48 protein-coding genes and 1 pseudogene (2 of these 49 only partly in view) are annotated in these 57,671 nt (G+C 61.8%); 17 read left to right on the top strand and 32 right to left on the bottom strand.

Annotated features, from left to right (window positions below; genetic code table 11):
* The 3 genes from rfbA to B0G69_RS09720 form a co-directional block, all read right to left on the bottom strand.
* On the bottom strand, positions 1-693 hold the 5' portion of the coding sequence (rfbA, locus tag B0G69_RS09730; protein ID WP_121316681.1) for a glucose-1-phosphate thymidylyltransferase RfbA. It extends 201 nt beyond the left edge of the window; only the first 693 of its 894 coding nucleotides appear in the window; its start codon is at positions 691-693; the stop codon falls past the left edge of the window.
* Between the two features lie 10 nt (positions 694-703).
* A complete protein-coding gene (rfbB, locus tag B0G69_RS09725) occupies positions 704-1,765 on the bottom strand; it encodes a dTDP-glucose 4,6-dehydratase (RefSeq protein WP_121316680.1) in 1,062 nt (353 codons plus the stop codon).
* A gap of 489 nt (positions 1,766-2,254) precedes the next feature.
* Positions 2,255-3,166 carry a GDP-mannose 4,6-dehydratase gene (locus B0G69_RS09720; protein ID WP_121316679.1) on the bottom strand — a complete coding sequence of 304 codons (912 nt, stop codon included), beginning with the start codon at positions 3,164-3,166 and terminating at the stop codon, positions 2,255-2,257.
* 202 nt (positions 3,167-3,368) lie between these two features.
* On the opposite strand from B0G69_RS09720, the gene B0G69_RS09715 reads away from it, so the two are divergent.
* On the top strand, positions 3,369-4,241 hold the full coding sequence (locus tag B0G69_RS09715) for a symmetrical bis(5'-nucleosyl)-tetraphosphatase (RefSeq protein WP_121316678.1): 873 nt from the start codon (positions 3,369-3,371) through the stop codon (positions 4,239-4,241).
* Positions 4,242-4,364: 123 nt separating this feature from the next.
* Here B0G69_RS09715 and B0G69_RS09710 read toward each other — a convergent pair whose 3' ends face one another.
* The 8 genes from B0G69_RS09710 to B0G69_RS09675 form a co-directional block, all read right to left on the bottom strand.
* Complete coding sequence (locus B0G69_RS09710) at positions 4,365-5,195, bottom strand: lysophospholipid acyltransferase family protein (protein WP_121316677.1); 831 nt, start codon at positions 5,193-5,195, stop codon at positions 4,365-4,367.
* Between the two features lie 64 nt (positions 5,196-5,259).
* Positions 5,260-6,540: a dihydroorotase gene (locus B0G69_RS09705; RefSeq protein WP_121316676.1), complete on the bottom strand. Its 1,281-nt coding sequence runs from the start codon at positions 6,538-6,540 to the stop codon at positions 5,260-5,262.
* Positions 6,541-6,681: 141 nt separating this feature from the next.
* Positions 6,682-7,707, bottom strand: a complete 1,026-nt coding sequence (locus B0G69_RS09700) for an aspartate carbamoyltransferase catalytic subunit (RefSeq protein WP_121316675.1) — start codon at positions 7,705-7,707, stop codon at positions 6,682-6,684.
* A 181-nt stretch (positions 7,708-7,888) separates the two neighbouring features.
* Entirely contained in the window at positions 7,889-8,407 is a 519-nt protein-coding gene (pyrR, locus tag B0G69_RS09695; protein ID WP_121316674.1) for a bifunctional pyr operon transcriptional regulator/uracil phosphoribosyltransferase PyrR, read from the bottom strand.
* On the bottom strand, positions 8,394-8,834 hold the full coding sequence (gene ruvX / locus B0G69_RS09690) for a Holliday junction resolvase RuvX (protein WP_121316673.1): 441 nt from the start codon (positions 8,832-8,834) through the stop codon (positions 8,394-8,396). The genes pyrR and ruvX overlap by 14 nt, the downstream gene beginning before the upstream one ends.
* The gene (locus B0G69_RS09685) at positions 8,831-9,409 is read right to left on the bottom strand and encodes a YqgE/AlgH family protein (protein WP_121316672.1); all 579 of its coding nucleotides are present in this window, start codon (positions 9,407-9,409) and stop codon (positions 8,831-8,833) included. The genes ruvX and B0G69_RS09685 overlap by 4 nt, the downstream gene beginning before the upstream one ends.
* Before the next feature lie 244 nt (positions 9,410-9,653).
* A complete protein-coding gene (locus B0G69_RS09680; RefSeq protein ID WP_121316671.1) occupies positions 9,654-11,075 on the bottom strand; it encodes a hypothetical protein in 1,422 nt (473 codons plus the stop codon).
* 245 nt (positions 11,076-11,320) lie between these two features.
* Entirely contained in the window at positions 11,321-11,491 is a 171-nt protein-coding gene (locus B0G69_RS09675; protein WP_006047743.1) for a rubredoxin, read from the bottom strand.
* Between the two features lie 290 nt (positions 11,492-11,781).
* On the opposite strand from B0G69_RS09675, the gene B0G69_RS09670 reads away from it, so the two are divergent.
* Positions 11,782-12,642, top strand: coding sequence for a hydroxymethylpyrimidine/phosphomethylpyrimidine kinase (locus B0G69_RS09670; RefSeq protein WP_121316670.1), 861 nt, complete (start codon positions 11,782-11,784; stop codon positions 12,640-12,642).
* Positions 12,643-12,805: 163 nt separating this feature from the next.
* On the opposite strand, the gene B0G69_RS42930 is transcribed toward B0G69_RS09670, so the two are convergent.
* On the bottom strand, positions 12,806-13,315 hold the full coding sequence (locus B0G69_RS42930) for a hypothetical protein (RefSeq protein ID WP_347232460.1): 510 nt from the start codon (positions 13,313-13,315) through the stop codon (positions 12,806-12,808).
* A 57-nt stretch (positions 13,316-13,372) separates the two neighbouring features.
* Between B0G69_RS42930 and B0G69_RS42925 the strand changes: the two genes are divergently transcribed.
* Positions 13,373-14,056, top strand: coding sequence for a hypothetical protein (locus B0G69_RS42925; protein ID WP_347232459.1), 684 nt, complete (start codon positions 13,373-13,375; stop codon positions 14,054-14,056).
* 17 nt (positions 14,057-14,073) lie between these two features.
* Entirely contained in the window at positions 14,074-14,700 is a 627-nt protein-coding gene (cysC, locus tag B0G69_RS09660; RefSeq protein WP_121316668.1) for an adenylyl-sulfate kinase, read from the top strand.
* 142 nt (positions 14,701-14,842) lie between these two features.
* On the opposite strand, the gene groL is transcribed toward cysC, so the two are convergent.
* Both groL and groES read right to left on the bottom strand, forming a co-directional pair.
* A complete protein-coding gene (gene groL / locus B0G69_RS09655) occupies positions 14,843-16,483 on the bottom strand; it encodes a chaperonin GroEL (protein ID WP_121316667.1) in 1,641 nt (546 codons plus the stop codon).
* A gap of 54 nt (positions 16,484-16,537) precedes the next feature.
* Positions 16,538-16,828 carry a co-chaperone GroES gene (groES, locus tag B0G69_RS09650; RefSeq protein ID WP_008923887.1) on the bottom strand — a complete coding sequence of 97 codons (291 nt, stop codon included), beginning with the start codon at positions 16,826-16,828 and terminating at the stop codon, positions 16,538-16,540.
* A 1,485-nt stretch (positions 16,829-18,313) separates the two neighbouring features.
* On the opposite strand from groES, the gene B0G69_RS09640 reads away from it, so the two are divergent.
* Genes B0G69_RS09640 through B0G69_RS09630 form a run of 3 tightly spaced genes read left to right on the top strand, consistent with a single transcriptional unit; the run spans position 18,314 to position 21,856 of the window.
* Complete coding sequence (locus B0G69_RS09640; RefSeq protein WP_121319274.1) at positions 18,314-19,459, top strand: glycosyltransferase; 1,146 nt, start codon at positions 18,314-18,316, stop codon at positions 19,457-19,459.
* A gap of 22 nt (positions 19,460-19,481) precedes the next feature.
* On the top strand, positions 19,482-20,570 hold the full coding sequence (locus tag B0G69_RS09635; protein ID WP_121319272.1) for a glycosyltransferase family 1 protein: 1,089 nt from the start codon (positions 19,482-19,484) through the stop codon (positions 20,568-20,570).
* Positions 20,571-20,620: 50 nt separating this feature from the next.
* Positions 20,621-21,856, top strand: a complete 1,236-nt coding sequence (locus tag B0G69_RS09630) for a glycosyltransferase (protein WP_241991291.1) — start codon at positions 20,621-20,623, stop codon at positions 21,854-21,856.
* A 267-nt stretch (positions 21,857-22,123) separates the two neighbouring features.
* Here B0G69_RS09630 and B0G69_RS09625 read toward each other — a convergent pair whose 3' ends face one another.
* The 8 genes from B0G69_RS09625 to B0G69_RS09590 all read right to left on the bottom strand — a co-directional run bounded on the left by B0G69_RS09625 (position 22,124) and on the right by B0G69_RS09590 (position 34,738).
* Complete coding sequence (locus tag B0G69_RS09625; RefSeq protein ID WP_121316664.1) at positions 22,124-23,605, bottom strand: MOP flippase family protein; 1,482 nt, start codon at positions 23,603-23,605, stop codon at positions 22,124-22,126.
* 140 nt (positions 23,606-23,745) lie between these two features.
* Complete coding sequence (locus B0G69_RS09620; protein ID WP_158608932.1) at positions 23,746-26,007, bottom strand: polysaccharide biosynthesis tyrosine autokinase; 2,262 nt, start codon at positions 26,005-26,007, stop codon at positions 23,746-23,748.
* Between the two features lie 118 nt (positions 26,008-26,125).
* On the bottom strand, positions 26,126-27,439 hold the full coding sequence (locus B0G69_RS09615) for a cellulase family glycosylhydrolase (RefSeq protein ID WP_241991289.1): 1,314 nt from the start codon (positions 27,437-27,439) through the stop codon (positions 26,126-26,128).
* Between the two features lie 81 nt (positions 27,440-27,520).
* A complete protein-coding gene (locus B0G69_RS09610) occupies positions 27,521-28,801 on the bottom strand; it encodes a hypothetical protein (RefSeq protein WP_147440715.1) in 1,281 nt (426 codons plus the stop codon).
* Positions 28,798-30,297 carry a N,N-dimethylformamidase beta subunit family domain-containing protein gene (locus tag B0G69_RS09605; protein WP_241991288.1) on the bottom strand — a complete coding sequence of 500 codons (1,500 nt, stop codon included), beginning with the start codon at positions 30,295-30,297 and terminating at the stop codon, positions 28,798-28,800. The genes B0G69_RS09610 and B0G69_RS09605 overlap by 4 nt, the downstream gene beginning before the upstream one ends.
* Positions 30,298-30,317: 20 nt before the next feature.
* Positions 30,318-31,403 carry a glycosyltransferase family 2 protein gene (locus B0G69_RS09600; RefSeq protein ID WP_121316660.1) on the bottom strand — a complete coding sequence of 362 codons (1,086 nt, stop codon included), beginning with the start codon at positions 31,401-31,403 and terminating at the stop codon, positions 30,318-30,320.
* A 617-nt stretch (positions 31,404-32,020) separates the two neighbouring features.
* Positions 32,021-33,379, bottom strand: coding sequence for a glycosyltransferase family 87 protein (locus B0G69_RS09595; protein ID WP_121316659.1), 1,359 nt, complete (start codon positions 33,377-33,379; stop codon positions 32,021-32,023).
* A gap of 177 nt (positions 33,380-33,556) precedes the next feature.
* The gene (locus tag B0G69_RS09590) at positions 33,557-34,738 is read right to left on the bottom strand and encodes a hypothetical protein (RefSeq protein WP_121316658.1); all 1,182 of its coding nucleotides are present in this window, start codon (positions 34,736-34,738) and stop codon (positions 33,557-33,559) included.
* Positions 34,739-34,997: 259 nt separating this feature from the next.
* On the opposite strand from B0G69_RS09590, the gene B0G69_RS09585 reads away from it, so the two are divergent.
* Both B0G69_RS09585 and B0G69_RS09580 read left to right on the top strand, forming a co-directional pair.
* Positions 34,998-36,419 carry a UbiA family prenyltransferase gene (locus tag B0G69_RS09585; protein ID WP_121319270.1) on the top strand — a complete coding sequence of 474 codons (1,422 nt, stop codon included), beginning with the start codon at positions 34,998-35,000 and terminating at the stop codon, positions 36,417-36,419.
* Between the two features lie 88 nt (positions 36,420-36,507).
* The gene (locus B0G69_RS09580; RefSeq protein WP_121316657.1) at positions 36,508-36,864 is read left to right on the top strand and encodes a ligand-binding protein SH3; all 357 of its coding nucleotides are present in this window, start codon (positions 36,508-36,510) and stop codon (positions 36,862-36,864) included.
* Here B0G69_RS09580 and B0G69_RS09575 read toward each other — a convergent pair.
* Positions 36,855-37,244 (bottom strand): hypothetical protein, encoded by a 390-nt coding sequence (locus B0G69_RS09575; protein WP_121316656.1) that lies wholly within the window; start codon positions 37,242-37,244, stop codon positions 36,855-36,857. The genes B0G69_RS09580 and B0G69_RS09575 overlap by 10 nt on opposite strands.
* A 26-nt stretch (positions 37,245-37,270) precedes the next feature.
* A complete protein-coding gene (locus B0G69_RS09570; RefSeq protein WP_277873523.1) occupies positions 37,271-40,351 on the bottom strand; it encodes an acetoacetate--CoA ligase in 3,081 nt (1,026 codons plus the stop codon).
* Positions 40,352-40,835: 484 nt separating this feature from the next.
* Here B0G69_RS09570 and B0G69_RS09565 point away from each other — a divergent pair, with 484 nt between their 5' ends.
* Positions 40,836-41,615: a hypothetical protein gene (locus B0G69_RS09565; RefSeq protein WP_241991286.1), complete on the top strand. Its 780-nt coding sequence runs from the start codon at positions 40,836-40,838 to the stop codon at positions 41,613-41,615.
* A gap of 195 nt (positions 41,616-41,810) precedes the next feature.
* Here the strand turns inward: B0G69_RS09565 and B0G69_RS09560 are convergent, their stop codons facing one another.
* The gene (locus B0G69_RS09560; protein ID WP_158608931.1) at positions 41,811-42,566 is read right to left on the bottom strand and encodes a class I SAM-dependent methyltransferase; all 756 of its coding nucleotides are present in this window, start codon (positions 42,564-42,566) and stop codon (positions 41,811-41,813) included.
* Positions 42,567-42,812: 246 nt separating this feature from the next.
* Positions 42,813-43,208, bottom strand: coding sequence for a hypothetical protein (locus tag B0G69_RS09555; RefSeq protein ID WP_121316652.1), 396 nt, complete (start codon positions 43,206-43,208; stop codon positions 42,813-42,815).
* 277 nt (positions 43,209-43,485) lie between these two features.
* Between B0G69_RS09555 and B0G69_RS41735 the strand changes: the two genes are divergently transcribed.
* Positions 43,486-44,106: a hypothetical protein gene (locus B0G69_RS41735; protein WP_121316651.1), complete on the top strand. Its 621-nt coding sequence runs from the start codon at positions 43,486-43,488 to the stop codon at positions 44,104-44,106.
* Positions 44,107-44,469: 363 nt separating this feature from the next.
* On the opposite strand, the gene B0G69_RS40610 is transcribed toward B0G69_RS41735, so the two are convergent.
* A complete protein-coding gene (locus tag B0G69_RS40610; protein ID WP_206751802.1) occupies positions 44,470-45,765 on the bottom strand; it encodes a hypothetical protein in 1,296 nt (431 codons plus the stop codon).
* On the opposite strand from B0G69_RS40610, the gene B0G69_RS40605 reads away from it, so the two are divergent.
* The 4 genes from B0G69_RS40605 (at position 45,755) to B0G69_RS41360 (ending at position 48,569) form a co-directional block, all read left to right on the top strand.
* On the top strand, positions 45,755-46,222 hold the full coding sequence (locus B0G69_RS40605) for a hypothetical protein (protein WP_147440713.1): 468 nt from the start codon (positions 45,755-45,757) through the stop codon (positions 46,220-46,222). The two genes, B0G69_RS40610 and B0G69_RS40605, sit on opposite strands and share 11 nt — an antisense overlap.
* 337 nt (positions 46,223-46,559) lie before the next feature.
* A complete protein-coding gene (locus B0G69_RS09535) occupies positions 46,560-48,062 on the top strand; it encodes a hypothetical protein (RefSeq protein ID WP_121316648.1) in 1,503 nt (500 codons plus the stop codon).
* Positions 48,059-48,277 (top strand): hypothetical protein, encoded by a 219-nt coding sequence (locus B0G69_RS41365; protein WP_199731174.1) that lies wholly within the window; start codon positions 48,059-48,061, stop codon positions 48,275-48,277. The genes B0G69_RS09535 and B0G69_RS41365 overlap by 4 nt, the downstream gene beginning before the upstream one ends.
* Before the next feature lie 88 nt (positions 48,278-48,365).
* The gene (locus tag B0G69_RS41360; RefSeq protein WP_199731173.1) at positions 48,366-48,569 is read left to right on the top strand and encodes a hypothetical protein; all 204 of its coding nucleotides are present in this window, start codon (positions 48,366-48,368) and stop codon (positions 48,567-48,569) included.
* Positions 48,570-48,792: 223 nt separating this feature from the next.
* Here the strand turns inward: B0G69_RS41360 and B0G69_RS09525 are convergent, their stop codons facing one another.
* The 5 genes from B0G69_RS09525 to B0G69_RS09505 all read right to left on the bottom strand — a co-directional run bounded on the left by B0G69_RS09525 (position 48,793) and on the right by B0G69_RS09505 (position 56,370).
* A complete protein-coding gene (locus B0G69_RS09525) occupies positions 48,793-51,027 on the bottom strand; it encodes a polysaccharide biosynthesis tyrosine autokinase (protein ID WP_121316647.1) in 2,235 nt (744 codons plus the stop codon).
* Positions 51,028-51,078: 51 nt separating this feature from the next.
* Positions 51,079-52,218: a polysaccharide biosynthesis/export family protein gene (locus B0G69_RS09520; protein WP_199731172.1), complete on the bottom strand. Its 1,140-nt coding sequence runs from the start codon at positions 52,216-52,218 to the stop codon at positions 51,079-51,081.
* Positions 52,219-52,282: 64 nt separating this feature from the next.
* Complete coding sequence (locus B0G69_RS09515; RefSeq protein WP_121316645.1) at positions 52,283-53,668, bottom strand: undecaprenyl-phosphate glucose phosphotransferase; 1,386 nt, start codon at positions 53,666-53,668, stop codon at positions 52,283-52,285.
* 66 nt (positions 53,669-53,734) lie between these two features.
* Positions 53,735-55,297 carry a mannose-1-phosphate guanylyltransferase/mannose-6-phosphate isomerase gene (locus tag B0G69_RS09510; RefSeq protein WP_121316644.1) on the bottom strand — a complete coding sequence of 521 codons (1,563 nt, stop codon included), beginning with the start codon at positions 55,295-55,297 and terminating at the stop codon, positions 53,735-53,737.
* 89 nt (positions 55,298-55,386) lie between these two features.
* A complete protein-coding gene (locus B0G69_RS09505; RefSeq protein ID WP_121319268.1) occupies positions 55,387-56,370 on the bottom strand; it encodes a helix-turn-helix domain-containing protein in 984 nt (327 codons plus the stop codon).
* A gap of 1,103 nt (positions 56,371-57,473) precedes the next feature.
* Between B0G69_RS09505 and B0G69_RS42670 the strand changes: the two genes are divergently transcribed.
* Together B0G69_RS42670 and B0G69_RS41730 are read left to right on the top strand one after the other, a co-directional pair.
* Complete coding sequence (locus tag B0G69_RS42670; protein WP_277873520.1) at positions 57,474-57,605, top strand: hypothetical protein; 132 nt, start codon at positions 57,474-57,476, stop codon at positions 57,603-57,605.
* A pseudogene (locus B0G69_RS41730) lies at positions 57,605-57,671 on the top strand (hypothetical protein) (its annotated part continues 129 nt past the right edge of the window); the annotation flags it as partial. The gene B0G69_RS42670 and the pseudogene B0G69_RS41730, both read left to right, overlap by 1 nt.

The following is a 57,671-nucleotide window of genomic DNA, read 5'->3' as shown; positions in this document are numbered from 1 at the left end:
CGAATCGTGCGTGCCCGTGTCGAGCCACGCATAACCGCGGCCCATGATCTCGACATTGAGCGCAGCATTGGCGAGGTAACGCGAGTTGACGTCGGTGATTTCGAGCTCGCCGCGCGGCGACGGCTTGATGTCCGCCGCGATATCGCACACCTGCCTGTCGTAGAAGTACAAACCGGTAACCGCGTAGTTCGAACGCGGTTTGGCCGGCTTCTCCTCGATCGACAACGCGCGGAACTGCTTGTCGAACTCGACCACGCCGTAGCGCTCCGGATCGTGCACGTGATACGCGAACACGGTGGCGCCTTCGTCCTGGTTATTCGCGCGTTCGAGCTGCTTCGCGAGATCGTGGCCGTAGAAGATGTTGTCGCCGAGAATCAGCGCCGACGGATCGTTGCCCACGAAGTCGCGGCCGATGATGAAAGCCTGCGCGAGACCGTCCGGCGACGGCTGAACCGCGTACTGGATGTTCATCCCCCACTGGCTGCCATCGCCGAGCATCGCTTCGAAGCGCGGCGTGTCCTGCGGCGTGGAGATGATCAGCACGTCGCGAATGCCCGCCACCATCAGCGTGGACAGCGGGTAGTAGATCATCGGCTTGTCGTAGACCGGCAGCAGTTGCTTGGAGACGACGTGCGTGATCGGATACAGGCGGGTGCCCGATCCGCCCGCGAGAATAATGCCTTTACGCGCCATTGCCGTGCCTTTACGCGCGCTGCGCGTAGTTGGTTTCAACCCACTTGCGATATTCGCCCGAGGCGACTTCGTCGGACCAGGCCTGATTGTCCAGATACCACTGGACTGTCTTCGCCAGCCCCGTCTCGAACGTCTCCGCCGGCTTCCAGCCGAGTTCGCGTTCGAGCTTGCGAGCGTCGATGGCATAACGGCGGTCGTGGCCCGGACGATCCTTCACATACGTGATCTGATCGCGATACGAAGCGCCCGCCTTCGGACGCAGTTGATCGAGCAGGTCGCACAGCGTGTGCACGACTTCGAGGTTCTTTTTCTCGTTCCAGCCGCCCACGTTGTAGGTCTCGCCCGGCGTGCCGCGCGCGAGCACTTCGCGGATCGCGCTGCAATGGTCGCCGACGTACAGCCAGTCGCGCACGTTCTGACCGTCGCCGTAGACCGGCAGCGGCTTGCCGCCCAGCGCGTTGGCGATCATCAGCGGAATCAGCTTTTCGGGGAACTGGTACGGACCGTAGTTGTTCGAGCAGTTCGTCGTCAGCACCGGCAGGCCATACGTGTGATGGTAGGCGCGCACGAGGTGATCGGAGCCCGCCTTGGTGGCCGAATAAGGACTGTTCGGCGCGTACGGCGTGGTTTCGGAAAATTGCGGATCGGTAGCGGACAGCGAGCCGAACACTTCGTCGGTCGACACGTGCAGGAAGCGGAACGCCGCCTTATCGGCTTCGCCGAGCGTGTTCCAGTAGCTGCGGGTGGCTTCGAGCAACGTGAAGGTGCCGACCACGTTGGTCTGCACGAAGTCGGCCGGGCCGTGAATCGAGCGATCCACGTGGCTTTCGGCGGCGAAGTGCAAAACGGCACGCGGCTTGTGCTTCGCGAACAGCGCGTCGAGCGCGGCGCGATCACAGATGTCCGCGCGCGCGAAGATGTGTTTGGGATTGCCCTGTTGCGACTTGAGCGTGCCAAGGTTGCCAGCGTAGGTCAGCTTGTCTACGTTGAGCACCGCTTCGTCGGAGGCATCGAGCCAGTCGAGCACGAAATTGGCGCCGATAAAACCGGCGCCGCCCGTTACCAGGATCATGAAATTCCCTTCTAGATGTTAGTGGCAGGTCGGAATGGGTTCGCCGGCCCGCTCACGCCGCGTGTTGATGTTCCGATTCTGCAGGCGCCCGTTGTCTCCGCCCCTCGGGACGCAGACGCTCAGACGCCAATTTTATGATGCCCCAATTATAAAGCCGCCCCCGCCAAAAACTAGCAACCCTAACAACTTGAAACAGCTTGACAGGATTGGTTGCTATTGACCTGCATTATGAGATTTCCGAGGTGGACCGCTTGCGAGCAGATGTTGCCGCACGCAGCGATGCCGGCGAGGCGGGAAAGATGGCGCGCCGCATCGCGCTCGACGAGCGGCGCATAACGAACAGAAAGCGACTGCAGCGCACGCGCCCATGCCGGCAATGGCATCCAGGCGCATACGCGGCGCGATGACAGGCTGCAGTCGGCAGGCTGCAGTCGGCCAGCGATAAGCTACGCAAATAGCGAGGCGATCGCTAACCGCGGATGCCGCGCGTTATGCAGTAAGCATCCAACGCAGCGTATCGATGAACGGAATCGACTCGACCTCCGGCACCAGCGCGCGCAATTTGGCCGGCGATCCGGCCAGCACCTTCACGTCGGTTTTGCGCACGAATGCGGGATTGATGCGAACTTCGAGCTCATGCCCGGTCAGTTCGCTGGCGGCCGAAAGAATGCTGCGCAACGTGTAGGGCGTGCCGGTGCAGACGTTGACGGTTTCGGATGCGGCAGCGGAATCGAGCAGCGCGTCGTACGCGCTCGCCACGTAACGCACGTCCGAGAAGTCACGCGCGACGTCGATATTGCCGAGTTCGATCGACGGCGCCCGGCGCGCGAAATGCTCGACGATCTTCGGCACGAGGAAGTTCGGCGCCTGGCCGCGGCCGGTGTAGTTGAACGGCCGCACGATCAGGATCGGCAAGCGCTCGAACCACGTGCGCACCATCGTTTCCATGGCCGCCTTGCTGGCCGCATAGTGATTGACCGGCGTGAGCGGACAGCTCTCGTCGATCGCTTCGCCGCTGACGTTGCCGTAGACGTTCGCGCTGCTCGCAATCAGCACCTTGCGCGGTATATGACCGACGGCGTCGCACGCCTCCAGCAGATTCAGCGTGCCGACCACATTGACGCGGTAGAAATCGAGCGGGTCGCTATGGCCCACGAAGCTGATCGCGGCGAGGTGCACAATGTAGTCCGGCCGCGCGGTCTCGATCACGCGACAGCAGGCCTCCGGCGACGTAATGTCGAGCCTGAGCCGCGTCGGCGTTTCAGGTTCGTCGCGGCTGGCCGTCGTTTCGATCACGGTATGGCCGCGGCCGAGCAGCTTTTCAACCAGATAGCGGCCGGTAAAGCCGCTCGCACCGGTGACGAGCGTGCGGATAAGTGGCTTCGCATGGATAGACGACATGCATTCTCCGTTCACGAGGGTCATCCTGTTGTGTTGCAATATCGCGCGCGGTGCTTGCGAAGCCGCCTGCTAGCGGCGGCCGACGCGACCTGGCGCCAAATCGGAGCATCAAACGGGCTATTATGTCACGCTAGCATGTTGCACTGCCGAACGCGGCACGCCTCGTGCGTCACCGCGAGTATCGAACCGCACCGACTCCTTGATGACACCCTCCACCACTTCCACTGCTTCCTCTTCATTGGTCCCTTTGGCTTTCGGCGATCTGCAGGGCTGCCGCAAGCCGTTCCAGCAATTGCTCGCCAAGGCCGCGCCGCCGGCCGGCACGCCGCTGTGGTTCGCCGGCGATCTGATCAACCGGGGCTCCGAATCGCTCGCCACGCTACGCGACGTGATCGCGCTCGGCGAGCGCGCGGTGCCGGTGCTGGGCAATCACGATCTGCATCTGCTGTCGGTGTCGGCGGGAATTCGCAAGTCGAAGAAAGGCGACACGATCGACGACATCCTCGCCGCGCCCGACGCCGCCGACCTGCTCGAATGGGTGCGCCACCGCCCGCTCGCCTATTTCGAGAACGGCATGCTGATGGTGCATGCGGGCGTCCTGCCGCAATGGGACGTGAACCTGACGCTCGAACTCGCCGACGAGTTGCAACGCGCGTTGCGCGCGCCGAACTGGAAGGAAACGCTCGCCGGTTTGTACGGCAACGAGCCCAATCGCTGGAAGCCCGGCCTCAAGGGCATCGACCGCTTGCGCGTGACATGCAGCGCGTTGACGCGCATCCGCTTCTGCAATGCCGAGGGCGCGATGGATTTCAGCAGCAGCGGCACCTTGAACTCCGCGCCGTCGGGCTGCGTGCCATGGTTCGACGTGCCGTCGCGCAAGACCGCGGACGTCACCGTGGTGTTCGGCCATTGGGCCGCGCTCGGTTTGCTGATGCGTGAGAACCTGATCGGACTCGATTCGGGTTGCGTGTGGGGCGAGAAACTGTCCGCGGTGCGGCTTGCGCAAGATCCCGCGGAACGCACGCTGACGCAGGTCGACTGCGAGTCCTGCCGCGAGCCCGGCGGCGGCAACTAGACCTGTGCGAGCCGGTGCATGGAGAATGCGCCGGCGCGGCAGACAGAACGTTGAAGCCGGCGCCGGCGCAAGCCGCGAGGCCCGGCGTCAAACCCGGCGCTTAAGCCGGCACCCAGCCAGACATCAAGCCGAATGGCCCGACCGGTCGGCGGGCTCGATCAACGTTCCCGTCGCGGCGGACGCCGTGGTCTCTTCCGCCACTACTCCCGCTTTAGCGGTGCCTCGCTGCATCTGCCGCAATGTTTCGCCGATGATCGCTTCCGCTTGCGCGGCCAGCGCCCGCCGGTCCGCACCCGGTGCGAGCGGCTCGCCCACATACACGTGCGCGGTCAGCGGCCCGCCGCGCAACAGCAGGTTGAGCGAATCGGCAAGCGACAGGTCGTCGATATACGCGGGCGCGGTGGACTGCCGGCCCTGCGCGTCTTCATACATGATGCACAGCGGCTGCACGGGCGCCGCCGCCGACACCGCCGCCTGGAACATATTCGCGTGAAACGGCAGCAGCGTGAGCCCGTCGGACGTGGTGCCTTCGGGAAACACGCACATGAGCTCGCCCGCGCTCAGACGGTCCGACAGCTCGTGCATGATCCGCTTCGCGTCGCTGCGCTTCTCGCGCTGGATGAACACCGTATCCAGTTGCTGCGCGAGCCAGCCGACCACTGGCCATTGCCGGATCTCCGCCTTCGACACGAACGGCGTGGGCCGCCACGCATTGATCACGTAGATGTCGATCCACGAGATGTGATTGGCGACCACCAGCGCGCCGCGGTCGAGCCGCGCATTGTCGTTATGCACGACGAGCCGCATGCCGCACAGGCGCAGCATCTTCAGCGACCACGCGCGATTGAGGGCGTGACGCCGTTCAGCGCCGGCGCCGGGAAAGCGCGTGGCCACAGTCCACATGCCGTGCAGCAGATGCGCGATCAGACGGGCTTTGCGTAACGCGAGCTTCATGGTCGGAGCGTTCCGTGACTGGACAATGGCCGTGCGTGTTATGAGCGATGGGATGTCGCCGCGATCAATGCTGCTCGAACGCGAGGTGACCGGATACGATGGTCGCCCGCACGCGCGCCGGTAGTTCGTAACCGAGGAACGGCGTGTTGTGCCCCTGGCTCTTCAATGCGCGCGGCTCGACGCGCCAATGCGCGTGACGGTCGAACACGCAGAGGTCGGCCACCGCGCCCACCGCGATGCGGCCGGCCGCGTTCAGGTCGAGCACGTCGGCCGGCGCCGCCGTGATGCGGTTCAGCGCCTTGGCGAGCGGCACGCCCGCTTCGTCGGCCCATTTCACCGTCAGCGACAGGAACAGTTCCAGCCCGGTTGCGCCCGGCGTGGCTTCGGCGAACGGCAGCAGCTTTTCGTCGTCGTCGACCGGCGTGTGGTCGGAGCAGATCGCGTCGATCGTGCCGTCGACGAGACCCGCGCGGATCGCTTCGCGATCGCGCTGCTGACGCAGCGGCGGGTCGAGGCGGAACTGCGCGTCGAAGTAACCGATGTCGAGGTCGATCAGATGGACGTGATTCACGGTGACGTCGCACGATACCGGCAAGCCCTCGGCCTTCGCCGCCCGCATGAGCGCAATACCGGCCGCCGACGACACATGCGACAGATGCACGCGCGCGCCCGTCACGCGCACCAGTTCGAAGATGGTGTGCAACGCAATCGTTTCCGCCGATACCGGCACGCCCGAGAGCCCGAGCCGCGACGCCAGCGCGCCGCTCGCGGCGACACCGCCGCGGCCGAGGTAGGCGTCCACCGGACGCAGCCACACGGTGTAGCCGTAAGTCTTCGCGTATTGCAGCGCGCGCATCAGCACCTGGGTGTCGACCACCGGCACGTCGGCCTGCGAGAAGCCGATGCAGCCCGCCTCGGTCAGCTCTACCATTTCCGTGATGACCTGCCCCTTCAAGCCGACCGTCAACGCGCCGAGCGGATACACGTGCGCCTGGTTCAGGTTGTGCGCGCGGAACTTGAGCATCTCGACGAGGCCCGGTTCGTCGAGCGTCGGGTCGGTGTCCGGCGGACAGACGAGGCTCGTCACGCCGCCGGCGAGCGCCGCGGCCATTTCGGATTCGAGCGTCGCCTTGTGTTCGTAGCCAGGCTCGCGCAAACGCGCGGACAGGTCGACGAGACCCGGCGCGATGTAGAGGCCCTTCGCGTCGATCGTCTTCGCCGCGTGGAAGTCGGCCGGCGCCTCGCCGATGGCGACGATCTCGCCTGCCGCGATGAAAATGTCCTGCTGCTGTTCGGTGCCCGCTGCCGGGTCGATCAGCGTGCCGCCTTGAATATGAATCTTCATGCGCTGCCTTATGTTCAGCTTGGTGTTCAGCTAAACCACGCGTGAATTACCGCGTGGGTCGTACCGTGTGTGGGTGCCGGCATAACGGGGTGACTCGACGCCGCCCCGCCTGTTGCGGCGCAGCGCCCGGACCTGGCGCACTCAATCGTGGTTGCCCGCGACGATGCCCATCACCGCCATGCGCACCGCAATACCGAAAGTCACCTGATTCAGAATCACCGATTGCGGACCGTCGGCCACCTGCGAATCGATTTCGACGCCGCGGTTCATCGGACCCGGGTGCATCACGATCGCGTCGGGCGCGGCGAGCGCGAGACGCTCCGGCGTCAGGCCCCAGCTCTTGAAGTACTCCTGCGCCGACGGCAGCAACGCGCCGCTCATGCGCTCGTTCTGCAAACGCAGCATGATGATCACGTCGACGTCTTTGAGACCTTCGTCGAGATTGTGGAACACCCGCACGCCCATCTGTTCGAGGCCGCCCGGCAGCAGTGTGCGCGGACCGATCGCGCGCACTTCCGGCACGCCGAGCGTGGTCAGCGCATGGATATCCGAGCGTGCGACCCGCGAATGCAGAATGTCGCCGACGATCGCCACACGCAGCTTCGTGAAGTCCTTCTTGTAGTGGCGGATCGTGTACATGTCGAGCAGACCCTGGGTCGGGTGCGCGTGACGGCCGTCGCCGGCGTTGATCACGTGCACGTGCGGCGCGCAGTGCTGCGCGATCAGGTAAGGCGCGCCGCTCGATGCATGGCGTACGACGAACATGTCGGCATGCATCGCCGACAGGTTGTTGATCGTATCGAGCAGCGACTCGCCCTTGCTGGTCGACGACGCATTGATGTTCAGGTTCAGCACGTCCGCCGACAGACGTGTCGCGGCAATTTCGAAGGTGGTGCGGGTGCGGGTCGAGTTCTCGAAGAACAGGTTGAACACCGACTTGCCGCGCAACAGCGGCACCTTCTTGACTTCACGATCGGTCACGCTGACGAACTGGTCGGCGGTGTCGAGAATCTGGTTGACGATGGCCTTGGGCAAACCTTCGATCGACAACAGATGTTTGAGCTCGCCGTTTTTCGTGAGCTGCGGGTTGCCCTTCAGGAAGCCATAGCGGAAGCGCTCGCTGGCGCTGTCGGCGGAATCCTGCGGAGCCTGGGTGGCGGTGTTCATGGTGTACCTGCTTCAAATACGGGCTTCAACGTGATCGATGTCGATGCTGACTGCGTGTGACGATTTTGCGCCAGCCTTCGAGCGCCATGCGGCGGCGGCCGGCTTCAAATTCTTTTCGTGGTTTGCCGATGCGTGACGCTGCGCCGGCGGATGCTGTGCCGCGCACTGGGTCGCGCTGGGTTCAATCGACGCGTGCTTCAGTGTGAAAAGTGAAACGCGGTGCGCCCGCTTCGCCGTTCTCTTCGCGGGCCAGCACGAGCGTGGCGTCGGCGGGCACGGTCACCACGCCACCGACAAAGCGCGCCGCCACCGGCAACTCGCGTCCGCCGCGATCGGCGAGCACCGCCAGTTCGACCGACGCCGGACGGCCATAGTCGTACAGCTCGTTGAGCGCCGCGCGAATCGTGCGGCCGGTGTACAGCACGTCGTCCACCAGCACGATGTGCGCGCCGTCGACCGAGAACGGCAGTGAGGTCGGGCTCGCCTGCGAATGCAGGCCTTTTTTCGCGTAGTCGTCGCGATGCAGCGCGACGTTCACCACGCCGAAGCTCGGCAGGTTCAGGTCGCGCGCGAGCCGCTCGGCAAGCCACGCGCCGCCGCTGTAAATGCCGGCCAGCACGAAGCCGGGCTGATCGCCATGGACCGCGCGAATCTGGTCGAGCAACGCGCGATAAAGCGCTTCGGCGTCAATGGAACTCATGATCGTCGGAAAGTCCGTCTAGATATTGCTGGAGGATGATGCTCGCGGCTTCGGCGTCGAGCATATCGGCGCGGCCTTTGCCCGCGCGGATTCCCGCTTTCGCCTCGACCGACGAATAGCGCTCGTCGATCCACGTCACCGGCAGATTGAAGCGGCCGTTCAGCTGATTGCCGAAGCGCTTCGCGAGTTGGGTCATTTCGTGGGGCGTGCCGTCCGGGTGCATCGGCAAGCCGACCACCAGCGCGTCCGGCCGCCACTCGGCGATCAGCTTGCCGACCTCTTCGAAGCGGTATTCACGGCTGCGGTTCTGCACGATGACGAGCGGGCGCGCGCTGCGTGTCAGCGAGTTGCCGACCGCCACGCCGATGCGTTTTTCACCGTAGTCGAACGCAAGCAGCGTCGCCTCACGTCCGGCCGGCAGGCTCATGCGTGGCCCGCCTCGCCCGACAGCATCGACAGCGAAATGCCGAGCAGCGCGAGCGCGGCTTCGAGACGCTCTTCGGCGGGGACGTCGAAGACGATTTTCGGGTCTGCTTCGACCGTCAGCCAGCCGTTCTTCGAGATCTCTTCTTCGAGCTGACCCGCGCCCCAGCCGGCGTGGCCGAGCGTGAGCAGGAAACGTTCCGGACCGGTGCCGCTAGCAACGGCTTCGAGCACGTCTTTCGAGGTGGTCATTTCCAGACCGCCCGGCACCGACATCGACGACGTGTACGCGTTGCCGTCTTTCGGTTCGTGCAGCACAAAGCCGCGCTCGGTTTGCACCGGGCCGCCGAAATACACGGGCACGTGAAGAAGGGGTTCGATTTCGAGCTTGAGGTCGATGCGATTGAACAGCGCTTCGAGGTCGATGTCGGTCGGCCGGTTGATCACGAGGCCGAGCGCGCCGCGCTCACTGTGATCGCAAAGGTAGACCACCGTTCCTGAAAACGTCGGATCAGCCATGTTCGGCATGGCGATCAGGAACTGGTTGGTCAGATTGATGCGATCGGTACTCTTGGACATAGTTCGGATTTTAGCAAAGACGATGCAGGATGGCGGGCTTTGAGCGTGGAACCGCGATACGTGTCATGAAACATGCCGCGAGCCATCGACGACGAATCAAGTTGCACTCTATCACGCACGCGGGCCTGGGCCACGGTGTGGGTGAGGCATGTGGGCGTATGGGGCGGGGCGGGGTTTTGGCCTCGCGGTGTGGCGAGGTCGCGGGGAGGGAGGCTGGGACAGGGAAACTCCCCGAAACCACAGCTCACCCGCCGCCCTGCTCGATCGCGCGCGTCAGCGTGGCGAGCGTCGTCTGCGTGAGCCCGCCGCCCGGTGGCGCGACGCCCGCGGCGACCTTGTGCAGCGTCGCGCGCAGTGCTTCGGCCGCCTGTTCGAGCGTGCCCGCCGGCGGCGCACCGACGATCACATGCGCGCGGACCGCTGGCGTCGACACCCCCGCGTGCGCACGCCGGCGCCACGCGAGCCCCAGCGCATCGGCGAGCAGCGCCACGTGGCCGAGTCCCAGCGCGCACGCGGCGGAACCGAGCCGGTAGGCGGCATCGCCCGCCTGCAGCGCTTCGCCGGGATCGGCTTTCTCCGGCTGATCGGCCGCGCGGGCGTGCTCGGTCAATGCGGCGATCGACGCGTCCGCCGTCTGCAGGAAATCTTCGTAGGCGTTTGCGTTGACCGTCAGCACGCCCAGATCGCGGGTCAGCAATACGCGGGCCGCGCTGATCGACTGTGCCTCGATCGCGCCCGCCTCCCAGAGCATTTCGGACGACTGGGTGCCCGCCACGTGCCAGTCGACGGTCAGGCCGTAGTCGTGCAAAACCTCGACCTGATCGGCATCTTCCGCCGCGGCACCGAACAGCGCGTAGTCGCGCCACAGCAGCGCCAAGGTCGCGCGCACCAGCGAGTGCGGCGCGCGCTCGACGCCCCGCGCGTGATCGGCCAGCGCCAGATTGCAGCGCGCGTAGAAGCGCCGCGCCTCGGCTTCGCCGGTCGCGTGGCCGCCAACCCGCAAGGCCTTCGCGCAGGCTTTGGCGAGACGCCAGAAATCGTAGGGGTCCGGGCCGGCGAGCTCGGTGAAGACGGCATCGAGTTCGTCGAGGGCCGCGTTGGTGACGGCCAGCGCCGCCGCGCTGCCCGTGTCGGCCTGCGAGCGCAGCACCGGCAGCAGCGCGCGCTCGTAGCGCGCGCGCAGGTGAGACAGCTGGTCGGCAGACTGCGCGTGCAGCGACGCCGGCGGCACCGGACGGGCGCTCAGCGCGAGATCTTCGAAAGCGACGGTGGAACCGGGCGTGTGCTCGGACAGATGCGCACAAAGCGCGCGGTAATGATCAAACAGCTTGGGCGAGCAGGACAGCTCGCGTAGATTGTGGCGCTCGAGCGCGGCGCGAAAGTCGCGCAAGGCCGCGCCGAACACAGGCCGCGCGCTGTCGGCGTCGGACGGACCGCCCGCTGTGAGCGGCGAAAGCCGCACTAGCGCATCCGCGAAACGCTGCGCGCTGAGCCAGCCGGCTCCGCGCAGCGCGTGCGACGCACGCAGCAGCGCCGACGCGCTCTCGTGATTCTGTTCGAATGCCAACGACGCTTCGGCCAGCGCCAGCTCCGCGGGCCGGACGGCACCGCCGCGCGGATTGGGCAAAGCGTCGAAGGAAACGGGTGCAGCGGATCGAAGAGTCATGGGCAGGCGATACGAAGCTGACGGGCCGTCGCTTCACGCTGCACGCAGACTGATCGGCTAACGCGCGAACCGGCGACAGGACAATGACAGACTACCGTTGCGACACGGCACAGTCGACGATGTTCCGCGCCGACGCAGTGGGGCAGGATTTCGGGCACCGGCGGCGCAGCCGGCATGTGGGCGGCTGCCGCTCGCGTGCAATATGCTCCGGGCTCCAGCCGGCTAAACCGGCTACCCGACCGATTTCAGATCTGGACCATCTCGAAGTCTTCTTTGCGCGCGCCGCATTCCGGGCAGGTCCAGTTGATCGGAACGTCCTCCCAGCGCGTGCCCGGCGCAATGCCTTCGTCCGGCAAACCGGCTTCTTCGTCGTAAATCCAGCCGCAAATCAGGCACATCCAGCTTTGATATTCCATTCTTGTGTCGCGTCGTAGAGTCCGTGGAAACGGGAGCCATGATGGTACCGTGTTGCCGCCCCAATGCCTAGCAATCAGAAACGCGCAGCCGCCACGTATGGAGAGACCGCTCCTGTATAGCGCGTGCCCGCTGCAACGGGCACTCGCGGCGTACCGCCAGACGAGCCGCCGCGCGCTGACGAGAACCGGCCCACGCGTGCAAAAAAACGCCCCCGCAACGGATTAGGCCGCATAATTGAGCCGATTGCGCACCTCCCGCGCCAAAATCCTGCACCTTTTTGTCAATCTTCATGCCCAGCGACACGCCTCCGATCGTCCTCACCTTCGGCCTTTCCGACCCCACCGGTGGCTCCGGCCTGCAAGCCGACCTGATGACCCTTGCCAGCATGGGCTGCCACGGCGTTTCCGTGCTCACGGGCTACACCGTGCGCGACTCGGCAAGCTGCGACGAAGTCACCGGGCTCGACCCCGAAGTCGTCGCGACTCAGGCGCGGATGCTGCTCGAAGACATGCCGATCGCCGCGTTCAAGGTCGGCGCGTGCACGCGCGCGGAAGTGGTGAGCGCGATTGCCGAAGTCGTCGCCGATTACGACGACATTCCGCTGATTCTCGCCCCCGACTTCACGCTCGACGACGAACACGTGCTCGCCGCCGACGAACTGCGCGAAGCGATCGCCGATCTGCTCGCGCCGCAAACCACCCTGCTAGTCGCCGATTCGGCCACACTCCTCGCGCTCGCGCAGCCGGATGGCGACGCCGAAGCGCCGAGTCTGGACGCCGCGATCTCGCATTTGCTGTCGCAGGGCTGCGAATACATTCTGTCGACGGAAACTGGCACACACCGACTCGTCAATACGCTCTTCAGCGAAGACGGCCAGCTGCGCCAGGACATGTGGGACCGTGGCAGCCATCGGATCATGGGCCTGACGGATACGCTCGGGTCGGCAATCGCGGCGCTGCTGGCCAATGGCCAGGAACCCGCGGAAGCAGTGCGCGAGGCGCAGGAATACCTGTATCAGGCGGTGCGCAACGCGTTCCGGCCGGGCATGGGCGCGTATATGCCGGACCGCTTCTTCTGGGCGCGCAGCAGCGACGACGAAGCGCCCCCTACCGCTGGCAAAGACGCTGCGCCGGGCGAAGCGCGGCACTGACTCCTCACCGTGCCGCGAAAACGGCATATATCAAACCCGCATTTATGCGGGTTTTTTTATTCCAGGTTCCGCTTTTATCGATCTAGCATAAATTCTGCTTGCACAGCATTACCGAACGCTGTATCGCGTAATTAAACGTTACAACGTGGTGGCATGCGCCACGCTAGACTTGACCATTCACGAACTTGACATATGTCCCCATATGCCCTTTCCGATTTTTTTCATCCATCCTCCGAAAAGCGGCGGTTCGACCGTCATTTCGTTTTTCGATCTGAATATGGGTAAAGACCGGTTCGTGAATTTTGTATGGGATCAGGATGGTTGGGGAAGCTGCCGCGCCAAACTGCTGGAAAACGGAATCGGCGGCGGCCATCACCCGTTTGGCATGCATCGGGCAATCAAGCACCCGGTGCGCTACTGCAGCATTCTGCGCGAACCGCTCGCGCGCCAGATATCGCATTACTGGTATGCCGCGAGCGGCAAGAATGGGGAGGTGAAGCGCGGAGTGAGCGTGTCGATGCCCGAGGCCCTCGTCCAGCAAGGCGCGATGTCCCTCGACGAATGGGTCGGTGAATCGCTTGCCGGGAAGAATCTGTTTGTCCAGATGCTGAGCGGTCATCCCGTGCTCAACGAAAGCAGCCTTGCGCTCGCGCAAAGCCATCTTCGCCAGCATATCGGCACGGTCGGCCTCTGCGAGAACATGAGCGAATTTCTACTTCGGCTCGCCGGCATGAGCGGATTGAAATTACCGTTTTATTTCGAAGCCAATAGAACGATCGGCACGCCAAAAGGCGACATTCCTTTAAGCGATGCAGCCAGACAAAAGTTTCTGGAAGACAATCATCTCGATTACGAACTCTTTCACGACGCCAAGCGGCTAATCCAAAACCAGGTGGATGAAGCGGGCCACGTCTTTTCGAATGCGCTGGAAATGGTCCAGGTTATACAGAAGGAAATCAATCGGCTTGAAAACCCGCACATCTACAGTTCGATGGTTTTCGGCTTCGACGAAGCGTTCCTCGCCAAAGTCAAGAGCGTCATCGGCCGATTCGACCTGGCGCCGATCAATGCCTACCTGGAGTTCGCGCAAAGCCGCCAGCCCGTTCTCGCGGACATGTTCGAAGGCTTCGTCGACACGGTTCACAACGGCGCGGTGACGGGCTGGGCCGTCAATCTCAGCCGGCCGGAAGAAAAAGTGCCGCTCGAGGTTCGGGTGGGCGACGAGGTCGTCGCGAGAGGCTGGAGCGGCGAGTCGCGCCCCGACGTGGCTGGCGCAGGCTACCCGAGCGCCCACAGCGGATTCTCCATTCCGCTGCCGGCCCATGTTCAGGGCGGCTTTCACGTTGCAATCGCAAATTCGCCCGAGAGCCTGAACAACGCGGGAATCTGGCGGCAAGGCTGGCACTGCGCCTGAGCGCTGAGGAACTCACCATGGAACAGCCCCACACTTTCGTGCAACGTTGCCACGGCGCCATCGGCACTCAGGACCGGATGCGCATCTTTCGTCAAAGACCGGTCACGGTCTGGCTCACCGGTCTATCCGGAGCGGGCAAGTCCACGATCGCCTTCGAACTGGAACGGCAACTCGTCGGCTTGGGCCATGCGTGCTACGTGCTCGACGGCGACAACGTCCGTCATGGCCTTGCTCGCGATCTCGGCTTCGACAGGAAAGATCGACACGAAAATATCCGCCGCGTGGCGCATGTTGCCCAACTGATGAACGACGCGGGCCTCATTGTCATCACCGCACTCATCTCGCCGATGCGCGAAGACCGGGCGATGGCGCGCGACATTATCGGGCGAGACAAATTTATCGAAACCTATCTCTGCGCGCCGCTCGATACATGCGTACGGCGCGATCCGAAAGGCCTCTACGCGAAAGCCTTGTCCGGCGAAATCAGTTCGTTTACCGGCGTATCGGCCCCTTATGAAGCCCCGGACGACCCCGAGCTTCGCATCGATACAGCCGCGCTGACGCCGGGAGAAAGCGTCGCACGCATATTCGCCCACTTGCGCGAGAACTCGCTGGCGACGGCAGGCCAGGAAGCCGGCGCGTAACAACGCAAGCCCGCCACCCTCTTTCACTCGGCTCAAAAGAAAAAACCCGCATTTCTGCGGGTTTTTTCTTTTGAGAAGCACGCCTTGCGGCGCACTTCCCCATGCGCTTCCAACCGGGCCTCGCAAGGAGGCCCAAGCGGAATTACATGTCCATGCCCATGCCGCCCATGCCGCCGGGCATGCCGCCAGGCATCGGTGCATCTTCCTTCGGCAGTTCGCAAACAGCTGCGTCGGTCGTCAGCAGGAGACCAGCGACCGATGCTGCGTTTTGCAGCGCCGTGCGCGTCACCTTCGTCGGATCCACGACACCTGCGTCAACCAGGTCGACGTACTCGCCGGTTGCTGCGTTGTAGCCGTAGTTGCCTTGGCCAGCAGCAACAGCTGCCACCACGACGCTCGCTTCTTCGCCACCGTTCGTGACGATCTGGCGCAGCGGCTCTTCCATCGCGCGCAGCACGATCTTGATACCTGCGTCCTGATCGGCGTTAGCGCCCTTCAGGCCGGCGATTGCCGTACGTGCACGGATCAGCGCGACGCCGCCGCCAGCCACGATGCCTTCTTCCACAGCTGCGCGCGTTGCGTGCAGTGCGTCTTCGACACGTGCCTTCTTTTCCTTCATTTCGACTTCGGTCGCAGCGCCGACCTTGATCACTGCAACACCGCCTGCCAGCTTGGCAACGCGCTCTTGCAGCTTTTCACGGTCGTAGTCCGACGTTGCTTCTTCGATTTGCGTGCGAACTTGCTTCACACGTGCTTCGATGTTGGCAGCTTCGCCAGCGCCGTCGATGATCGTCGTGTTTTCCTTGCCCACTTCGATACGCTTTGCCTGGCCCAGTTCAGCCAGCGTTGCCTTCTCGAGCGTCAGGCCGGTTTCTTCAGCGATGACCTGACCGCCGGTCAGGATCGCGATGTCTTCCAGCATCGCCTTACGACGATCGCCAAAGCCCGGAGCCTTCACAGCAACGGTCTTGAGGATGCCGCGGATGTTGTTGACAACCAGCGTAGCCAGCGCTTCGCCTTCGACGTCTTCAGCGATGATCAGCAGCGGACGGCCAGCCTTCGCGACTTGTTCGAGTACCGGCAGCAGATCACGGATGTTCGACACCTTCTTGTCGTGCAGCAGCACGAACGGGTTGTCGAGCACAGCAACTTGCTTGTCCGGGTTGTTGATGAAGTACGGCGACAGGTAGCCGCGGTCGAATTGCATACCTTCGACAACGTCCAGCTCGTCTTGCAGCGACTTGCCGTCTTCGACGGTGATGACGCCTTCCTTGCCGACCTTGTCCATCGCTTCAGCGATACGGTCGCCGATCGACGAATCGCTGTTCGCCGAGATCGCGCCGACTTGAGCGATTTCCTTGTTGGTCGTGCACGGCTTGCTGATCTTGCGCAGTTCTTCGATCGCAGCTCCAACAGCCTTGTCGATACCGCGCTTCAGGTCCATCGGGTTCATGCCCGATGCGACGTACTTCATGCCTTCACGAACGATCGACTGAGCCAGAACCGTTGCGGTCGTGGTGCCGTCACCTGCGTTGTCGCTGGTCTTGGAAGCGACTTCCTTGACCATCTGCGCGCCCATGTTCTGGAGCTTGTCTTTCAGTTCGATCTCTTTTGCGACCGACACACCGTCCTTGGTGACCGTCGGGCCGCCGAAGCTGCGTTCCAGGACAACGTTGCGGCCCTTCGGACCCAGCGTGACCTTCACAGCGTTCGCGAGAATGTTCACGCCTTCGACCATCTTGGCACGGGCGGAATCACCGAATACGACGTCTTTAGCTGCCATCTTCTAACTCCTTGAATTCTTTGGATATGACCGGGAAAAGTAGCGGCTTTGCGCTTACTTCTGCACCACGGCCATGATGTCTTCTTCGCGCATCACGAGCAGTTCGTTGCCGTCGACCTTGACGGTCTGGCCTGCGTACTTGCCGAACAGGACGCGGTCGCCAACCTTCACGTCGAGCGCGATTGCTGCGCCCTTGTCGTCACGCTTGCCCGGGCCGACTGCGAGGATTTCGCCTTGATCCGGCTTTTCCGCTGCGGCTTCGGGGATCACGATGCCCGACGCGGTCTTGGTTTCTTGATCCAGACGTTTGACGATCACGCGATCATGCAAAGGACGAAGGTTCATACATACTCCTCTCTTGATTGAGACTGAAGAACGCTGAGAAAACCCGGTTGGTCGAGCCAACCGGCGATGTTGTTAGCACTCTCGTGCAGCGAGTGCTAATTATATGGACGGGTGGTGACAAATTCAAGAAGGATGGCGCTGCATTGGCGAGATTCACTCCACGCGGAGTTTTGTTCGCCTAGGAGCGCCCCCCGCGTCGCAAAAAAAAGTGAGCACAGTGGAATAATTTCCTTCAAAAACAGTGACCTGCGCGGATTTTGCCCGCCCGTTCCAAATCGGGCCTTGCTGATCCGCGAACGGCCGCTCAGCGGGACGTACGCCGAACTATCCGCGTATAAGCGGTGACCAGGGAATACCCTTGACGTGCAAATAGTCGAGAAAAACGCCATCCCGCCTCAGGCGGGTCGACGGTCTGCTCTGTCGACGCGGCCGGCTCTTTCAGGGGCTCCGGGTCTGGAAACGGTCCGCTCGAAAACCTTTGGGTCGCCACTTCGCAGACGAAACGAAATCGGTCTCACGCCCGGAAAAGTGACTTTTCGTCCTGCCCCTTACGCTGACTTACGTCTCAGCATCCACGCCGTTGTGCTCTGCGATCCCAGGCAAATCAGCTCGCAGTCACAGCGATCTGCCTACACCGAGCGAGTGACTCTCCTGCGACGTAGGATGCATCTGGCTCGCCAACTAACGACAACAAGGCAAGCACCCTGTCCATCGCGGGCCAGCCATGAGGTACGGAAACGAAAGCGACGACCGTACAACGAATCTTCTCGCGAGCACCTTCGCTCGTAAATTTCGCCACAGCGGATTGAATCTCCGGCGGCGATTCGAAAGATCCATCCTTTAACGCCACATACACCCGAACCTGGCGATCAACCTCTATCGACCAATCGATACGACGGACCGCCTTGCTCGATGAGTAGTCCATGTAATCGCGAAATTTTCGCCGGCTGTGCAGAATGGCAAGAATCGTCAATTCGTTGTCCGCGCAAGGGCGCACGAACTACGCCGCGCACTTCTTCAGATTCCGCTTGCCCGCCTTCCGCGTCATCCTTCACCCCGGGTTGCACTGCGTCTGTCCAACCACGTCCAGTATCGCCGTGTCTTGAGTCGCCTTCGAGCAGCCACCGCCAGCAACTCGAACTCGAGCGCGTACCGTGCACGCCTTGTCTTGCCTCTCACCGTTCTTCTCCTTGCTTGATTTGATCTGCTCGACAGCAGACTCGTTTTCCCACGGCACGCTCATTCCGATATCCGTCTATCCGGGTTTCAGCGTGCGCTATCAGACAGAGCTATGGCTCACGTGAGGAGAAGATCACCCTGCGCCAGTGCTTCCATCTAAGGAAGGTCTGCAAAGTCCCGCATTTGATGATTGGACTTCGATGATTTCCATCACCGAAGAATCGATTGAAAACGGGCCGTCTGAACACGCATTCAGTTGGACAGTTCCAACTCGCTTACCACAATCTCGATAACGGGATCAGACATATGAAAGACATCGTGCATATCACGGAAGCCTTCGGAGGGGGGGTTCTGTCGATGCTGACCGAGCTTTCCAATCGCGCCGCGGAAGCGGGGGCAAATGTATCCGTGATTTACTCGTTACGGCGAGAAACGCCTGCAAACTTCGAAAGTCTGTTTCATCCAAAAGTAAAGATGACTCACGTATCGATGTGCAGAGAGATCAGTTTCAAGAAAGACTGGTCCAGCCTGCTCGCGCTAGTTCAAAATTTACGTGACCGTAATCCGCAAGTCATCCACCTTCACTCGTCGAAAGCAGGTGTTCTCGGGCGAGCCGCGGCCAAAATAGCGTCCCCTCACGCCAAAGTATTTTATTCACCGCACGGCCCCGCCTTTCTCCGGCGTGATGTATCGGCTGCGAAACAGTACACCTATTTGAGCTTTGAACGTCTCGCCAACTTCATTGGCGGAACGATCGTTGCATGTTCACGTAGTGAACTTCATGAAATCAAAGGCCGGGTTCACGCGCACTCGTCCGTCCTGATCGAGAACGGCGTCGATATCAATGAAATCCCCCAGCGCCGCAAACGAAGCGACGACAAGGTGATGATCGGCATGACGGGCCGCGCTTCGTTCCAGAAGAACCATGAGGTGTTTCTCAAGCTGGCGAACGAATTTCGCGATCCCTCCGTGAGCTTTATGTGGATCGGTGGGACCGAAGAAGAAGTGCCCGACGTGTACCGCGGCGACGCGGTCACGTGCAGCGGCTGGGTCACCCGTGCGCGCGCATTGGAGCTGATGTCACAACTTGACGTCTATGTTCAGACGTCACGCTGGGAAGGAATGCCGATGGCGCTAATCGAAGCACAAGTCGCGGGTATTCCCGCAGTGGTGACCAACGTTGTGGGCAATCGCGACATTGTCGTTCATTGCGTTACCGGCTTTGTGGCGTCCAACGACGAAGAGTTAGCGAAATATCTCGCTCTTCTGCGTGACAACCCGACGCTTCGTCAGCAAATGGGTGCCGCAGCAAGAAAACGGGCGATGGAGCGCTTTTCAATGGACCTGATCTTTCGCGAATGGCAACTGCTTTACGGCCTGGCCGACGAGCGCATTACCCGCAATGAGCCGCTGATCGTTGACATCGCTCACCCTTATGACGTCAATAGCTAACCGGAGATCACGGTTGAAAAACATGCAACCTGCCGCACCCTCATTCATCTACAACGGTCGATTCGCTACTCAGAAGACGACGGGGGTACAGCGCGTGGCGCGTGAGCTGATCGCTGCGCTTGGACACCTACCGGACAATGGTGGCGTCACCGTTGTCGTTCCGCCGCAGCCGGAACTGCAGTCCGTGGATGGCACCCATTTAGTCAAAATCGGCTTTGGAAAAGGCGTGTTCTGGGAACAGCTCGTGCTTCCCGTATTCGCGGGCCGGCATCGTATTGTCAATCTCAGCAACTCGGCCTCGATCTTTCGTCTGAACCAGGTCATCTACATGCACGACGCGGCGGTATACGATGTGCCGGCGCATTTCTCGCGGCGCTTCCGTGCATGGTACCGATTCATGTTCTGGATTCTGGCGCGAACATCGAGTTGCGTGGTGACCAATTCGGATTTCTCGCGGCAGCGCCTCGCGCACCATTGCGCTGTGCCGGCCGAACGCATCAGCGTCGTTCCGCTTGGGGCGGATCACCTGGATGCGATCACACCCGACGCAAGTGTTTTGCAGGAACACGGCCTCGTGTCGAAGCGTTTCGTCCTTGCGGTCAGCAACATGAACCCCACCAAGAACTTTGGCCGCATTCTCGAATCCTTCCGCCAGCTCAATGATCCTTCGATTGATCTGGTGATTGTTGGTATGAAGAACGCGAGCGTGTTCGGCGAGGTTCAGGACATGCGAGCCATCGCGCCAAACATCAAAGCCGTGGGGTATCTCAACGATCAGAAGTTGAAGGCCCTGTATCAGCATGCGCACTGCTTCGTTTATCCCTCTATTTACGAAGGATTTGGCATTCCACCGCTCGAGGCCATGCGCTGCGGCTGCCCGGTTATCGTGGCCCGCTCTTCGGCATTACCGGAAACGTGCGGCGACGCAGCGCTCTATTGCGACCCCTTCTCTTCAGAAGATATTGCGGACAAGATGCGCACGCTGCTCCGTATGCCGGACATCAGATCGACCATGATCGAGCGTGGTTATTCGCACGCGGCCAGATTCCGCTGGGACACAAGCGCCGAGATGCTCCGGCAAGTCATCAATCGATCCTGGCGCAACCCATAAAGGCGCTTTGCAGTCTTGCGGCGGGGGCCCTCGGGCTCTGTCCGCTCGGCGTGGCCGCCGGGCCTATTCCGAGTTTAAGGAGAACATCAGTGAGGTTGGGCATTTATTGCGATTCGGGTGTCAACGGCGGTCACGAAGAAATGCTCAAGCGACTGATTCTCGCGCTTGTGAAGTCTCCGGGAATTGTCAGCTTTCATATTCTGGTACCGACCCAGAATAAGCCAATGTCCGATTTTGCGAGCGACATTGCGGCCCAGCATCGCCAGGTCGTCGTCACCCCGCTACCTTTCACGACCGAGTCGATTCACGGCAATCCTCTCGCGCTACTGGCGACGTCATGGAGCACCGCGGCCAAATTGCGCACGCTGAATCTGACGAAACTCGTGATCGCTCAAGGCACGATCGTGTCGGCAATTACCGGTTTGCTTGCTGCGCGACTGGCTCGCACGACTGCCGTCAGCTACATTCCACTAATAGATGATGCCGCGCAAGCGGGCGCGCCCATTGCCGAACGCGTCAAATCGCGCGTTAAACGCGCGTTGTACCGGCTGCCGCACCAGTACATCACGCTCAACGATCATCTGCGCGAAAAACTGCTGAAGCAGGCGCCGGACACGCCCGCCGCGATTCTCGAAAACTATGTCGACAATCGATTCAGCCGTTCCACGCTTACCCGTGAAACGGCGCGTAGCTCACTCGGTTTGCCGCAAAGCGGAAAGTTCATTTGCGCGCAGATTGGCCGGATTCACTTTCAGCATAAACGGCAAAGCTTCCTGCTCGCCGCCATCGAGAAGCACCCCGATGCCTTTGCGAATAGCATTGTGCTCATCGTCGGTGACGGCCCCGACGCGGATAAGTTACAACAAGCGGTGCAAGGGAGCGAAGTTCTGTCGCGTTGCGTGCGCATCATCGGCCCGCAAGCCGACGTGCTGCCCTACATCCTGGCGAGCGACGTCGTCGTGTTGCCCTCGGCCTATGAGGGCGTGCCGCTTGTGATGATCGAGGCCGTGCTGGCCGGGCGCCCTATCGTGGCATCGCAGGTATCGGCACTCGGCTCTTACTTGCCGGCCGAATTGCTGTTTCCTGTTCACGATCACGACGCGTTCGTCGAAAAGATCTTTTCAGCACCTGCCTATCCGCTCTCTGGCCTGACGGATTCTTTTCGGGTGCGATTCTCTCGTGAAGCGTTCGATGCTCAGGCGCAGGAAGTCTTACTGCAGCCCGTGCCGCAACGTCGCGTTGCGGCCCATCTCGAGCACAATACCGCGGATCTCGGTACAAAGTAGCGCGCTCAGGTTCAGCAGGAACGTTGTATCGAAGGCCATGGCACCAAGCAGCAATCTCCACGGCCTCGATTATGACGACATGATGTCGTGATAATCGAGGCCGTTCTGACTTGCCGGGCGCAGTGCTGTTTTCTGTTCACGATCGATCAGGACGTGTTCATCGAAAGGATCTTTTCCGCACTCACCGCCGACCCGTTCCCCGAACAGGTGGATTCTTTCCGGGTGAGGTTCTCTCGAGAAGCGTTTGACGTTCAGGCGCAGAGAGTATTACTGCAGCCCCTGCCGCAACGCCACGTTGCGGACCATTTTGAGCACAATGCCGCGGATCTCGGCGCACAGTAGCGATCGGTCCAGCAGGAAGGTTGCGCCGAAAACCACCGCACCCAGCGCAATCTCCAGAACCAGCTTTACGCCAGGGTGCACGGACCCCTGCAGCAGACCGGACGCGATCCAGACGCTCGCCACCATCGGCACGGTCATTCGCAGCGGAATGAAGCAGGCATTGAGATATTCGCCGAAACTCGGACCCAGCACGCGCTTGATCAAGAGCAGATACATCGGCAGGAAAGCGATCACTTCGACCGCGAGTAACCCCAATGCGACGCCTAGTGCACCACCCAGATAAGCGCCAACGATAATGGCCGGCACCATCGTCGCGGTTTTCGCCAGGTTGAACCAGAAACTCAGCCTGATCTTTCCGGTCGCCATCATCAGCGAGGTGACTGGATGGCCTATTGAACGGAATGCTCCTACCAGGCAAAGCACTTGCATGATCGGTGTAATCCAGAGCCATTTCGCACCGAACATGCTCACGACAAAATCAGGGCCCGCGATCAGAAGCCCAAACACGAGCGGAAAGTTGAACATCGCCATGAAACCCGTCAGCTTGAAGTAGTTCGTACGAAGCTTCGCCGTGTCGTCCTGGATGATCGAAAAGACCGGAAAGAGTACGCGCGTGAAGAACGGGTTGAGCCGCGCCGGAAAACCGACGGCGCAATTGTGTGCGAGGTTGAAGCCCCCAAGCGTTGCCGCGCCTAACGCCCGGCCCGCCACGATGCCGCCGAAATTGAAGTTCAGGTAGAACACCATCGCGTCCATGGCCTGGAAGACGCCAAAGCCTAGATACGACCTCGTGTCCGCGAGTCGGAATCGCCATGCGGGTTTGTGCAGCTTGCGCCCGCTTACATTGAGCATAAGCGTACGACATGCCGTTCCGGCCAGCGCCCCGAAAATCGGAGCGTAGGCGCCATAGCCGCGCATCGCGAAGACAAGCGTCGTGACGAACAACATCAGAGTGGACGCAACCTCGATCTTCGAGAGCATATTGAACATCAGCTCCCGCTCCATCAGCGACCGGTACTGCAAACCATGCGGCGAGATGAAGAACAACAGTGCACCGAGACCCATCAGCGACTTGAGCTCGGGCTCCGAGAAAAACCACGCCGCGAGACCGCTTCCGGCAAGCAAGACCCCGCCAAGGACCGCACCGAACATGACATTGAGCCAGTACAGCGATGACAACTCCTGCGTGGTCACGTTCTTACGCTGTACGATCGCCGTGCTCAGTCCCATGTCGAGAAACATGTCGGCCAGCGTCGTGAACAGCGAAACCATACTCACCAAACCCAACTCGGCCGGCCTCAGCAAGCGGGCCAATATGGCCACCTGCACGAACTGTACGCTGACCGTCAGGATCATCGACGTCGCCGACCACTTCGCCCCGGAAATCGCTTTTTCTCGTAGTGACATTACTTTCCTATCGTCCAAACTACACAGGGCAGCACCGGCGCACGCGTATTCGGAAAAAATAGCAGCTATAGATCAGCGGGTTGTAGGAGCGTGTGCCCGGACCTGACTGCCGGTCCACCAGAATCAGGTCCGGGTCGGGTTCAATAGCGCCGGCCGCCTTTCAGGCCGTACTCGTCATTCTCGCCATATCGCGACGGCAGAAAGCCGTTGAAAATATGTCCACCGACATTTGCACCGACGTTCGCCAGACGCTGAAGCGTTTCTTCCAGCTGGCGGGAACCGGTATGGTCGGCGCGCGACACGAGCAGAACCAGGTCGCAACCTTGCGCCGCGATCGTCACGGCATCGCTCACTGGTAGAACCGGTGGCGAGTCGATCACCACGAAATCGTAGGTTTCGCGCAGCGTGCTGAGCATCTCCCGGAAAGCGGGACTGCTGAGAAGTTCGGCAGGATTCGACGGATAAGCGTCGCCCGCTCCCATCACCGACAGATTGGTTCCATCCTGCCTCACGATCGCTTCGTCGAGCGTCGCCGTTTTCTTCAGTACTTCCGCCAGTCCGGGCCCCGCGGGGTCCTGCTGCAGACGGCCCAGTTTCCCTTGCCGCATGTCGCCGTCGATCAGAAGAACCGATTCTTCGGTTTGCGACAACAGGTAGGCGAAGTTTGACGAAACGAAGCTTTTCCCCACGCCTTGTGTCGGGCCGGTGAACAGAATCACCTTGTTGGTCCGCTCGCTGCTGACTTTCGCAAGCATGGCTCGCACGCTGCTCGGCAATGCACGCAATGCTTCGACACTCGGATCTCGCGGACTGCTCACCGCGAGCAGTTTCATCGGTTGATCCTGATTGTTGCGCGAGTCGACAACGCCGCGCAACTGCGCCTTGGATCGCGCAACCACGGCGAGACGCGGCAGGTCGGAAACGTAGTCAATTTCCTGCGGCGTACGGAATTCCCTGCGCTGAAGCGACACGAAGTGAACCGTGACCGTTGCGGCAAACAACCCGCCGAGGAACGAACCGAGCAGGATGATCGCCTTGCGCGGCCACGACGGCTTCTCCGGCGCAACGGCCCAGTCCATGACGTTCACGCCAGACGCAGTACTCGCTGCCGCTACTTCGAGCTGCTGAATATTGGCCAGCACGCCGGTGTAAATCTGCTTGTTGATGGAGACATCGCTGGACAGTCTCACGAATTCGCGTTGGGTGGCCGGCAGATTCTTCGTGAGCTCGCCGGTGCGCGAAATCTCGCGGCCCACCTGCTCCAATTGCTGAACCAGTCCTCTGTACGTCGGGCTTTCCGGACCGAAGAGCTGACGCTTGTCTTCGAAGTCGAGTCGCAACTGCGCCTGCCTTTCAACGAGCCCATTCATACGAGAAATGAGCGATGCGCCCTGTTGATCCATGTCGATGGCCTGATTCTGCGTCCGAAAATCATTCAGGCGGTCTTCCGCGGTCTGCAGCTCCGCCTTCAGTTTCGGCAGCCGTTCGCTCAGGGTTTGGAGTTTCACGTGTGCCTGAGCAGCGCGATCGTCGACATTGCGCTTCACGAAAGCATTGACGATCGCGTTGACCATCCGTTCCGCGCCCATCGCTGAAGTCGTCTGATAGCTCAACCTCATCATCGACGAGTCCCGCAACGACGTAGTCTGGGCGGTTACGGCAGTCTTCAACCGACTGCGGACGTCTTCATAAGCCGCTTGCGGCGACAGCCTGGACAGCGAGAACTCGATACCCGGCCGCGCGCGCAGGACGTCGATCCGCAGTTTGCCCGACCCGGCTTCATCATCGTTCGTGACCTGGAAAGTCGCGGTTTCCCCGACACGGCCCTGGACAAGTTGATGGCCGTCCTTGTCATACAGGGTCCAGTTGCCGTCTTCACCTGTCACCACACGAAACTTTTCGCCCAGCGCGGCGTCAGGCACCTGGAAGATCCCGGGCTTCAGTTGCTCGCCGCCCCAGGCGAATCCGCTCAGCCCCAGAAACGGCTTCCTCAACCGGTTGCCGGCAGCATGGCGCGATGCGAAATAGCGGCCGAACAACGGAAAGTAACTTTCCGTTTGCACGACCGTATCGCTCCCCGTTGCCGCGATTGCTTCGCCGACAATCGTGCGCGAACTCAGAACATCGGTTTCATCGTCGGCGGACTGGTCGGCCGACATAGTTCCCGATACGTCGGACAGCGCGCTGATCGATGCGCCTGGCTTGATCTGCACACGCAACAGCGCGTCAGCCCGGTATTGCGGCGTCGCGCTCAGAATGTACAGGCCGCCCGCCAGACAGCACACGCCGACAATCGTTGAAAATAGCAACTTGTGTCGGGCGATGCTTCGCCAAAGGCCGGAAAATCCGTCGTTTTTGGCGGGAATCATGCCCATTGGCGACTGCCCGATGTATGAACTCATTTTATTTTCCGCGATAAAAGACGAGGGTGACCTCGTTAGAACACACAAGCTTCCACTTTCCAGACTGCTGTCCAAGTGGAACTGCCCGGGAACTTCCATTCACGCCGTATGTGTAACGCTACGACGGCACGCTGACAAAAACCGGCCCAAGCGTTTCAGGGACTGCAAGCAAATCCGTCGTCGTCAAAACCTTGCCATACATGTCAGTCACGACTGCACGACGCGGCAAGTGCGACACGTCCAACCTCAATGCATTTCCGTCGTCATAGGACCAGAGCACATATTTCACCGTGCCCGCTCTGGTCCCTAGTTTGAGGACGATATATCTCTCGTGTTCGTTGATGAAGTACTTCGCACTGGTTGCATCGGCCGTAAATGAGAACAGATACTTCGATGCGTCATAGGCCGGCAGCCTGTTGTTGTTCTCATCCAGCAGACCAAAGTTGTGCTCCTGATTCGTCGGGCTCGCACCGTCGTTGCGCATGTCGTAGTAAGCCGTGAGCCCCACTTCGGCGATCCAGTCGACCAGAAATCGCCGCACCGCATATCTCGCCTGGCGTGCACGCGCTTTCGGCGAATGCCCGTTGTCGATCCCGGAGACATACTTGTAGCCGTAGCTCGGGTATGACCATTCGGTTGCCCAGATGGCCGGCGCATTCTTGTAGTTCGCCAGGTCCTCGCGCAATTCACGGTAGTCGGCGAAGACCGACTCCGGATCTCGCTGCCGGTAGGGATGCACGCTGATCGCGTCGGCGCCACGCAGCGTCGCACTGGAAATATCACCGACGGCCCGAATGAATGCGCGGTTGATCTGCTGCACGCCTCCCGACGCAATCTTGACGTCCGGATTGGCTGCGCGGGCTGCCTTCACCGCGGTCGTCAGCAGGTTCCGGTATTTCGGGGGAGAAGGGTCAGCCAGCCAGTACATTTTGTGATCCTCTTCGTTCCAGACCTCGAACCTTACGTTGGCACCGCGATAGCGTTGCGCTGACTGATAAACATACGTGTAGAACGCTCTAAGCTGACTCGTTGTCGTCGGTGGCTGATCCGGGCTGAACTCATAATGCTTATAGCCGAGGATAAACAGCACCCCCAGACCTCTTGCCGCGCCATCCGATACCAGCTTGTCGTATGCGCCGAAATGCCAGCCGTCGGGCGCCTGGACGTCTTCCCAGAAGAGATCCGTACGAACAAAAGAGAAGCCCACGTCTTTCACAGCATCCAGCAAGCGCGTATCGTTGACCTCGTGGATCGCCACACCCGTATCGGCCCGAGCCGCCGCGAACGACGGCAGCTGGACGTAGGGCTGTTCGTCCTTCGTTGCCACGCCGCTCAGGATCACCACCGACCCCGCCGGCATGGCAAAGGCTCGAATAGCCAATGAACCTGCAAGCGCAAGCGCCAATCCGACGCAGCCCACAAGGAGAATCACGATCCGACTCGATCGCCTGTCTCTCTGAACTTTCATCTACCCCCCTGGCCGCGCTCGTCGGCTAACCGCACCCCGTCAACGTCAGTTCATTTTTTCGTGTCTGTATGATCGAAACGTCGATCTCCGATGCCTGACGGACAGCACAAAACCGGGACGCATACGGAAGCGCTGTACGCCCACGCCTAGCCAGAGCGTCTTCGCTGTGACGCCGAAGAAGAGCAGGCAGCCGAGCGATTCAAAGATATCCGTGGTGACCCCGCTGATCAGCAGAAACATCATCATCGTCCACGCCACTCTATCTCTGGAGGCACTGGAGAACAGTATTCTAGATAACAAAGTGGCGAAGATAACCAGTCCGATAACGCCAAAGTTCGCGATCGCGTACAGCGTAATATTGTCTGCATAGCCGATGTTGAAACCGAAGTTGGTGCGGTAGTAATCGGTCGCCGCGCCAAACCCGCCGGGACCAATCCCAAACCAGATCAGGTTCTCGCGGAGCATGCCCTGCAAGAGGAGCGGCCACGTACGCTCGAATCGATCCTGGAACGAGCTGAGCGCACCACCGTCAAACATCGAGTCATTGATCGCCGCCGAGATCACGAACGCAGCGAGCGGTACGAGAAGCGCCGCCGCCGCAGCCCAGATAACGCCTTTGCGGATGGTCTCCAGCCTGCAGAAACGATCTATTCCGAGGACGATCACCAGCGCAACCAGCGAGGTCTTGTTGGTGGTTGCCCAGATCGAGAGTCCCGCCACCGCGAGCATCATCGAAACGAGACTGAGCGAGCGAAATCGCGGCAGCAGCCAGGTGGTCAGCAGGCCGATCATGAGCCCCGTTGCGGCGCTGTCGCGCCCAAAACCCGGCAAACGCGGCGCCTCTCCGACGTAGTTCGAATTCGTGACGTGTACCGCCGTGCCGTCCACCATGGTGTTCGCCCCGACCCAGGGCAGCGGATTGATATAGCCGAAATAGTTCACCAGCACGCCGGCCATACACACGATGGCGATGACCGCCACCGTCATTCGTGCACCGGGCCTCTCGAGAATCGCAAGCGCTTCTGGCGGCGCCAGCATGGTAAAGAACATCGGCAGCATCATCCACGCCCAGAAAATCGCCGCGTTGAGGGTGACGCCATTGAAAAGCGACACGCAAATCTGCATCGCGAAGAACAGCAATACGAATACGTGACTTGCCTTGGGACGTCTCAGGACGATGAGCGTGATGCACAGGGCCATCATCACCTTGGGCAGATAAATGGCCTGCGGCACGCCTGCCAGCGACGTGTAGTAGCGAATCGCCCCCGACATGACATCGCTCGTCACTCCGAGGAAGAAGGTCAGTATCCAAAGCGGGCCCATCATGAGTTCCCCGCACCGATCGGCGCTGCATGTTCGTCGCGTTCGCGGGCAAGCGGCGCGCTAAGCGTTGTGTCTTCCAGTGAAGCGTCTTGCGCAGCGAGGCCCAGGAAATTCCGCATTACATTGAGCGTAATCCGCGCCACGATGGCGTGGCTGCTAGCGTTTTTATCCATCAGAACGCGCGGCCAATCGGTGGTGCCGCAATTGAACACCTGCCCCGGCTTCGCCCCACCACCCAGATCGGGTGTAAACACGCCCATGGCAGCGGCGCCACCTACGTCCCAACCCACGAGCCTCGTCGAATTAGCCAGTGTCACGAATCCGTTCGGTGTGGGCGGCACGCCGTCGGCCTCATAGCCGACCAGGCGATCTTCCGCGCCGAACGTCTGCGCGTCCTTGACCTGCGTCCCGGCAAACACCCAATGGTCCGCGAGCCGCACCGTATAGCCGACTGGCTCGCGTTCGGGTTTGACCCATTTGCGCCTGAGCCGGCTCCAGACACCGTATTTCGCGCCGCCATAGCCGTAGCTCAAACCGAGAAGATTGCTCTCGCTGTAATCCGGCCAGGATTCGGCAAGCCGGTTCATTACCTTGATATTGTTCACATCCGCCTGCGCCCCGAAATCGACCGGGCGGTAGCAGGTATTACCGCTGAACACGGCCAGATTGCCGCCGCCGGCAATGAAACGCGCGACATGGTCGCGCATTGGCTGACTCCAGTACTCATGGTGTCCGACGCTCAGCATGCAGCGATATCGCGTCAGATCCAGGTCGGTGGCGCGATGCAGGTCCACATCGGTGTAGAAGTCACAGGCGAAATCGTGCGCGCGCAGCCAGCGGATGAACTTCGCGTCCCAATGCGTGAAATGCTGGCGCGGCGAGCGCCGGTCATAGGCATCGTCAGGATAGCCAAGTTGGGCGCCAAGGCCGCCGCCCGGTCGCAGAAGTGTGACTTTCGTCTGCGGGTGCGTGCGGTGAACCGGATCGCCGTAAAAGCAGCCGCCGCCCATCGAGTTGTAAGCGTGGTACGTCGCGATCGGCACCACGTACGCGATCGATGCGGCCGGTGAACGGGGTCGCACGATAATGAGCGCCATGCTGTCACTGTCCGGCGGGGTGGCGAAGATCGGCTGACGCGCAACGCAGCGGCGGCCCAGGTCCGTCAGCGCTTCACCGCTCGGGCCGACCTCGTACGCAATCGCCGCATAGGCCCCGCTTTCCATCCCCTCGATATCCGGCTTCACCGTGATCGTCGGCCAGTTCCAGTCCGTGTCGAACCGAACCGGCATGCGCTCGCGCGTCGATTCGAATACGTACTTGCCGTTGATCAGCTTTGCCGTTACGTCCCGCGTGCCCGTCGCGACTACCCCGCCCACGCAGATCATCGACTCCGCGCCCTGTTGCTGATAGATCGCGATCGAGAATCTGTTGCGCGGCTGCACCGCGAGGTCGAAGGACTCGCCGGCGGTGAAAGATGTTTGTAGTGGATAGAGTTGCATGCCTCGCGCGCCCCGAAAAGTCACTTATGATTGCCGGCCCAGCGCTGGCCGTTTGCAGCAGGCGGATCGATCCGCCGTGGTGCGACCGCGGGTGCCCGCAGTTCCATGCCAAGCGCCCGCTTGATCACTCGCTTCACCTTGAACACGCGACGGTTGACTAATATCTGCGTGCGAAAGCGCAGTGCGGGCAACGGCTCTTTGTGCTGTACGGCGAAATCCCCATACTTTGCGGCGGTCGCCTCGACGAGTTTCATTGCGGCAGGAAACACAGACGAGTCGACACGCGAAGTCAGAAAACACTGGATGGCGAAAAACTTATGAAACAGCAGAAGCCAATAGGCGGCATCCTGTCCAGATCCGCTCTTATCGAGGGCCTCGGCCGAGAACTGAGCAACACTTTCGACTGACTTGAGCGTCGTGACCTGCGTGATACTGCCTGGACGTCGACGATAGTAGTAAAGCCGATCAGGAATGCCGTACAAAGTGCGAGCGCGCTTATAGACAATCGGCATTGCAGAGCATTCTTCGTAGACGCGGCCGGCTGGAAAATCTACGCCATCCCACAGGTCGCGGCGAAAAATTCGCGGGCAGCAATGCATTTGGCAAATGCGCGCGAATTCCAGCAGCCTCGCGGTATTGTTGGTACGCAGGCCGACCGTTGCGTCGTTCACGATCTGGAGCTCGTCGACGATGCGACCGTCGGGATTCGCCATACCCACGTTGAATTCGATGATGTCCGCCGTGTCGGTATCGAGCAACGGCATAATCATGTCCGAGAAATTCGCCGCCCATTCGTCATCGGAATCGAGAAAGGCGATATAACGGGACTTCGCGTGCTTCATCGCGGTGTTGCGAGCTGCACACACGCCCTGATTTTCCTGATGAATCACGGTGATACGATGCTCAGGCGCGCTGTCCTTGATTTTGAGGATCTGAGCCAACGTGCCGTCCGTCGATCCGTCGTCGATCACGATGATCTCGAACTCTTCGGAGCGTGGCTGAGCGAGGGCTGATTTGATTGCCAGGCCGATATAATGCTCGACGTTATACGCCGGAATTATCACGGATAGAATTGTCTCGCCACTACCTTCATCCACTGGTTTCATAGGACGGGTTACCTTTGAATATCGATTTTTCGAAATCGCCCCGCCCTTTAGGTAGGCGGTGAGGCGGATACCACCCCGGCGCGTCCTGCCACGAACTCCAGCAGACATCACAAACCGTGTCTCCGGAATAACCTGAGCGGACCGCGCGAATCGCTCGCGTGACGCTTAGTTCGCTTTGTGAGCCGCGCCGACTTCAAATCGATGTCGAGTCGTTTGACGGCAACCATGTGATTTTTTTTCGGCACGCCCCTCGTTGTACGCCCCCATATTCCGCTGCGGCGAACGGTACCGTCCGTTCGGAAGCCCACAGTGGAGGCACACATGCCTGACAGCGAGCGCGCCCAATCGTCCCGGCAAAGCCCAGACAATGGGTCCTGTTCCGGCGCCATGCCCTGCCCGATAAGGGCGGCACGCGCAACGTCTGCCGACGTCCGATCCTGCTGCCCGGTCGATATGTCAGACGAAACGAGGAATGTGGCTGCTGGACCGTCACCTGTTTCCACAAGTGACCGTGGCACGAAGACCGCTCGAGCAGCGCTTTATCGGTCTAGCTGAGCGGCAGACAGGCGCAGGGACCTCTGCGGCGAGTTCTGTGCGCCGGGCTGTGAGGCCGACGGTTACGTGGCCAGCTCGCGCTGACCGCTCCCAGTCTCCGCCACACCGCTCGGAGCCCGATTCGCCCAGTAAAGGAGGCCGAGCATTGCAAGCGCGCCCCACAGCGCGCACGAGCCGCCGAGCCCGTGGCCGGTGAAGATGTACGACACCAAGAGGACCGCCAGTGCCACAGTTCTGCCGCGTGACGTACTGCGGTTGAGCAATACGAACATCATCGCAATGTAGATGACCGGCAAGACTCCGTAGTGATGATCCCAGGCGATCGGCGAGGCCATCGTGAACGACAGTGCCGCACCGAGGAAGTCGAGCAGCCCGGAGGCCCCCTTACCGCGCAGCGGAATCAGCAGCGCTGCGCCGACGATCAAGGCTGAGGTAACAAGCGTGCCGGCGTAGACGATCGGATTGAACGACGGAAATTCGTGGATCTTCCATACGGCCGGCGTCGCGTCGGTGTCGAGCAGCCGGTTCAGCAGGCCATTGACCGACTGGTTTTCAACGAACGCTTCACCGGTGCGCGACAGCGCACGCAGCACCGCGAGATAATCAAGATGGTTCTGTATGCCGAACACCGCAAGCGATGCGACACCCCCCACCGCCGCGACCACGCCCCAGCCCACAAGGAAGCGCCACTCACGCCTCAGCAAGCCCCACACCATGAACATGACGAACTGCGGCTTGAGCAGACATATCAAACCAATCAGGACACCTGCCAGCTCCTTGCGGCCGAGGAGCCACGCCAGCGCGGACAGGGCGAACAACGCGTTGATCCAGACCTGTAACTGGCCCAAATCGAACGCCTTGAGCAACGGGCAAAACAGCAGCGCGCCGAATGCACTGACGACTGCAAACTGCCAGCGCCGTCGCGCATGGCCCGGTGAGCGCCGCGCCAGTGTGAATGCCAGCGCGCCCGCGGCCAGAACGTTGGCCAGGACCATCCAGAAGTTGATCCAGTTCAGGAGCGCGTTGGACGGAGCGATCCCCCACTGCGACAGCGTATGGAGGGGCAACAGGCTGCTCGGCGGGTATTGGAACTTGACCCGTTCCACGAAGAATATGTGCTCGTAGAGACGGCCGTCGGCATGCTGCTGAAACCAGCCGAGCGCGGCGCGCATGGGTCCCCAGGAGTCGTCGACGTCGCCTGGGTTCCGCAACGAGCGCACCCAGGTCAATGCGTAATTCAGGACCGATGGGTGCTTGCCGATCATCCCCAGGTGCGCGAGAAGCCGGTTGGCAATGTCCTCGAGCATCGATGTGACGAATACAACCAGGCACAGCCCGAAGAGATGCCGACGCGATCGGCTCGCGATAAAACCGCCCCCTGTTTCAGGGCCGGTTACGTTCAGGGCAGCGTTGGAAGACATGGCTCGACCCTCTCGAATGGCTCAAGATGTTTCTGGAGAAAAATTGGCGGCAGGTCGAGCATGACGAAAGATGCGTCCATATGAAATGGCGGACTTCATCGAAGTGTGTGGTATCTCACCTATCACGCGCGCCAGCAGAGCCGGAACACAACGAGCGTTCGGCCGCAACAGATTCTGTTAGCGCGGGGCTACCTGCTGCGCGGCAACCGGTTCACGGGATGCCGGCATGCGCGCCTGTGCCGCCGGCAGCGGTGCGCTCTGCCGTTGCGCGCGCGCGGCCGCTTGCTGCAGCGCGGTCGAAATAGTCGTGCAGGTCACAAACGCGAGCGTCATTGTCAGCAGGCTCAGATTGCGCAGTTCGTCCCGATAGCAGAAGGCGATAAATAGCGGCACGGTGATCACCAGCGCGATCCACGCGTGCGTACGCACGACCGGCGGCAAGCCCCGCCAGCTGGCCTTCAGCAATAGCGCGACAAGCAGCAGATGAACCACGTTGAATCCCTTCGTCGTCAGAATCCCGTAGTTCATCTCCATCCGGAAGTAATTGCGCGGATTGATCAGGTACTGAATGTGCGACATGAGTTGGTACTCCATCGTGCCGCCGCCGTTGCCCGCGTACCGGAACTTGATCAACAGGTTGACCGCTGCGGCGAGCGCGAGGAGGCCGCCGGTCAGCATGATTGTCTGCTTGCGTGAGTGGCGCAGCGCGATGAACGGGACGAGCGTCAGCACGAACAGCAGGTACGACTCCTTGTTCAGCGTGGCGATCGCGGTGACGATGGCAAGCGGAACGATCCGGCGCTTTACCGCAAGCCAGATTCCGAGCGCCATGAACATCAGTTCGGGCATGTCGTAGTAGTAGCCGCCTTCAGTCAGGATCAGCGGAAAGACTGCGGCAATCGCAAGCGGCGTGAGTGTCGCGGCGACCCTGTCGCCAATGACCTCGATGCAGGCGGCGCGAATTGCGAACATCGCCGCGAACATCGACAAAAAAGACATTGCATAGACAAGAAAATAGCGCAGCGCGTACTGCGGATTGGCCGCGTCGGTGGCGTTCGGGAAATACCGATGGATGGGGTTGGAGACCGGCGGATCCTCGGCCAGCTTGTTGAGGAACGTCGTTTTGGATTTTTGCGGGATCACGCTGTCGATCGCATTGGCGGTCATCGGCAGCAATTGCCGATAAACGAACGGTCGTATCGCCGTGCCCTCCAGCATTTGCGGAAGCGAGTACTTCTCGACCTCGGAAAACTGCCACTTGATGAAGAAGCCACTGAACGATGCCGCCGCGGCGAGGTAGTAGATGAAGGCAAGGAGGATCCACGCGGTAGGACGGGGCAACGCGACTCGGTTCGACATTGGAAGCTCCTGATCATATGGCTGGATTTATCAGCCGATTCCAGCATTGATCCCGCCATCGTAATGGCGCAGCACTTCACGTCTGTGCGATAGCGCACTTCAATGCCATTTGCCACCTCCCGGCGGCGCTGCTTCGCCATGTGCGATGCCGAACAGATGCCTCCAGTACCGGGCCTTAGGATCGGCACTGTGGCCTGCATACGGCCGCATGCCCGTGTTTTGCGCCGATCAATCGCTTCTTTTGCCAAAAGGTGTTGCCATGTCGTCTCACGCTCTTCCATTGTGCGTCGATCTTGATGGCACGCTTGCGCGAACCGATCTGTTAGCCGAATCGCTTCTGGTATTACTCAAGAAAAACCCGCTCTACCTCTTCATGTGTGTGGTTTGGCTGATGCGCGGCAAAGGTTACCTGAAGGACCAGATCGCGAAGCGTGTGACGATCGATGTCGGGATCCTGCCGTACAACGACCGGCTGGTCGCCTACCTTCGGACCGAGCAGCAGAGCGGACGCGAGTTGTACCTGTGCACCGCGTCAAACGAACAGTTCGCAGAGCAGATCGCTGCGCACTTCGGCATTTTCAGTGGCGTCATGGCCAGCAATGGCGAGTTCAACCTGCGCGGCAACAACAAGGCCAGCGCACTTGCGGGCCGCTTCGGCGAGCAAGGCTTCGACTACTGCGGCAACGACATGGCCGACGTGCCAGTCTGGAAGCGCGCGCATGCCGCAATCGTGGTCGGCAACCAGAAGATTGCGGCCGCTGCCCGCAAGGTCAATCAGCAGATCATTCTATTCGATGAGGTGAAGCCGCCGCTGCGCGTCGTGCTGCAGGCGACGCGCGTCTATCAATGGTGCAAGAACACGCTGGTGTTTCTGCCGCTGCTTGCGGCGCACCAGTTCACGAATGCGACCGCGGTTCTCAACGCGACCATCGCGTTCTTCGCGTTCAGTCTGTGCGCGTCGTCCGTGTACCTGGTCAACGACATGCTCGACCTCGACGCGGACCGTCGCCATATTCGCAAGCGCAACCGGCCGTTTGCGTCCGGCAAGCTGCCGCTGTCGTTTGGCGTCGCGCTGACCGCCGTATTGCTGACGCTCACCGCGATACTCACGACGTTTCTGCCCCCGAAGTTCGTGCTGGTGCTAGGCCTGTATTTCGCGCTGACGCTGGCCTATTCGTTCGTACTGAAGCGGCTGATGCTCGTCGACGTGTTCTCGCTCGCCACGCTCTACACAGCGCGAATAGTTGCGGGCGGCGCGGCGGGGCAGATTCCGCTGTCGTACTGGCTAATCCTGTTCTCGGTGTCGATCTTCCTGAGCCTTGCGATGGTCAAGCGCTACGCCGAACTGAACGTGATCCTGAAGGAAGGCAAGTCTGCCGCGGCCGGACGTGGCTACATCACACAGGATCTGGCGATCCTGCAGTCATTCGGCACCGCGGCCGGCTACACGGCGGCACTGGTGCTCGCGCTGTACCTGAATTCGCCTGAAGTACAGCTGATGTACCGCCACCAGGAAGGTCTCTGGGCATTGTTCGGGCTGATGCTGTTCTGGGTCAGCCGGGTGTGGATCATGGCGTTCCGCGGCAAGATGCATGACGATCCGATCGTATTCGCGTTGAAGGACAAAGTGAGTCTGTGCGTGTTGACGGCGTGCGTCGTCAGTATTGTTCTGGCAGCATAGCGATCCCGAGTCGGTCAGCCGCAACGCAACGACCGGCGCGATGCACACCGGCGCACCGCGCCCACTCGATAACAACGACTAGCGACGAATGGCGATCTTTCTTCTTTTTGCAGCCGGCACGCTCAGTGCGGTTGCCAGTGTCCTGCTGCGCGTTGCGGCAACCATGAACATCGTACAGACTTCCGGCGGCCTGCTGTCTCTGGACACGCTGACGAGCGGGCCAATGTTGATGCGCGCGGGCGCGATCGGCGCCTACGGTGCAGGTTTCGTCCTGTACGCGCTCGCGTTGCGTCGTGTGGAGCTGAGTCTCGCGTACCCGCTGATGGTCGGCATCACGATCATCGAGTTGTTCGGCTATGGCCTGTTCGCCGGCGAAGCGGTGACAGCCAAGGCTGCGGCCGGCGCGGCGCTACTCGCGGCCGGCATCTATCTGATCTATGCGTGACCCAGCATTGCGCATGCTTTTAGACGGGCCGTGCGTGAAGCCGGGTGACGTGCCTCCTTGTGCGAAGAGACAGCGAGCAGCGCCGGCACGATTTGCGTGAACGATGGAATATGTCGCGCTGGCTGGTCCGCAGTACTGCACCATGGCGCATGTTGGCCGATGGCGCGCAGCGTCGCAAAGGCTCGAAAGTGCATCTCGCCGTGAATGCCTTGGGGAAGCGGCCCGTATTGCAGGTGACAGGTGACGGCCGCCACGCGCACAATCGCGCGCAGGTCGAGCAACTGGCTTGTGCGGTGGGCGGGGTTCACCAGGCAAAGCGTGATGCTGGCGTTGCCGATCGGATCTATCCCCGCGAGGCGGCCCGGCAGGTCGCCGGGCACCCCTCATCCAGCGTTCATGACAGGCGCTAGGATTCGATCACGGCCCGATTGCCGGACAACGCCGCATCGAGTGCCGCGGCCACCACGTCCGCGTTCGGTCTGTAGACCATATCGCTGTGACCGCCCGCCACGTCGATGACGTTCAGTCCGCGGCATGCAACCCGCTGCCACAACGGCAGTGGATTCCCGCGGCCCTCTATTCGCGTCGACGCGCGAACATACAGGATCGGGCCGGCGCGATACCGTTTCGGGCGGTACGTGGCCATCGCAACCTGCATGGCCTGGCGTACGCGCAGCAGCACCGGGGGCAGCCCGACTGCATCGGGTTCGAGCCTATGCGCCGTGCGTCCCAGGCGCAGGCGCGCCCGGTCAACCGCCGCCGCCAGCTTGGCGGACACGTAACGGGTACGTTGCGCCGACAACATGCCGCGAAACGCCCGCCATTGCTCGATGACGTAGCGGCCTTCGTAACGCATCCATGCATCCCACGGCAGATAGCGCTCACTGACATAGGTGTCGACGAGGCACAGCATCTCGACCCGTTCGCCCGCGCGATGCAGTTGCTGGGCGATCTCAAGAGCGATCAGGCCGCCGAAAGAGTAGCCAGCCAGCGCATACGGCCCGTGCGGCTGCAACTGGCGTATCTGCGCCACGTAGTCGCGCGCCATGTCGATGACATGCTGTTGCGGCGCTTTCTCGCCCTCGAGACCGTGTGCGTTGAGTCCGTACACCGGCCTTCCGTTTCGCAACGCGCCAATCAGCCCACGGCATTCCATCACCGAACCGGTGACGCTGTGCGCAAGAAAAAGCGGCGTCCCGTTGCCCGCGCGCATCAGCACCATTGCGCTCGACGGCGCGCTCGCCGGGCCCGCTTCAAGGATAGCGGCGATTTGCGCGACGGTCGGTGCGGTCATCAGGTTCGTCAGCGAGATCGTCTGGCCGGTTGCATCGTGTATATGGCTCGCCATCTCCGCCGCGAGAAGCGAATCGCCGCCCAGATCGAAGAAGTTATCGTCGCTGCTTATCGGTCCGAAACCGAACATGCGTTCCCACAATGCCCGCAGGTACGTCTCCATCTGCTCACGCGTTTTGCCGGGCAACGGCAGCGAGCCTTTTTCAAGGTTCCGCGCCGCTTGCCGGCGGATGGCGTCAAGACACTCGGGATTACGCAACGCCCCGGCGTTTCTGGCCGGCACCCCGTTGATGGCATCGCGCGCCGCGGCCTCCGAGGGCTTGCCACTATGGGTGGTCGGCAGAGCTTCGACCGCGAGGACCAAACCCGGCACATGCGCGGGCGATGCACGGCGAACGAGGTCACCGCGTACGCGTGACAGCAACGCGGCGGAAAGCTCGACACCAGCTTGCAATACGAGCAACAGAACGATGCCTCGTTCGCGCGAACCTGCGGTCAAGGTCGAATTCGCCCCATCGCGGCCTGCGCGGGATAACGAACCCGCCGCATTCCGATCGACCACCATCGCGTCACGAATACCGGGAATATCGTTCAGAATGCGATAGATTTCGGCGGGTCCGACGTTCACGCCGCCGACGTTCAGCACGCCATCGGAGCGGCCGTGCATGCGTGCCGATCCTTGAGGCGAAAATTCGATCAGATCGCCGTGCGTCCAGGCGCCCGGGTTAGCGGCAAAGTACGACGCATGAAAACGCGTCCCGTCGGTATCGCCAAAAAACCCAACCGGTCGCGAAGGGAACGGATTGGTGCAGACGAGTTGGCCGATCCCGACTGCCGGTCGGCCGTCATCCCATGCCTGCACATCGAGCCCCAGACTCTTGCATTGCGCTTCGCCCGCGTAGACCGGCAAGTTCGGATTGCCAAGTACGAAGCAGCCGATGATATCGGTGCCGCCCGAAATCGACTGCAGCGGCAACGCTCCGACGTGTTCTCTTACCCAGTCGTACTGCGAGTCGAACAGGACCGCGCCGGTCGACAGCATCGCGCGCAGTGCTGAAAGGTCGAATTGCCGTGCAGGCTCGAGATTCGCCTGCTCACACATCTTCAGATAGGCCGGGCTCGTTCCAAACACGTTCACGCCGTTATCGGCCGCAATGCGCCACAAAGTATCGACCGTCGCAAGCGGACCGTCGTAGGTGACGATCTCGACCCCCGACGCAAGCGCCGAGAGTTGCCAGTTCCACATCATCCACGCGCAACTGGTCTGAAAATAGAGCTTCTCGCCAGGGCGCAAGTCAGTATGGAGCCGATGCTCCTTCAGGTGTTCGAGGAGCGTGCCACCGGCACCATGCACGATACATTTTGGCTTGCCGGTCGTACCCGACGAAAACATGATGAACAGCGGATGATTGAACGGAAAGCGCCGCCAGACGAAGTCCGCCGGAGCGGATTGTGCAATCAGCGCGCCAAGCGAGTGAACCGGCAGCGTGACGCTGTCGGGCAACGGTCCATCATCGAGGCTGATGATGCCTTCGAGCGAGGGCATCGCCGAGGCGAGGCCTGCGATGTTCTCCGCGAGCGGCGTGCCCCTGTCGGTTGCACGCGTGGCCGTATGCGCGAACAGCAGCCGTGGCGCGAGCGGTACGAAACGATCGAGCAGCGCATCGGCCCCCATCTCCGGGGCCGCGCTCGCCACCGTCGCGCCGAGCGCGGCGACGGCCAGCGTACAGATGACGGCCTGCGCGTCGTTGCGCATGACCATGGCCACGCGATCGCCACTGCGCAACCCGAGACGTTCGAGCGTGCAAGCGAGGCTCGCCACTCGCTCGCGCAGTTCGCCGCGCGTCAGGCGCACAGTCGGCGCGTCTACATGACACTCGGTCAATGCAGGGGCGTCGGCGCCGGCGATGGTCAAACCGAGCAGGCTATCTGCATAGCTGAGTTCGAGCCGCGGAAAAAATTTCGCACGCTCGATGTCTTCGCCAACGCAGACCGGCTCGACTTCGCCTGAAGTTTCGATATCCGTGCACCACTTAAGAAAGCCACGCCAGAAACTCCGGTATTCACGTACAGAAAATTCGTGCAGTCGTGTGTAATCGGATAAAGGTAAACCCGCGCGCGCCTGGAGGGTGGCAGTAAATGCGCTCATTTGCGATGCGGCAATCCGTTGTGATGCCGGTAAATAGATTGGCATACGGGTGCTGTTAGCGATCCCGGGAATGGGATCGTGGCGATCGGAGGAAGTCATGTCTGGAGCTCTCAAAAGGGAATAGATACCCCGCGGCAAAGCGGACGCGTATGTACCCTGCTTTAACGATTCACGAAACACTTTGCCGATCCGGTCCTGCATGCTCGGCGGTGCTTTCGAAAGAATGAGAAAGATTGGGAAAGAATGTACGCGCGCGTCCGGCGCTGCAATGTGCTCTAACGAACCAACGTCTACGATCGTTTTATCGAGTGACAGATCGCCGATTCCATAGTCAATGCCATTCGCATATTTCATACTGCTAACCACATTAAATAAAAACTATTTCATCTATTTACCCGCTAACACACTGAGCGAGTCGAATTCCGCGTCGCTGCTTCGTTACGCTCCAACCACAACCCGATGTTCTATACGCTTCATCACTTTGTGTTTGACAACGTACATAGTGAAATGCGGCCAACGCATATTTTTCATGACGAGACTACGTATTCGAGAACAAGATTCAATATCAGAGAGATTCCCTCCTATGCAAACCATGTCAGGCGCACGAGGTCATTCACCGGCGAAGCGCATTCAGATAGAAAAAGGCGTCGCGCTGAAGTCTTTTCACAATGTAATTCCTCTTGAAGCAATCGCAGAAATCAACGAAGCCATCGATCATTCGTTTGGCAGTCTGCCGCAACGTGCTCAAATAAGCCTGATGGCGGCCGAGTTGCTTCGCCGCAGCGAGGCATTCCGGCAACTCGAAGGGACTGTTTGTGCGAATACACGCTCGATGGCGGCTCAGGCCGGAAAGACAGCCTTGCCGCTGCAACCTTTTCACGTGATTCGCTGCTCGAGCGCAGCGACGCAGGCGGAAAGTCATTGCCGCCATTACGACTCCCATCTGCTGACGTTCCTGATTCCGCTACAACTGGCGCCGGAGAGTGACGCCAACGGCGACCTGGTGTTGTACCGCCGCCCTCGCCTTTCGGTCTCCACGCCGGGCAATGTGATATGCAAGATTCGCCACGGCATCCAGCGCGCCCTGCCGCTCAGCTGGCGGAAATGGCTGACGTGGCATGATCTGCGTCGCGGCAATTGCGATCGCGTGCCGATGCAGGTCGGCAGCGTCTACGCGTTCAATGGCTTTGCGCTCCAGCATGGGAACCTCGATGTCGAGGCGGGACAGCGCCGCACGCTGCTGATCCATTACTACGATCCTGGTCATTCGCTGGGCCTTAGCGAGATGCTGCGTCGTGCACGGCACTGAGAGGGATGGCCTGCGATAGAAAGCACTCCGGACCGTCGATGATGTGCTTCCAGGAGTGGTTGGTTCAGAAGCTTCCACAGAAAAATGCTGTGGCCTCGGTTCAAGCAGTCGCGGGACCCTCTATTGAGGGACAACTGAGCGGCGAAACCGGTTGATAGGCGGCCGCGTGGCTCGTCACCCACATCGCGGTGCCAGTCATTGAGCGGCCCCGGCCTTCAACAGGAAAAACTGAATGCCGTGCGCACCGTGATCGGTGAACTCCGCATGCAATTTTTCAATGCCGCAGCGGCGGAATAGCCCGAGAAGTCGATTCACGTTGTACGCATTCATTTGCATCGTGGGTTCGAGCATAGGCCTTCCACGAGCAAGATTGGCCAGCCAATGCGCGGGGGCGAAATGGTCGCGAGTCCAACTGATGGTATGGGTGAGCCGGGTCGCATTGCAATCGTAGGTAAAGTGTAGAACGGCAATTCCGCCCGGCGAAAGGTGGCTCAGCAGGGCCTCGGCAAGTTTCATTCCGCGTTCGACCGGAATATGCTGGAAGACGATATAGGAATTGATCAAATCGAACATTCCGTGGAGATCCGTCAGCGCATCATTGGATAGAACGAATTCGACATTCCTGATGCCTTCCCGGGTGACATTTCTCGCCGCTTCTTCCAGCATGGATGGAGAAACGTCGATTCCAACCGCGCTTTTTACTCGCCTCGACAACGGCATGATCAAACGCCCCACGCCACAGCCGAAATCCGCGGCCCAATCGGCCCGAAATTCTGGATTCAAATGTCGATGAATGGCATTGAACATGCCGGATACATACAGCTCTCCGCCTTCGAAGAACTGTTGTTTCGCATCGGTCGACAGTTCGGGCTCCTTGAACTCAGGCCAGCTTACAACCCCGTAGTACGGCGATGTTTTTCCCCATTTTTCCCAATGCTTATCGGTGGACATGGTTGTTTTTCTCGCGGTGGGCGCAAGTACATACGATAAGCGCGGCATGTTTCTTGAATATTCGCTATCGCACATTTGCGTCGGAAACTATTTCCGTCAAGGTTTTTGCCATGCATGTCGCCCCTGGCCACTCGCGGGTCTTCGCCGATGAAGTTGGAAAGGGCAGTGTGGGCGACGAGGCGGGCCGCAAGATGTTTGCTGATAGAAACGTTACACACACCCAAACCAGAGAGGCATCTACTGGCCTCACTTTCGCGCTGGTGTCCGAAGCGAATTGCCGGCCAGCCACTTTAAACGTTCGCAATTCACTTTGATCCGTGCCTCGAATTCGGAGGGATCGCGATCGCGCAGCGCGCTCATCCGGGTATTGTCTTTGTCCGCGCGGTGCCAGCCAACTTGCCAGTGTCGATCGAAGTCGCTGGCCTCAGGCAGCCTGTTTCTGAGCTGCTGCTTGTATGCGCCGATACGCTCGGGCGACACCTGACAGAACGCCTGCGCGAAGTGGGCACGCTCACCCGCCGTTTCCACCTTCGCGGTGGCGGCATCCTCGCTAGTCATGCCCGATATGGGCAGAGCCGTCGAGAGCAACAGTACCGAGGCCATCGCGACACGTCTTCCATAGTGGTACTTGATGTTCTTCATCCTCACCTCCTGACGGACTGCCACCGCACGCAGGGATTTCCCCATGTTTTTCGCCGTTTTCCGCCTTCTCCCATTCAATGTGGCTGGTTTGGACAGCAGGATGGCGTTTTCGCGCGCTATCCGGACTATTGCTTCGACAATACGCAGTGTTACGCTTTAGAGGTCAGCCTTCGCGCCAGTGAGCCGCCGTTCAGCGGCAGAACCAGCAGCCAACAGACACGTCGCGAAGCGCATTAGCCAATGAAAAAGGCAAAACATCGCTGCGGGAGCCACTGCGATGGAATTTAAAACGTATACCGTACTAACGCTCATGGTGGTTAGCAACGCTGCCCTCGCATGGCAGCCGCTCACCTATCCGATCCAAAGTCAAAGCCCTTACCAGCGCAGCGTCGACACCGCGTTGTGCTTTGCGCAGGCCAACAAGACCAAGATCGACATCAAGCGCGAACCGCAGATTCCGCCGCGCCCTCAACCTGCCAGCAAGGCCACGTCGACCGGCGTACCGTCGCGTCCGCCACTGCCGCCCAGCACTTTCTCGGCCACGCCGACGAGCGCGAGCATGCCGGCCGCCGCGACCGCGCCCGGCGCCAGCGAGCCGGTGGCGACGGCGGCGACAGGCGCAGGCGCTTCGGCGCCGCGCCCGGCGAGCGCACCCGTGGCGGGCGTCCCCAACACCGCTATGACGGCCGCCACGCCGGCATCGACGGCAGCGACGGCAGCGACGGCAACGACGGCGGATATGGGCGCATCCGGGGCTGCAGCCGGTTCGTCGGAGCAGGCGAACGCCGCATCGAGCGTCAAGCTGCCGCCACTGCCTGCACCCGAGCCGCCCATGACCCGGTATTGGGCAGCGTACGGGGCGTGCATGCAGGCGCGAGGTTACGTCGTCGCACAGTAAGTCCCGCTTGCAAACCTCCTTGGCCCGTGCCCCGTTCTTTTGACGGCGGCATCGGCATTCGACGCCCGTTAGCGACCTGGCCATGCTTAGCGACACGACCTTCGATCAGGATTCTCAACGATGTGGCCACTGCGGTGCGCCGCTAGCCGGCCGTTTATTGCCGTGTCCTTCGTGCCGCACGCACCCCGCCGACACGTTCGGCGCACGCGCGGCGCGAGCGCCGGGTCTGCCCGTTGCGCTGAACCAGCGTCAGCCGGCGCTCGCGCCCAGCGAGCCGGCGCGCAGGATCTGGAGCCCGTCGTCGCGCGCAATGGTCAAGCGCTACGATGCGATCGAAGAGCCGCTTGCGCCGGCAAGCGTCTATCAGCGGTTGCGCCGACCGGCCGCGGCTGTGGCCTCGATGATAGTGGCGACATCCGCGGTGTACCTCGGCTTCATCCATGGCGATGAGACGCGCATCGGCACGCCGATCGAGACATCCGGCAAGGTGCTGGCGCAGAACGGCAAGGCGTCCGGCGCTGTTGCCGGCAAGGGTGGCGTGGCACACGCGCAGCGGCCGGCAAGTAGCGGTGCGCAGCAGGCCGCGTCCGCGCGGTCCATGCCGGTCGCGCCGACGGTCGCGGCGCCATTGGCGCAGCGCCGCGCAGTTCTGGCAGCGCCTGATACGAAGGCCGCCATCGCGGCGGCGTCCGATGCGCAGCGCACCGGTGCGTCATTGCCCGACGAGAGACGCGCCGGTGCGTCGGTGCTCGATACGAAGTCCAACATTGCGTCGGTGCCGGACACGAAACCCGCCGTGGCGCCTGCGTTCGATACGAAGCGCGCCGTCGCATCGGCGCCCAATGCGAAGCCCGCCACCATTGCGTCGGCACCCGATACGAAGCGCACCATTGCATCGGTGCCCGACACGAAGTCCGCCGTTGCCCCTGCGTTCGATACAAGGCGCGCCGTCGCATCAGTGCCCGATACGAAGCCCACCACTGCGTCGGCACCCGATCCGAAGCGCACCGTTGCGTCAGTGCCCGAGGCGAAGTCCACCATTGCGCCTGCGTTCGATACAAGGCGCGCCGTCGCATCAGTGCCCGATACGAAGCCCACCACTGCGTCGGCACCCGATCCGAAGCGCACCGTTGCATCAGTGCCCGAGGCGAAGTCCACCATTGCGCCTGCGTTCGATACGAGGCGCGCCGTCGCATCAGTGCCCGATACGAAGCCCACCACTGCGTCGGCGCCCGATACGAAGCGCACCGTCGCATCAGTGCCCGAAACGAAGCCCACCATTGCCTCGGCACCCGATACGAAGCGCACCGTCGCATCAGTGCCCGAAACGAAGCCCACCACTGCTTCGGCTCCCGATACGAAGCGCACCGTCGCATCAGTGCCCGAAACGAAGCCCACCACTGCTTCGGCTCCCGATCCGAAGCGCACCGTCGCATCAGTGCCCGAAACGAAGCCCACCATTGCCTCGGCACCCGATACGAAGCGCACCGTCGCATCAGTGCCCGAAACGAAGCCCACCACTGCTTCGGCTCCCGATCCGAAGCGCACCGTCGCATCAGTGCCCGACGCGAAGTCCACCATTGCGCCTGCGTCCAATGCGAAGCGAGCCGTTGCGTCGTTGCCCGACGCCAGGTCTACCGTTGCGCCCGTGTCCACCACGAGGGCCACCCTCGCATCGACGTCAGATGCCCAACACAGCGCCGGCAATCAGCCGATCAGCCCGGCGGACAAATTGCGCGCGGACGCGTCGCGGAATCTGAAAGCCGCGCGTGCCAGTCTGCAAGCGAACAATCTGTCGGCGACGAAGACACGCCTCGCGGCAGCCGCCGCGGCGCAGCCAGGGAACCGCGACGCGCAGCGCCTGCGCTCCGCCGTGCACACCCGCGAAGAGCAGCGCGACGCGTTCCTCAGCCTTGCGCGAGGCTGTGGATACGTGGGGCATTGGACGTGCGTGTCGCACAACGCCAGCAATGCGCTGGAGATCGATTCGAGTAGCAAGGAGGCGCAGCGTCTCCTGACAATGGCGACGCAGCGATCCGAACTCCAGATCCCGCCGCCCGTCGAAGCGCCGCCCGAACCGCCGCCCCCGCCACGCGACTTGCTCACGCATCATTGAGGGCCACCGATCGCGTTGCCTTCGTCATCGGCACTGGCGCCAGCACGTTCGTGCGCGCGGCTGTCTGCACACTCGGCGCGGACTTAGGGTTTTATTCGCACCGCTGGCGGCGGCACATCTGCGTGCGCGCCCACTTCTTCAATACCTTGACCGACAACAAGCTCAAGTTTGCGCACGTCTTGCAGTGACGGCCTTGCCACCGTCGCCAGAACCCGGGCAAGCAACGGCGAATGCGGTCGGGGTAACTGACAATCGGGGAGATTCCCGCACAATGACCCCGTGTGAGACCGTCTGCTATAGACCGACGGCGTCATAACTGCGACGGTGAGGACCAGCAATGCGCCACCAGTATGCAACGCCATGGATATGGCTTTTTCTGTTACCGCTTGCGCTCGACTATCAGGCAACCGACGCGAACACGGGCCACTTCGCGCAAGTCGGCCTCATCCTGCCCGCGGTGGTCGCGGGCGTCGCGCTGCTGCTTATCGCTCCCCGCTTTCACGAGCGTTCCCGGCTGCGTTCGGTCGTCACCATCAGCATGCTGCTGTGCGTATTCGGCAGCATCGTCGCCCAGCTGGTTCAGGACAACGATACCGGCAACTATCTGCGCACCCTGCTGCCCTTCGTGCTGTTCCTGCTCGGCTATCTCGTCGCGTGCCGGCCGTGGAGCGACTACCGGCTCGCGCAATTCGAAAAGGCGTTGTTCGTCGCCAACCTGATCAGCCTCGTGTTCACGTTCTTCTACGGCATGGCAACGGGCGGCGGTCTCGACGACGTGCGCGAGCGGATCATCTCGGTGACGCTGCTCGGCTTGCAGGGCGTACTGCTGCACGAATTCATCGTGGCGCGGCGTTTCTCCGTCCTCAGGGTCGCGGTGTTCGCGGCCACCATCGTCGTCGAATGGCTGAGCGAAACGCGCAGCGTAGTGGTCGGCACGGCGCTGCTGTTCCTGCTCGCGCTGGCGCTGAGCGCGCCGACCATCCGCCACGTGTGGCGCGCGCTCGCCCGCAGTCTCGTGGTCGGCGCGGTGCTGGTCGGTATGGTGGGCATCGTCGCCTGGAGCTTTCCGTCCGTGGCGCAGCCGTGGACCCAACGTATCTTCGCGTCCCAGGAGAGCGTCTCCGGCACGGACCCGGCTACGATCACGCGACTCGCCGAAATGCGCGATCAGTACGACCAGGTCACTGAATCGGCGGACACGCTGCTGTTCGGCGAGGGCTACGGCCACTACTATCGCTACTCGCCCGTGTATCTGCCGTACCTTGCGGACTCGTTCAGCGAGCAGGACTTCTACGCGATCAACGAATGGGCCGCGGGTCACAACTTCTGGGTCTATCAGTTCTTCGCGGGCGGGCTGGTGTTCGGCATTGCCATGCCGCTGGCGATGCTGGCCGCGCTGGCGATCTGCGTCTTCTCATACCGCCACTGGCGCTCGATCGTGCCCAACGCGCCGCTGCTGCCCGTGCTTGGGCGCGCGGTCATGCTGTTCGCCGCGCTGCCGGCCACTACCATCGGCGGCAATCCGCTCGGGTCGCGCTTCTCGGGTCTGATCTTCGGCGTCGCGCTCGGCCTGATGATCGCCACGTACGCGCGCCTGCAACGCGCGCTGCCGGCGAGCACCATGCGCACGACCCGCGCGCCCGCGCCGCCGCAGCGAGGTCCGGTCGCGATGCCCGAATTGCCGGGCCGCATCCACCCCGGCACGGGCCGCGCCGATCTCGCATCGACACTCGGTACATCGCGCACGGCCGGCGCCGCGTCCAACGAAGGCCAGTTCGGCGCACTCGTGCCGCACGGCTCGCACGTGCCACGCGCCAACCGGCCGCGCATCGGCCAATGAAAATCCTCCAGCTTCCGGGCGTCGATCCGCGCGCAGGCGTTCCCGTCGAAGGCGTGTGCCGCAGCGGCATAGCCATGCGCGAAGCGGGACACGAGCTCGAAGTCGCGAGCTGCGACCCGCCCGGCGACGGCTGCGTCCCGGCCTTCCCGTTTCCGGTTCACGCCTGCGACCCGACCCGCGCCGGCTACGGCTATTGCGGACGGCTCGCGCCGTAGATCACCGCCGACGCGAAGCGCTTCGACGCGGTCATCGTCCTTAGGCTGTGGCGATGGCCACGGCTTAGCCGCATGGAAAGCGCTGCACATGGGCGACGTGCCGCACTGCGTGTACGTGCACAGCATGCTCGACCCGTGGTTCAGGCAAGCCTATCCGCTCAAGCATCTAAAGAAGCGGCCGTACTGGCCGTGGGCCGAATACGACGTGCTGCGCGATGCGCGCACAGTCATTTTCACGACCGGGAGAGAACGCGCGCGTGCGCCAATCGTTCTGGCTGTATCGCGCCAATGAACGGATCGTGCCGCTCGGCAGGACCGACGGTGCCGGCACTCGATCCGGCGCCGCATGAGGTGAACGAAGAGGCATGTCGATCTTGCTTCGCTGCCGGCGCGACTGTTTGCATTCCGGGTTGCCGCGCTGCGCCTCGCTTCGTCACGTGCAGCTTCAGTGCGACACCCATGTATATGCCGAAGCGGTAGCGCGATCGAGCGGCCTGCGCAAGCAGGTCGCGCCCTCAGCCGGCGACACTGTCGTAACCGTAATAGCCGCCTTGATAACCGGACCCGAGGAACGCGCCCTCCTGCGGCACGTCGGTCAGCAGCACGCCGCGCATCGCGACGCCGCTGTTGCGCAAGCGCTTCGCCGCCTCGGCGATCTCGTTGGCCGGATGGCGGCCGTGACGCACCACCAGCAGCGTCGTGCCCGCGTATCTGCCGATCAGCGTCGGATCCGTGACCGCGAGCACCGGCGGGGTGTCGACGATCACGAGGTCGTAGTACGGCTTCAGTTCGTCGAGCATCGTTTCGAAGCGCTTGCTCATCAGCAGTTCGGCCGGATGCGACGGCAGCGAGCCCTTGGCGAGCACGTCGAGACCGGGCAGCACGTCGCGCTGGATCATCGCGTGCAGATCGCCGCCGCTCAACACGTCGGACAGCCCTGGCTGATGCGCGATACCGAAGTGCGAATGGACTTCGCCGCGCCGCATGTCGCCGTCGATGATCAGCACGCGCTTTTTCGCCGACGCCACCAGCGCCGACAGATTCACCGACAGGAACGACTTGCCCGCATCGGGCCGCGAGCCGGTGATCATCACGACGTTGTTCTCTGCGTAATCGAGCGAGAGCTGCAATGAGGTGCGCAGATTGCGCACGCCCTCCACCGCCATGTCTTCGGGCGCCTGCTGCGCGAGCACGTGCAGCCCGCGACGGCGCAGACTCACCTTCTCCTGCAGCCGCAGCTGCGTCTGGCTGCGCGGGACGACCGCGAACACGGGCACGCCGAGCATCGCTTCGAGTTCGTCCGGGCGTTCGACGCCGCCGTACACCGCGCGTTTGAAGAAGATCAGCAGGATGCCGAGCGCGAGGCCGCCGCCGAGTGCGATCAGAATTGCCTGCGCGCGCTTCGGGCGCACCGGTTCGTCAGGCGTTTCAGCGAAATCCACCACGCGTACACTGCCCGTCTGCCCCGCCTTCGCCATGCGCAGTTGCTGCGCGCTGTTCAGCAGATTCGTATAGAGCTCCGTATTGACCCGCACGTCGCGCAACAGCTGCATTGCGGTCTGTTCGGTGTCGGGCATTACCGCGACGCTCCGGTTCATGTTCGTCTGCGCGCCCTGCAACGCGGCGATCTGCGCGTCGAGTGCGGCTACCATCGGATGACTCGCCGTGAAGCGCTGCGACATCTCCGCGCGTTTCTGTTGCAGATCGAGCAGCCTGCTCTTGTTGTCGACGATCTGCTGCAGCAGCAGGCGGCTTTCCTCGCCCAGGTCGACCGTGCCGTGCGCATTACGGAACTTGTTGTAGCGTTGCTCGGCTTCCTCGAGTGCCTTGCGCGCGCCCGACAGTTGCTGATCGAGGTACGCGAGCATGTGCTCGCTTTCGCTCGAACGGCTCTCGAGGTCCTGCCGCAGGAACTCGCGCGCCATGTTGTTCACGATCGCCGCGGTCAATGCGGCGTCGCCGCCTTCGAGACTCGTGCGGATCACGCCGGACTGCTGCGTGGCTTCCTGCACCACCACCGCTTTCTGCAAACGGTTCACCGTGCTCAGCGTGGACGCGCGCGACAATTCGAAACGCGAGCCGGGCGCGCCGACCAGCTTGTCGACGTGCAGCGCGATCGGGCCGTCGGCGGTATCGGTTTCGAGGGTCTCCCCGACCCGCCCCGACAGGATCGCGATACCGTTGCGGTCGCGCAGCATATAGGTGCCGTCGGCGCCCGCGATCAGCGTGAAGGTCGTGTCATACAGTTCCTTCGACGTATCGAAGCGCGACACCGCAATGCTCTCGCCACCCCATGCGAAGCCGGACAGATTGATGAACGACGGCAGCCTGAAACCCCATTGGCCGTTCACCAGCCCCGCGATCATTCGGCCGATGACCGGCAGATAGCGTGGCGTCGCCGTGATATCGAGGTGCAGACTTCTGACGGCCTCTTCCGTGACCAGCCGCGACTTCAGCAACTCGATCTGCGCCGCCGTCGATGGCCTCGCGTCGAACATGCCGGGCAGCGGCGGCAAGGAACTCCCGCCGTTCGCGCTGGCATTGGCCGACCTGTCCTCGACGTGAAACAGCACGTCCGCACGATATGTGGGTGGCGCGAGAAACGCGTACGCGCACCCTGCCGCGAGCGCGATCAGCGTCACCGTGAAAATGGTGCGCCAACCGCGCACGATCGTGCGTAGATAGTCCGACAGGCGAAGCTCGTCCGATCCGGACACGTCGGTGTAGCGGTTTTCGAAGTTGATTGCCATGTTCTTCACCCAGCAAAGCCCGGCGGTTCAGGTTTCAGCTCGCGCGTCGTGTCATTTCGTCAGCACCACGCCCGTCACAGCCGCATTGATGGCCGGCAGCAGCAGGTTCAACACGCGATTGAAGCGAACCAGTCCGCCTTGGCCGACGTACACGATGTCTTTCGGCTGAAGCTCGAACTGATTGGCAAGCACCATCGAAACCGGCGAGGTTGCATCGAGGTGATAGATCTGCGGCGACTCGCTCGTCGAATTGCGGATCACGAAGACCTGCTGCGCGGCGGCCGTGTTCGAATCGAAGCTGCCGCCATCCGAGATCGCTTGCGACAGCGTCAGCGAACCATTGCGCAACGGCAGGACGGTGGCCGGCTTGCTGACCTCGCCCATCACGTACACGCCGCTGTCTTCACGCGCCGCCACCCGGATCAGGTCGCCCGGCTGCAGATAGATCTGCGACGGATTATGGCCGCGCTTGATCAGGTCGTCGACGTTGAGCGGATAGATGACGCCGTCGCGGACCAGCTCGACGCGGCTGCGGTCGGCATTCGCGCTGAAGCCGCCGCCCTGGTTGATCGCCGTCGTCAGCGACATCGGAATATCGTTGAGCGATTGCGCGCCAGGCGTGCGCACTTCACCGTCCACATAGACCTGCGAATTGCGGAACGACGCCACGCGCACCGTCACTTCGGGCTTCTGGTAGACCTTGCTCAGACGGGCGTGCAGCTCTCTCTGGATCGTCGAGACGTCCTTGCCGCTCACATGCACGTTGCCCGCGTAGGGGAACTGAATGTCGCCGTTTTCGTCGATCATGAAGCCCGGAATCGCATCCGCGCTGCGCGAGCTCTGATTCGGCTGTCCGAGCGCGGCGGCCAGTTCCGGGTGATCCCAGACGACGATCTGCAGCACGTCGCCGGGGCCGACCCTGTAGATGGGCGGCTTGCCGAACAGGCCGAGCGTCTGCGACGGCAGCGCCGCCGACGTTTGATCCGCATTTATCTTGCGCAGCAGCGCCAGATTGATATCGGTAATCGGTATCTGCTTTTGCTGCGCGGCTTCCGTGCTGAATTCACCCCCTGTGTCCTGAATCGCGGCCGGCGTGATCATCCGTTGACCGGGTGCGATCCCGCATCCGGAAAGCAGCGTTGCCGTTGCGAAAACCAGGAGACTTCCCGTGCGTAGACCAAGTGAGCTCATGATATTTCCTCCGTGCGCGCGGCAACCGTTCCAAAGGCGGTAGCGCCGGCGTGTTTTTAATTGCTTAGTAAGCGTTTCGATGCACCAGTCCAGCGACAATCGTCGCGCCGATAATCCGCATATCGAGCGCGAACGACCAATGACCCAGGTAATACAGGTCATGTTCCACCCGACGCTCCATCTTTTCGATGCGGTCAGTCTCGCCACGGAAGCCGTTTATCTGCGCCCAGCCCGTGATTCCCGGTTTGATCCGGTAGCGATTGATGTAGCCGGCGACCACTTTCTGATAGAGGTCGTCATGCTCGAGTGCATGGGGACGCGGTCCAACGACCGACATGTCGCCACGCAACACGTTGAAAAATTGCGGCAGCTCGTCGAGGCTCGTGCGGCGCAGGAACGCGCCGACTTTCGTCACGCGGCTGTCGTCGCGCGTCGCCTGACTGAGCACGCCTTTGGCTTCGGTATGCAGACGCATCGAGCGGAACTTGTAGATCGTGAAGACCCGGCCGTCCGCGCCCTTGCGCTTCTGTTTGAACAGCACCGGGCCGCGCGACGAGAGCTTCACCGCGATCGCAATGGCCAGCAGCAGCGGCGCGAGTGCGATCAACGCCGCGGCCGCGAACAGGCGGTCGAAGATTTCCTTCTTCAGCATCGAACTCGCCGAGAGCGGCGAGGCGACCAGATTGATCGCCGGCATGCCGAGCAGCTCGACCATGCCGCTGCCTTCGAACAGCGCGTGACTGCGCACGTCGGGCATGAAACGGATGTTCACGAGGTCGTCGCGGAATCTGCCGATCAACGCGCAGATCAGCGGCTCCTCGCTCAGCGAGAGCATCAGCCACAATTCGTGCACGTCGTTCGTGCGGATATAGTCGGCGAGCGCGTCGACGCTGTCGAACACCGGCACACGCGAATTCGTCACCGACGTCTCGTCCGGGCGCGTGTTGTAGACGGCGGTCGCGCGAAAACCAGCGGTCGGTGCGGCTTCGATGCGGCGCAGGATGGCTTCGCATTGCGAGCCGCTGCCGACGATCGCGACCTGGTGCAGATTCATGCCGGCGCCGCGAGCGCGCGCCAGCGCCGCGTGCGTGATCAGCCGGTACGAGATCAGCAGGGCGCCCGTCACCGCGGTCCAGTACGAGAACCACAGCCGCGACACGAGATCGCTGCGATGCAGTGAATACATCAGCACGAGCGCGCAGCCCTGCACGATCAGCCACGCGAGCGAGACTTGACCGGCGAGCGCCAGCTTGGAGCGGCCGCGCCACGATTCGTAGACGCCGAACGCCGGGAAGATGGCCAGCGCGAACGCGGCGGAAAACATCACGAGCGCCCAATAGAACCCGGATTGAGCGAGGTAGTCGAAGCGGATCTGCGACGCGAGCGCCGCCCCCGCCAACACCAACGCGACATCGAAAACTCGCGCGAGCAAATCCTGAAACTTGCGCATTTTGTTTGCCTCTGTGCTTACGTCGTTACTTGCCGTGCCTGTCAGCAGATGAATCCGGCGGACTGCTTAGTCGCAGCGGCCGTAGTTGTCGTTGAACCTCACAATGTCGTCTTCGCCCAGATAGACGCCTGACTGGATTTCGATGATTTCGAGCGGCACTTTCCCCGGGTTTTCGAGCCGGTGGCGAGTGCCGAGCGGAATGAAGGTCGATTCGTTTTCACTCAGCAGGAACTGCTCTTCGCCGCGCGTGACGAGTGCCGTGCCGCGCACGACCACCCAGTGTTCGGCGCGGTGGTGGTGCAGTTGCAGCGACAGTTGCGCGCCCGGCGTGACGACGATGCGCTTCACCTGAAACCGCTCGCCGTGGTCGAGCGAGTCGTAGAACCCCCACGGGCGGCGCACCTTGCGATGCGCGTCGGCCTCCGGCGCGTGCTGTGCCTTGATACGCGAGACCAGCCCCTTCACGTCCTGGACGTGCGAGCGATCGACCACCAGCACGGCGTCGGCGGTTTCGACCACCACGACGTTGGTGGTGCCGACGCACGCGACCAGCCGCCCTTCCGAATGTGCATAGCTCGACACCGCGCCTTCGAACGCGACCCGCCCGCGCCCCGCGTTGCCGTTGGCGTCCTTGTCCATCGCGGCCCACACCGCGTCCCATGAACCGAGGTCGGACCAGCCCGCATCCAGTCTGACAACCACGCCGACGGGCATCGCCAGGGCGTCGCGGCTCTGCGCCCCGCCGTGCGTTGCCGCATCAGCGGTGTCGATCAGGCGCTCCATCACCGCGTAGTCGATCGAATCCGCGGGCACGCCGAGGAATGCGTCCAGCAGTGGTCGGAACACGGCCTCAGCAGTGTTGCCGCCAACGAATGCGCGCTCGCACGCCGCGTGCATGTCGGGCTGCAGGCGCTTGAGCGTGTCGATCCACACGCTCGCCCGCACGATGAAGATTCCGCTATTCCACCAATACGTACCGGCCGCCACGTACTGCGCAGCGATTTCTTCCGCGGGTTTCTCGACGAAGCCGTCGATCGCATGTCCGCCGTCGCCGAGTTCGGCGCCGATCCGGATATAGCCGAAGCCGGTGTCGGGCCGCGTGGGCGGCACGCCCAGCGTCGCGATCGCGCCGCGCTCCGCATAGCGCGCGGCGCGTTCCAGCGCGCCTTGCAATGCCTGCACGTCGGCGATCGAGTGGTCGGCCGGCATCACGACGAGAATCGCGTCGCCGCCGTCCGCGCACGCGAGCGACGCCGCCAGCGTCAACGCCGGCGCCGTATCGCGGCGCGCCGGTTCCACGATAAGACGCGCCTCGACGCCGTTTGCGTGCAGCTGTTCGGCAATCACGAAGCGATGCTCCTCACCGCACACGATGATCGGCGCGACATCCACACGCCAGCCGGCCGGAAAGCCCTCCATGCGCCGCGCGGTTGCCTGCAGCAACGAGTCCGAGCCGACCACATCGATCAGTTGCTTCGGAAAGTTTTCCCGCGACACCGGCCACAGCCGCGTGCCCGAGCCCCCAGCAAGAATCACCGGGACGATGCGCGCGCAACGCGCGCCGGATGCTCCGGCAGCGACGTCGTCCGGTCTGGACGACGCAGCGCTTCCCGCTCCCTGAGTCAACATATTCGGAATCCTTATAATTCTCAAAAGTCTAAGGAAATAGTTCCTGACGCCGTGTTACTCACGCGCCCGTCAACGCGGCCCCGCCCGCGCTATCCGCCAGCCATGCGGCGGCTTTGAATCCTGAATTCGGTGGGTGAAATTCTCATCCGCTTGCGGAACACTTTTGCAAGGCGGTCACCGTTGCCCATGCCGGTGCGCCGGGCAATCTTGTCGACCGGCAATTCCGATTCGGTCAACAGGCTGCACGTCACCGCAAGGCGTTCGTGCAGCAGAAAGCTCGATGGCGTGATGCCCATTTCCATCTTGAAGCGGCGCAGAAAGTTGCGCTCGCTCATCGCCGCGAACTGCGCCGCGTCGGCGATCGAAATCGACTGCTGGCAATTCTCCTGAAGCCAGCGAGCCGCCGCGCGCACCTTGTCGCCAGGGCTCAGGCCACCGTCTTCGCCCAGCAGCGGCGCGAGGTTCGAACATGAATCAGCGAGCAGGCGTTCGGCCACCGAGCGCGCCGTGGCGCCGCCGAGGTCGCGCTTGATCATCGCGAGCGCGCTTCTCATCGACTCGAGCCGGTCGCCTGCTTCGGCGGCCGCCTCAGGGTGCCGCGCGTCATTCGCCTGCTGAGCGGGCTCGGCGCTGTTCTTGCCCTCCGGCGCGTAAGCGGCCTCGAGCAGCACGCGCCCTTCCGCGATCGGCCGGATCATGCCGGTGTTGCGGCGCACGCGCCGCAGCCACGCAATCAGCCGCTCGTCGCCGGCGGCGGCGCATGCGCCTTTGCCGCCCGCCACGTACAACGCATCGAAGCCGCCGGAGTGCCGCGCGTCGAGTCCGTCGGTCCACACGCGCAGCGCGGACGATGAGGTCACCATGCCGCCATCGGCCGAGAGGAACGACACGTCGTACAGCCAGCCGCCGGCGCTCGACGCGGCCAGTTCATTGGCTGCCTGGAAAACCTCGGCCACCACACCGGCGCCCTGCAGCGAGCAGTCGTTGAACATCAGTATCGCGATGCGACGCATTCCCCTGGTCGGCGCGTGCACCCACCGCAGCATTGCAGACTCGAGACTCGCGCAGGTCATGGTCATCCTCTCTACAGAAAACGGATCTACTCTTTGCCGTCACGACACAGAGAACCCCGCTCTGTGCCGGTGCATCATCCGACGACCCTTCCAGCACATATCCGCCATGGCCGAAAAGCGCAGACATGTTGGCGTGCCCCCGACAGTGCCGGCAGTGAGACCGGCAATACGCCGCGGCCGCCCGCTTCTCGCCAATTTAATTGCCGATTCCACATATGAATGAATAGGCATTTTGCGAATCTTAATGCAAATAAAACGGCAGCTGCGTACGCCAGCGCACACTACACGACCACTCGAAAACGGCGCACTTACAATTCTATCCTCCCAAACTTCCGCCAGTTTTAAGTGATTTTTTTCTCGACGAATCGCAGGATGAGAGTAACCTCCTTCGCCGCGGTTGTCTGTGCCGGACCCCACGTAAATTTGCTCCGACGATAGGGCTTTGCATCATCTTGCAAAAACAGATATCCAATATAGGCACTTGAAAGCCGACCAGATTATTTAATTTATTGTTATCGGCAATCGGGAATATAAAGCTGGCGATTAATGTTTCAGACCTGAAACAAAGACATCTTTGGACCGCCTCGCAATAGGCGCGCCAATGGCCAATTGCGCCGAGGGCGGAGCGGGTCGATCCGACAGTGAATTGCGCAAATGCCTATGCGCTTTGCGCAGCAGTTTCCTTGCCAGGCAAGTAAAGCCCGTTCTGACCGCGTGCATTAACCATTCGATGATGCATTGCCAGCAGACGGTAGACGCCCTGTGCATTCGGATACCGCACCTGCCGTTTCAATAACGGCACACGCGACGTGTTGTATGGCAACGTTGCACAGCATGTCGTCAAAACGTTGTCGCATAGCGCGGGATGCCGGCTCGGTCCCCCGGCATCGGCCGCTATTGGGACAACATGGGCGTGCACGGTTACCACGACGCGCCGCCACATCCGCAGGCAACGTGGCGCGCAAGCGGCGCAATGTGGCGATAATTAGGCACTTCATGACAGGTTCCAGGCCTGCTGGCGTACAGAACTCGTGCACACGGACGGGTTAGGATGCCTGACAACATGCTGGAACCGCTTCTATTCTATGAACGCTCTTATATGGATGACACTGATCCTCGCTGCGATGATCGGCGCGTTCCTCTTTACGACGATCGGTGCATTGCTGTTCGCGCTGCTGCTTGGCAACGTGTCGGACCGGCTCGCCCGCACCGACGAGAATCATCGGGACTATTGATGCGCTCGCGAGCGTCTCGTCATTTCGAGCGAGGAGCTCACGCATCGATCGATCTGATCGTTGGCG

The organism is Paraburkholderia sp. RAU2J (assembly GCF_003634845.1).
In the GTDB taxonomy this organism is placed as follows: Bacteria; Pseudomonadota; Gammaproteobacteria; order Burkholderiales; family Burkholderiaceae; genus Paraburkholderia; species Paraburkholderia fynbosensis.
The sequence above is the reverse complement of the archived record's forward strand: the minus strand, read 5'-3'. Positions and strand labels throughout refer to the sequence as shown.

Bases quoted from the DNA above. Each gene is read 5' to 3' on its own strand.
- rfbB (WP_121316680.1), bottom strand. From the start codon at position 1,765: ATGATCCTGGTAACGGGCGGCGCCGGTTTTATCGGCGCCAATTTCGTG.
- B0G69_RS09720 (WP_121316679.1), bottom strand. From the start codon at position 3,166: ATGTCGTCTATCCATGCGAAGCCACTTATCCGCACGCTCGTCACCGGT.
- B0G69_RS09715 (WP_121316678.1), top strand. From the start codon at position 3,369: ATGACACCCTCCACCACTTCCACTGCTTCCTCTTCATTGGTCCCTTTG.
- B0G69_RS09710 (WP_121316677.1), bottom strand. From the start codon at position 5,195: ATGAAGCTCGCGTTACGCAAAGCCCGTCTGATCGCGCATCTGCTGCAC.
- B0G69_RS09705 (WP_121316676.1), bottom strand. From the start codon at position 6,540: ATGAAGATTCATATTCAAGGCGGCACGCTGATCGACCCGGCAGCGGGC.
- B0G69_RS09700 (WP_121316675.1), bottom strand. From the start codon at position 7,707: ATGAACACCGCCACCCAGGCTCCGCAGGATTCCGCCGACAGCGCCAGC.
- pyrR (WP_121316674.1), bottom strand. From the start codon at position 8,407: ATGAGTTCCATTGACGCCGAAGCGCTTTATCGCGCGTTGCTCGACCAG.
- ruvX (WP_121316673.1), bottom strand. From the start codon at position 8,834: ATGAGCCTGCCGGCCGGACGTGAGGCGACGCTGCTTGCGTTCGACTAC.
- B0G69_RS09685 (WP_121316672.1), bottom strand. From the start codon at position 9,409: ATGTCCAAGAGTACCGATCGCATCAATCTGACCAACCAGTTCCTGATC.
- B0G69_RS09680 (WP_121316671.1), bottom strand. From the start codon at position 11,075: ATGACTCTTCGATCCGCTGCACCCGTTTCCTTCGACGCTTTGCCCAAT.
- B0G69_RS09675 (WP_006047743.1), bottom strand. From the start codon at position 11,491: ATGGAATATCAAAGCTGGATGTGCCTGATTTGCGGCTGGATTTACGAC.
- B0G69_RS09670 (WP_121316670.1), top strand. From the start codon at position 11,782: ATGCCCAGCGACACGCCTCCGATCGTCCTCACCTTCGGCCTTTCCGAC.
- B0G69_RS42930 (WP_347232460.1), bottom strand. From the start codon at position 13,315: ATGCTGGCGAAGATGGCTTTGCGCGAGCGCAAGGCTGCTTTCGTTGAG.
- B0G69_RS42925 (WP_347232459.1), top strand. From the start codon at position 13,373: ATGAGCGGATTGAAATTACCGTTTTATTTCGAAGCCAATAGAACGATC.
- cysC (WP_121316668.1), top strand. From the start codon at position 14,074: ATGGAACAGCCCCACACTTTCGTGCAACGTTGCCACGGCGCCATCGGC.
- groL (WP_121316667.1), bottom strand. From the start codon at position 16,483: ATGGCAGCTAAAGACGTCGTATTCGGTGATTCCGCCCGTGCCAAGATG.
- groES (WP_008923887.1), bottom strand. From the start codon at position 16,828: ATGAACCTTCGTCCTTTGCATGATCGCGTGATCGTCAAACGTCTGGAT.
- B0G69_RS09640 (WP_121319274.1), top strand. From the start codon at position 18,314: ATGAAAGACATCGTGCATATCACGGAAGCCTTCGGAGGGGGGGTTCTG.
- B0G69_RS09635 (WP_121319272.1), top strand. From the start codon at position 19,482: ATGCAACCTGCCGCACCCTCATTCATCTACAACGGTCGATTCGCTACT.
- B0G69_RS09625 (WP_121316664.1), bottom strand. From the start codon at position 23,605: ATGTCACTACGAGAAAAAGCGATTTCCGGGGCGAAGTGGTCGGCGACG.
- B0G69_RS09620 (WP_158608932.1), bottom strand. From the start codon at position 26,007: ATGAGTTCATACATCGGGCAGTCGCCAATGGGCATGATTCCCGCCAAA.
- B0G69_RS09610 (WP_147440715.1), bottom strand. From the start codon at position 28,801: ATGATGGGCCCGCTTTGGATACTGACCTTCTTCCTCGGAGTGACGAGC.
- B0G69_RS09605 (WP_241991288.1), bottom strand. From the start codon at position 30,297: ATGCAACTCTATCCACTACAAACATCTTTCACCGCCGGCGAGTCCTTC.
- B0G69_RS09600 (WP_121316660.1), bottom strand. From the start codon at position 31,403: ATGAAACCAGTGGATGAAGGTAGTGGCGAGACAATTCTATCCGTGATA.
- B0G69_RS09595 (WP_121316659.1), bottom strand. From the start codon at position 33,379: ATGTCTTCCAACGCTGCCCTGAACGTAACCGGCCCTGAAACAGGGGGC.
- B0G69_RS09590 (WP_121316658.1), bottom strand. From the start codon at position 34,738: ATGTCGAACCGAGTCGCGTTGCCCCGTCCTACCGCGTGGATCCTCCTT.
- B0G69_RS09585 (WP_121319270.1), top strand. From the start codon at position 34,998: ATGTCGTCTCACGCTCTTCCATTGTGCGTCGATCTTGATGGCACGCTT.
- B0G69_RS09580 (WP_121316657.1), top strand. From the start codon at position 36,508: ATGGCGATCTTTCTTCTTTTTGCAGCCGGCACGCTCAGTGCGGTTGCC.
- B0G69_RS09570 (WP_277873523.1), bottom strand. From the start codon at position 40,351: ATGCCAATCTATTTACCGGCATCACAACGGATTGCCGCATCGCAAATG.
- B0G69_RS09565 (WP_241991286.1), top strand. From the start codon at position 40,836: ATGACGAGACTACGTATTCGAGAACAAGATTCAATATCAGAGAGATTC.
- B0G69_RS09560 (WP_158608931.1), bottom strand. From the start codon at position 42,566: ATGTCCACCGATAAGCATTGGGAAAAATGGGGAAAAACATCGCCGTAC.
- B0G69_RS09555 (WP_121316652.1), bottom strand. From the start codon at position 43,208: ATGAAGAACATCAAGTACCACTATGGAAGACGTGTCGCGATGGCCTCG.
- B0G69_RS41735 (WP_121316651.1), top strand. From the start codon at position 43,486: ATGGAATTTAAAACGTATACCGTACTAACGCTCATGGTGGTTAGCAAC.
- B0G69_RS09535 (WP_121316648.1), top strand. From the start codon at position 46,560: ATGCGCCACCAGTATGCAACGCCATGGATATGGCTTTTTCTGTTACCG.
- B0G69_RS41365 (WP_199731174.1), top strand. From the start codon at position 48,059: ATGAAAATCCTCCAGCTTCCGGGCGTCGATCCGCGCGCAGGCGTTCCC.
- B0G69_RS41360 (WP_199731173.1), top strand. From the start codon at position 48,366: ATGGGCGACGTGCCGCACTGCGTGTACGTGCACAGCATGCTCGACCCG.
- B0G69_RS09525 (WP_121316647.1), bottom strand. From the start codon at position 51,027: ATGGCAATCAACTTCGAAAACCGCTACACCGACGTGTCCGGATCGGAC.
- B0G69_RS09520 (WP_199731172.1), bottom strand. From the start codon at position 52,218: ATGAGCTCACTTGGTCTACGCACGGGAAGTCTCCTGGTTTTCGCAACG.
- B0G69_RS09515 (WP_121316645.1), bottom strand. From the start codon at position 53,668: ATGCGCAAGTTTCAGGATTTGCTCGCGCGAGTTTTCGATGTCGCGTTG.
- B0G69_RS09510 (WP_121316644.1), bottom strand. From the start codon at position 55,297: ATGTTGACTCAGGGAGCGGGAAGCGCTGCGTCGTCCAGACCGGACGAC.
- B0G69_RS09505 (WP_121319268.1), bottom strand. From the start codon at position 56,370: ATGACCTGCGCGAGTCTCGAGTCTGCAATGCTGCGGTGGGTGCACGCG.
- B0G69_RS42670 (WP_277873520.1), top strand. From the start codon at position 57,474: ATGACACTGATCCTCGCTGCGATGATCGGCGCGTTCCTCTTTACGACG.